The following is a 57,671-nucleotide window of genomic DNA, read 5'->3' as shown; positions in this document are numbered from 1 at the left end:
GACGACTGGATTTCTCTGCCCTTATAACATATCAGCGCAGGATTCCGTACTAATAATAAAAAAAACGAGCGACTTCAAAGTCGATGGTGAAGGAAATGCAAAAAACTGGTCGGCGGCAAATTGGTTTGACTTACAGGTTCAGACCGGGCCGAAGCAATCTGTTCCCGGAAAAGCTTTCCCGACAAAGGTGAAAATGCTCTATTCCGATAAAGGTGTTTATTTTCTATTTGACTGCACCGACAAAAAACTGACATCAACCATCATGGAAGATTTCGGGACTCTGTTCAAGGAAGATGTCGTGGAAGTTTTTCTGTGGCCAGATACCGCCGAACCGATTTATCTGGAATACGAAATATCGCCGCTTAATTATGAACTAGCCATTCTGGTACCAAATTTAAATGGCAAAATGCAGGGCTGGAAGCCATGGTTTTATAATGAAACGAATCGCGTTCAACACGAAACAAGTGCCCAAGGCGGACAGAAAAAAAGTATGGCTTCGGTTGAAGGATGGAAAGCAGAGTTTTTTATTCCTTATGCGCTTATGAATCCAATCGTCCAGTCTCCCCCTAAGTCTGGTACCAGGTGGAGAGGAAATTTTTACCGAATAGATTATGATTCTGAAACTGCCTATTATTCCTGGAAAAAGACCAGCGGGAGTTTTCACGAATTCAACAAGTTTGGCACACTCATTTTTGAATAATCCATTATCAGATCAATCCTAAATCATGAAAAAAATAACTTTTTCCTTAATCTGCTTACTATCGGCAATCATGACCCTAGCACAGAAACCGAAAACCAGAGAAATCCTTTACGTAGGAACATACACCCAGAAAGGCGAAGGAATTTATGTTTATGAATTTGACAGAACCAATTTTTCTTACAAGGAATTACAAGTGCTGACAAACAAGAATAGTCCATCCTTTCTGGAATTCCATCCGAATAAACAATTTTTATATTCTGCAAATGAGGACAATAATACGATATCGTCCTATAAAATTGATCCGGTGACGGCTAAACTAACGTCATTGAACGAGAAATCATCGGTTGGAAAAGGACCCTGCCACGTCAGCGTTGATCCAAAAGGGCGGTTTATTTATGTTTCCAACTATGGCAGTGGCTTATTGGCCGTTTATCGATTGAACAAAGACGGAAGTATCGGTGAACTTGCGGATTCTATTCAGGACAAAGGCACAGGTTCTCAAAAACCGCACATGCATTCGGTAATTCCGTCGGCAGATGGTAAATTTATCTATGCTTCCGATCTTGGGATAGACAAAATCATGGTTTATCTGGTAGACCCAAAAACAGGAAAGCTGACTCCCGGATCTGTTCCTTACGCAAACGTGAAGGCGGGTGACGGTCCTCGCCATTTTGCAATTCATCCTAATGGAAATTTTGGTTATTCCGCTTGTGAACTTAAATCGGTTGTAAATTCATTCCAGATTATTAAAAATTCCGGCGCGCTTGTGCCCTTGGAACGTGTGGGTATGGTGCCTGATGATTTTGCAGGAAAAACCTATGCGGCCGATATTCATTTTTCTCCGGATGGCAAGTTCCTTTATGCTTCCAACCGCGGACATGAGAGCATCGTGGTATATTCAGTAGATGCTAAAACGGGAAAGTTGACAACCGCTGGATATCCTGAGACACACGGTAAACATCCGCGTAATTTCCTCGTAGATGAAAAAGGCGAACTTGTTTATGTTACAAACCGGGATAATGATAATCTCGTTTTTTTTGAAAGAAACAGTGAGACAGGATTATTGACTTACACAAAGAAAGAAATCAGTATACCAACACCGGTTTGTGTGAAGCAGTTATTTTTAAAATAATAGTGTCAAACAGTTAAAATAGGTCCGGTTATTATTTAGCCGGATTTTTTTTGCTTTTGACCTGGTGCAGAAGGTCTGTATATCTTTCTTAAACTTCACGCTATCGCCAATACTCCGCTCTCGCCTTCTGCACCGAAATAATATTCTTTAAAAAATATATGAATTAACACTTACTTTTTTAATTTTATAGAATGATGATTTTTAATTCTTTAAAATTAAAAAAGTGCAAAATTAAATATCAATTTTCACCCTAAATGAATTGTATAGAGTTCGATATCTAAAAAAAGCTCTGATTACACTGATTCACACCTGGCAATAGAAAAAGATTTAAGATTATCCGATTTCAACCTAAGCCACCTTCTTATGATTACCCGTCAGAATGATCTATTCCTAATTTCGCTAATAAAAAAAGGAGATAAACGTGCTTTGGATTGCCTTTTTAAGAAGTACTACAATTCACTTTGCAAATTTGCCTATTATCTGACCAGTCGCAATGATCTGTCTGAAGAGATTGTAGCCGATGTTTTTCTTAGGATTTGGGAGAAACGAGAAAAAATTTCAGTTGAAAAAAATTTAAAGTCCTACCTTTTTATGGCAACACGGCACACTGCCATTAATTATATGAAACAGGAAAAACTGATCATGGAAGATCTGAGTGACGATATCGTTGAAGAAAATCCAGGACCAGAGGATGTATTTCTATATCAGGAACTTGAATCACGGCTAACAAACCTTATCAATTTTTTACCGCAAAAAAGGAAAGCCATTTTCCAACTGAACCGATTTGAAGGCTTCACTTATAATGAGATTGCCGAAATTCTTTCACTATCTTCCAAAACGGTAGAAAACCAAATGGGGAAGGCCATTAAGCAGTTGAAATTGCTGCAAAAAACATATCAGATATAAAAAAAAATTTGAACAGATGGGGGTATCGCCATTTTTTATTTGTCTTAACATAAGAAAGCACAAAATTTCATGTCGGATCACACTCCATGGCCATTAATCGCCAAATATTTAGCTGGCGAATGCAGCAAAGAAGAAAAGCTGGCTATGGAATGGTGGCTTGAAGAAGTTGATAACGAGATTCTGTTCAGGCAAATAAAAACCGCCTGGCAAAAGCAGTCTGAGTCCGGTTTGCAAGAAGAATTCGACCCGGAAAAAGGAATTAATAAACTTAATTGCCTGATTCTTGAATTGGAAGAATCTAATAGCAATAGCGGCAAAAAAAACAAAAAATATATCAGGATATCTTCTTTGCTGACCGCAGCGAGTATCCTTTTGTTAATCGGGTTTGGCTATTTGCTAATAAGGAATAATTTTTCTGATTTCGGAGCCCGATCCAAATCGTTCATCCAGAAAAGCAGTGGCAATGATCAGATTTTGAGCCTTTTATTACCGGATGGATCAAAGGTCTGGTTAAATAAAAATAGTAAACTGACATTTCCGGATCAATTTGATACGTCAGAAAGGATAGTTTTTTTAGAAGGAGAGGCCTTTTTTGAAGTAATTCCTGATGTGAGCAGTCCCTTTGTGGTGAGGAGTAAAAAAATATCTACAAGGGTTCTGGGAACATCGTTTAACGTCAGGGCCTACAAGGCTGACGCAACATCGTCGATTGCAGTTTCAACGGGAAAAGTTGAAGTGAGCAAGGAAATTCCAAAAGGCGATCCGATCCGTATAACGCAATTGACGCCCAGACAGGAACTGGTTATAAATACTGAAAAAGATGAGACGTATATTGATATAGTTAGCGCTTCCAATATCGGTAGCTGGCGAAAAAACCTGCTGGTTTTTCAAAACAATACTTATGCAGAAGTTGCAGCCAGACTGGAAGCAAGTTTCGACGTAAAAATACATTTAGAAGATATGGAATTCGCCAAATGCCGCGTGATGGCAAGTTTTAATGAAAACGCCTCTCTGGATGAGGTGTTGAAATTATTGAGTATTTCCAATCATTTCAATTACTCGGTAGATGGTAGCGAAGTACATATCCGGGGCGGGGTTTGTAAATAATTTTTATTTTGTAAAAAGCCGGATCAAGCTTTTTTAGCTCGTAATGAAATCATATTGATCCATTGTTAATTTTTTTCAGTACCAAAAGTTTATCATCACCTAAATCAATTTAACCTTTCTACTAAACGTATGAACCGATCACTACGTCACCATTTGCCGGGCAAATGGTATTGGAAACCCATAGCCGTCCTGATGGCTTTACTCTTTGTCATTCAGCCTTCTTTCGCCTCCGTTGCTGGCTCAGTTCAAGGAATAGGTGAAGTTAAAATATCCCTGAACCTAAAAGACGCCACGCTTCAGAAAGCATTTCTTGCCATCGAGAAAAAAAGTGAGTACAAGTTTATTGCAAGCATGGAGCGAATTGACAAGAAGAAAAAAGTTAATGTCGCGCTTGAAAATAAAAGTGTGAAAGAAGTCCTGGAAACGATTCTGGATGGCACTGGACTAGGCTATGTACAGGTTGATAACAATATTATAATCAACGACAAAGCGATTTCTAAAAACAAATCTGCCGATGCTTCGACTCAACCCCTAACTCCACAAGCGGTAATTAAGGAGATTTCCGGATTTGTGAAAGATTCTCAGGGTGCGGGAATTCCGGGTGCAAATATTCTGGTTAAAGGATCGACACTTGGCACTACCACAGATGTGGATGGAAAGTATATACTGAATGTTACAGAAGACAATGCGGTTCTTATCTTTTCTTCTATTGGCTATGCTACCCAGGAAATTCCTCTGAACGGGCAGAGTGTGATCAATGTAACACTCCTGGACGATGTGAAACAGCTTGGAGAAGTTGTTGTTACTGCGCTAGGGATCGAGCGAAACGCAAAAACCCTGACTTACGCAACGCAACAGATCAGCGGAAAACAGCTTGCTGATGTACGGGATGCCAATTTTGTAAATACACTATCCGGCAAAGTTGCCGGTATTGTCGTTACCCAGGGTTCCTCCGGGCCTGGTTCAGCCACGCGGGTTGTCCTTCGTGGAAACCGCTCTATAACAGGCAACAACAACGCGCTTTTTGTCATTGATGGAGTGCCGGTCGATAACACAGTAAGAAATCAGGTGAGCAGTGACTTCGGCGGAATAAACGGAAGTGACGGAGCTTCCAATATCAACCCTGACGATATCGAATCGATGAATGTCTTGAAAGGAGCTGCTGCTTCTGCCCTTTACGGTAGCCGTGCTGCAAACGGTGTTATTATGATTACGACTAAAAAAGGCAAGGCCGGCAAAGTTTCAGCAGACATAAATTCTGGTGTGGCGGTAGAAACTCCATTTCTGCTCCCAAAATTTCAAAATATTTATGGACAAGGCGGAGCTGGTGTTTCCACTCCAAACTCATTGCTTAGCTGGGGAGCACCTGCAACGACCTACCCGGACAACGTAAAAAACTTTTTCCGTGATGCAATCTCCACCAACAATTCTTTTGGCGTTTCTGCAGGAAGCGAAAAAGTACAGACGTATATGTCTTATACCAACAACTACAATCAGGGAGTTATTCCGAACAATGATCTGATGCGCCATACGATGAACCTGCGTATCAATACACAGATTACGAAAAAGTTTTCTACTGATGCAAAAATTACCTACGTCAATCAAAAAATTGACAACAAACCAAGATCAGGCGAAGAAAGCTCCGTGATGATGAACCTGTATAAAGTTCCTCGCAGCGTGGATCTGAATCAATACAAAACGTTTGAAGACGAAGCAGGAAAACCAACTTATTGGGGTAGCTCGGCTGGGATTTATATGAATCCTTACTGGACAATCAACCGCACTTTTGAAACTGAGAAAAGAAATCGTGTAATCGCACTTGGATCTGCAAAATACCAGATCACCGACTGGCTGAATGTCCAGGGACGCATCAGTTATGACTGGTATGCCGATCGTTTTAACCGTGGCTTCGCAAACAATACTTTGCTGTTTGCAGGCAATGGTGGTTCATACTACGACTGGAATAATGAACAATTGGAAAGAAACATGGACCTTATCGTTTCCGGAAACAATAACATTGGTAAAGATTTCGCAATCACATACAATTTCGGAGCCGGGTCTACTTACCAGAAATTTTCGCAGGTTGGTGCAGGTTCTTTTACGCTTTCAATCCCAAATCGGTATGATCTTGCTTTTGGATCCTCTCTGGTCAGGATGACTGATTACAGTGAAAAAGAACTTCAATACGTTTTCGGTACTGCATCGATCTCTTTCCGGGATTATCTGACATTTGATGCATCAATACGCAATGACTGGTCTTCTACCCTACCAGCTCCCCACTCGTATACGTATTCTGCATTTGGTGCAAACTTCATTTTATCGGAAGCGATAAAATTACCTGAATGGATCAGTTTTGCAAAAGTAAGAGGATCATGGGCGCAAGTAGGAAATGACACAGATCCATACAGACTTTTACAGACTTATGATTTTAATCAGCAAGGCGGAAATGCAGGATTTATTTCCAGAAGTACTGTAAGACCAGCTGACAATCTTAAACCTGAAATTTCGTCATCCACCGAATTCGGACTTGACCTTCGCCTGTTTCAGGGACGCCTTGGGCTTGACTTCACTTATTACAACAGCAATACGGTAAACCAATTACTGCGTCTGCCATTGGCTCCAGCTTCCGGATTTGCCGAGCAGTTTGTCAATGCAGGAAAGATTAATAACAAAGGGTTCGAATTTACCCTTTCTGCAAGCCCGCTTAAAGGCAAATCTCTTACTTGGGATGCTTCGTTGAATTTTGCAAGAAACATCAATAAGATTATCGAACTTCATCCCGACATCAAAAAAGCCACATTGGGAGGAAACACCCGTACGACTACGGCGGTTGTAGCGGAAGGTGGATCTTACGGAGATCTTGAAGCTTATGGCTGGAAAACGGACGCAAATGGTAGATTTGTAGTAAATGAAAAAGGACTTCCGGTTGTTAGTGATTTTAAGAAAATTGGAAATTTCAATCCTAAATTTACCGTAGGCTTCAATAACACGTTTAGCTACAAAAATTTCATTCTAAGCTTCCTTATCGACGGCCGTGTGGGTGGAGTTATGACATCAGGTACAGACGGGAACCTTGCATACGATGGAACTTCCGAGTACACAACCCAACATCGCGATGGGGGCTGGGTTTTGCCCGCGGTAGTTCAGAACGCAGCTGGTGTAGTTACAGAGACCGAGAACACTACCGCCGTAAATGCTGAAACTTTTTGGCAGACTGTTTCACAGGGACGTTATACCTGGGGAGAATTCTTTTCATATTCGACAACGAATTTCCGTTTAAGAGAAGCGACGCTGGGTTACAATATTCCTACGCCGCCAAATTCTTTTATCAAAAATCTACGTCTCTCATTAACCGCCCGCAACCTGTTCTTCATCTACCGTGGAAGCGCGATCATCGACATTCCCGGCCTCTCGAAACGAAAATTGCCGTTCGACCCTGATGTGAATCTGGGCGCTGGAAATTATCAGGGTTCTGAATATGGCTCACTTCCTTCCACAAGATCTTTGGGAGTCAATCTAAAATTAAGCTTCTGATCCGGTTGAAATTAGTTCAGTTTATAAATTTGACAAAGATGAAAACAGCATATAAAAAAATTGTCAGGATATCATTTATCGGGCTCCTGGCAGGTACAGCCGGCAGCCTGTTCAACAGCTGCACAGGCGATTTCGAAGAAATCAATACCAGCAAAATTGCACTTACGTCATTAAGCCCGACGGATTTGCCTTATTTATTCGCCAGAGCTCAGCAACAGGCCTCTTATTCAGCGGGTACTTATCAAACAGCGCAAAATCTTTTTGCTGATTTGTATGCCCAATACTATGCAACAACAACGCCCAATTTCCAGTCTGACCGTTACTTCATGCACAGAACGTGGATCAATTCTCACTGGAACCCAATTTATACACAGGTAGTCCCACAGCTGAAAACACTTATTGAAAACACGGAGGCAACTTCATCTGAAAATGCGATTGCCAACATATGGTGGGTTTTTTCTTTTCACCGGTTAACAGATTATTATGGACCAGTACCTTACTTTGATGCTGGCAATCCTGCCAACAGTGTTAAGTATGATGCCCAGGATGTAATTTACGATGACTTCTTCAAACGACTGGCCGCTGCCTCAAATGTTTTAAAAGATAAAACTGCGGAAACTCCATTTGGCAATTTTGATCTGATTTATGCCGGAAATGTTTCCAAATGGATAAAGTTTGCCAACACCCTCCGCTTGCGACTTGCACTGCGTATTTCAAAAGTTGATCCGGCAAGAGCCAAGACAGAAGCAGAAGCAGCGATTGCTGGCGGTTTGCTGACAGACGTTGCAGATAATGCTTTGATGACCAAAACAACTGTCGATAACAATGGGTTGGCAACGATCGCAGGCTGGGGCGAATTTAGAATGAGTGCTTCCATGGAATCGGTACTCAAGGGCTACGATGATCCACGCATTGGTATTTTCTTTCAGCCTGCTTTTAATACCAAAACGTACGAAGGATTGCGAAACGGTTTAGGATCTGCGGAGTTGATTCAGGAGCTTAATACCAATGATAACAATTCCAATATCGGCACGCGATGGATTTTAAATACTGGTGGCGGGTCTTCATGGAACAGGCAACTCGCTGCTCCGCAAGACATTATGCATACTGCGGAAGCCTATTTTCTTCTTGCAGAAGCTGCTTTAAACGGCTGGCAAGCTGGCACGGGAACTGCTCAAAGTTATTACGAGAAAGGGATTGAAGCTTCCATGGCAGGTTGGGGCATTACCGGCGCTGCTGTTACTACCTACATTTCCAGCACCAAAACACCTGTTGCACCGGCTGACCAGCAAAATTCTCCTGCATTGTCAAATATTCCAGTAAAATGGGGAGCTACAGAAGCAGTTCAACGCGAGCAAATCGCAACACAAAAATGGCTTGCCTTGTATCCTGACGGGATGGAGGCATGGGCAGAATATAGAAGAACCCTTTTCCCAAAACTTTATCCTGTGGTAAATTCGGTAAACGCGGATATTCCAACAACTTCTCACCCAAGAAGAATCCCGTTTTTACTTTTGGAAGAACAGTCTAATACAGAAGCAGTTAAAACAGCTATCGGGTTATTAAATGGCCCGGATAAAGCAAGTACGCCACTTTGGTGGGATAAAAACTAATTCTCGAAAGTTTCGAAGTGCCTCCTGGATCAGAATTTCCGGAGGCACTTTCTATTCCCACAGCAATCAAAACAAAAAATCATAATAAACCTCAATTACCAAACATTATTCTCCTATTCAGGAAAATTGAAAAAATTTAATCTCCCCAAATAGAGTATCGACACACTTTTTCTGCATCCTTTCTCTGTTATTCTGTCAAACGCGCTGTTGACAAACCTTTATCACTCTTATCAAGTCCTGTTACATTATGATAAACCGTAGAGATTTAATTAAACATTTATCCACTTTTCCTTTGTTAGGCGGATTCCTGGGGCAAGAAAGTATGGAATCGATTGGCTTCACGGCCAAGCTTCCGGCCCGGAATCTGGCAAAGGAATTAGGAATCCGCACATTTATTAATGCCGCGGGTACCTACACATTTATGACCGGTTCTCTGATGCAGGACGAAGTAGTTGAAGTGATTCAGGGAGCAGCGAAAGATTTTATGATACTGGACGAAGTTCAGACAAAAGTTGGTGAAAAAATTGCCGCGCTCACACACGCGGAAGCTGCTGTGGTTACCGCCGGTTGCTTTTCTGCTTTAACATTAGGGCTTGCCGGAGTTCTGACAGGAATGGACCAGAAGAAAGTGGAAGCACTTCCACATCTGGAAGGTACCGGAATGAAGTCTGAAGTAATTATTCAAAAAGGTCACAGCATCGGATACTCGCACGCCTTGACAAACACAGGCGTGAAGATGGTAGAAATTGAAACGCTGGAAGAGCTTGAAAAAGCGATTAGTGAGAAAACAGCATTGATGTGGTTTCTGCATATTCAGTCGGATAAAGGCCAGATCATGCATGAAAAGTGGATCGAAGTAGCTAAAAAACACGGAATCCCAACAATGATCGATATGGCCGCAGATGTTCCGCCAGTTGAAAATCTATGGAGGTTCAATGATCTTGGATTTGACCTTGTTTGCGTTTCAGGCGGTAAAGCGATGCGCGGACCACAAAGCGCGGGAATTCTGATGGGTAAAAAACATTTGATCGAAGCAGCAAGATTAAGTATGCCTCCACGTGGCTCAACGATCGGACGAGGTATGAAAGTAAACAAGGAGGAAATTCTGGGCATGTATGTGGCACTTGACAATTTCGTCAAAATGGATCACAAAAAAGAGTGGAAAATGTGGGAGGACCGCGCTTCGCTAATTGCCAACGCTGCAAAAAGTGTGAAAGGTGTGAACGTTGAAACTTTTGCTCCGGAACTTGGGAACCATACGCCGACACTGAGAATTTCGTGGGATGCTGCAAAGGTAAATCTGCCCGTTAAAATGTTACAGGAAAGTCTTCGAAATGGCAATCCTTCAATTGAAATTATGCCAGGTGAAAATAATACGCTGACAATCACAACCTGGATGCTGAAACCAGGAGAAGAAAAAATCGTTGCTACACGATTGAAAGAAGAATTGTCGAAAGCAGCTGTTTAAAGCATTTCGACCGAAATAGTATTCCTAAACCCAATTCCTAATAAAAATGAAGTTCAAATCCATCATACTCTTTTGTCTGGTATGCCTGAACAGTTTTGTTGTAAGTGCTCAGACTTACACGTTGCTGATCAAAGGCGGAACAGTGATCGATCCTAAAAATAACCTGAATCAATTAATGGATGTTGGGATTGTCGATGGAAAAATCAGAAAGATTGCAAAGGATATTGACTCCAGAGAAGCAAAAAAGGTAGTAAATGCCAAGGGAATGTACGTAACGCCAGGCCTCATTGATATCCATGGCCATGTTTTTTTCGGCACCCAGCCCGACCATTATCTGAGCAATGGCCTGCTGGCATTGCCGCCTGACGGATTCACTTTTCGTGTAGGTGTGACCACGATCGTGGATGCTGGCGGCGCCGGCTGGGAATCTTTCCCTGAATTTAAAAAGAATGTTATCATGAGTTCACAAACCCGTGTTTTATCTTTTCTGAATATTGTAGGACAAGGAATGCGGGGTGGAAATTATGAACAGGATACGAGCGATATGGATTCCAAAATGGCCGCAGCTGTCGCGATCAAAAATAAAAATGATATTGTCGGCTTCAAAGTTGCACATTTTATGGGACCAGACTGGACACCTATCAAACGGGTCGTCGAAGCGGGAACTTTGGCAAATATGCCGGTTATGATTGATTTCGGAGGCAATAATCCTCCCCTGTCGCTTGAAACACTATTCACTAAATATCTTCGCCCGGGTGATATCTTCACGCACGCCTATACCTTGCTGGACGGCAATACCAGAGAAACCATCGTGGATGAAAAAACTCAGAAAGTAAAACAGTTTGCTCTGGATGCACGAAAAAAAGGAATCATTTTTGATGTCGGTTACGGAGGAGCAAGTTTTAATTATTCTCAGGCAATTCCGGCAGTTAAGAGCGGATTTTATCCAAATACGATCAGCACAGATCTTCATACCGGTAGCATGAACGGCTCTATGAAAGATATGCTGAGCATCATGTCGAAATTCCTGGTGATGGGAATTGATCTTCCAACCATTATTAAAGAAAGCACCTGGGCACCCGCGCAGGTTATAAAAAGAGAAAATCTTGGTCACATTTCTGAAAATGCGATCGCAGATGTCGCTATATTTTCCATGCGGGAAGGAAATTTCGGCTTTTATGACAAAACTGGCTATAAAATGGAAGGCAAGCAGAAACTGGAATGTGAGATGACCATTAAGGGCGGGAAGATTGTTTATGATTTAAACGGTATAGCTTTGCCAACCGCCGCGAAATAACGCAATTTCAATTCAACCAATTAATTAAATTAAATAGTTTCTGCATGAAAAAGACCTACAAATCCTTTTTTCTGGTTCCGGTTTTAACGGCCTGCTGTGCTTTGGGCACCTTTGTTTCAAACGCCCAAACGGTTACTGATTATGAAGCACGGATCAAAGAAAAAAACATTAAGCTGATCAAACCTGTTGCACCGATCGCGAATTACGTAAAGGCTGTCCAGGTTGGAAATTTGGTATACTTGTCCGGCCACGGACCAGACAAACCGGAAGGCGGACAAATAATTGGCAAAGTGGGAAGCGACCTGACGATTGAACAAGGAAAAGAAGCAGCCCGCCTCACCGGGATTTCATTGATCTCTACCTTGAAAGGATTTCTTGGAGGCGATTTGAATAAAGTGAAAAGGGTTGTCAAATTATTGGGTATGGTGAATTGCGGCCCGGAATTTGGCCAGCAACCAATGGTTATCAACGGCTGTTCTGATCTTTTGGTTGAAATATTCGGCGAAAATGGAAAACATGCGCGCTCGGCTGTAGGCATGGGTTCTTTGCCTAATAATATTGCCGTGGAGATCGAAATGATCGTTGAGTTAAAATAAAACTATACCATCCTGACCTTTAACCTTTAAAAACATCACCATTTCTTTTCGACATTCCTAAACCCGTCGATTATGAATTTAAAACTGGTTTCTTCGTTAATCGTTATTTTTTTTACCGGATTTGTTTCCCGACCCGAATCAGAAGTTATAAATACAAAAAACGGCGGTCTGTTTTTGCCGGAAGGATTTGAAGCAACAGTCGTTGTGGACAGCCTTCCCGGAAGAGCCCGCCACATCGCCGTTAACGACAACGGCGATATTTATGTAAAAGCAAGATTCGCGGACAAGAACGAATCGGTCATTGCGCTTCGTGATACTAATAATGATGGCCGCGCAGATATTATCAAACGCTTTGGCGGCTCAGCAAAAGAGCGTGGCTATGGTACCGGAATGCGCATTCATAATGGTTATTTGTATTTTAGTTCTGAACTGATTGTCTACCGCTTTAAACTTACTGCGGGAGAACTTGTTCCCCAAAGTCAGCAGGAAGTGATTCTTACTGATGATCACACCCACGGCATGCATGAGCACATTGCAAAGCCGCTTTCATTTGATAATAAGGGGAATATGTATGTCCCTTTTGGCGCGCCTTCCAATGCCTGCGAAGAACTTTTCCGTATGCCAAATTCTACCGGAATGACGCCTTGCCCATTTCTGGAAGACCACGGTGGCGTGTGGCGTTTTGATGCCAATAAATTAAACCAGACGCAGAAAGATGGATATAAATTCGCGACCGGTATCCGTAGCGTAGTAGCGATGGATTGGAATAAAAACGATGATAATCTATATCTCGTTCAGCATGGCAGAGACGATTTATTACGGTTATGGGCAGGAATTTATTCGCCCTGGCAAAGCGCTGTTTTACCTGCGGAAGAATTTGTCAGGGTCAAAGATGGAAGCAACGTAGGCTGGCCCTATTGTTATTTTGACCAGATCCAGCAGAAAAAAGTGCTCGGACCAGAATATGGCGGGGATGGAAAAACTGTGGGTGATTGTGATAAGTACGAAAAGCCGCTCATGGGTTTTCCAGGCCACTGGGCTCCCAATGACCTTCTTTTTTATCAGGGAAACCAGTTCCCGGAACGTTACAGAAACGGCGCTTTTATTTCTTTTCATGGTTCTACAAACCGCGCACCATATCCGCAATCGAGTTATATCATCGGATTTATTCCTTTTAAAGACGGACAGCCTTCCGGCGGCTGGGACATTTTCGCTGATGGTTTTGCAGGAGTAGATCCAATCGTGAATACCAGTGACGCTGCATACCGGCCCATGGGAATCGCGATGGGGCCGGACGGATCTTTATATTTTGCTGAAACGGAAAAAGGAAAAATCTGGAAGATCACATATAAAGGCGATAAGAAATCTTTCTCTGATAACGCTCTTGCGAAGATGGAGAAAAGAAAATCGATGTCCCATATCAGAACGCCGGATCTCGTAAACGACAATCTGGATAAAGACAAACCTGTTGCCGGGGGGAAAGTTTATAGTGTGTATTGTGCCGCTTGCCACCAGAGAAATGGTCAGGGCGATTCGCAAAGATTCCCTCCGCTTGCCGGTTCGGAATGGGTAAATGGTGAGAAGAAAAAATTAATAGAAATTATGCTGAAAGGTTTGGACGGCCCCATTGAAGTAAAGGGCAAACCGTATAACAACATTATGCCGTCACACAGTTTTTTAGCCAATGAGGAAATCGCGCAAGTGCTGACCTTTATAAGACAAAGCTTTGGAAATAATGCCTCAGCCGTCGACAGTATTGAGATAAAAAAGGCCCGGCAGCATTTCAAATTATAAGAAAATACTTTCCTAAATCCGTAAATAAGTCCTTAAATGATGTTAAACAAAAAAATAGCCGCATGCTTTTTAATTACTGCTGGGGCCGGCTTCGTCAGCCTGTCATCGTTTACCGGAAATCATCATCCGGTATTAACACACGCCCAGGAGCGATGGACCGCCCCGCAATGGGCAGATACGCTGAAAAGTCCTTACCATGATGAGCCGCTTACGCTGGCAAATGGAGAAGAACTTTTCGGACTATACTGTGCTTCCTGCCATGGAGAAAGTGGTTACGGAGACGGAGCCGCCGGTGGCGCGCTGGGACAAAAACCCGCTAATTTTCATGATTCTCTGGTAAAAAAACAAAGTAATGGTTCCTTGTTCTGGAAGATATCCAACGGCAACGGAAATATGCCTCCCTTTCAGGACGTTTTCACCGCCGAACAAAGATGGCAGCTTGTTGCTTACCTCAGAAAATTGTCAGCTACCGAATAATCCTTTCTTAACCAACCATGAAAAATTTACTAAATTCTTTTCGCAAAGAAAAAATTATAGCGTTTGGTTTGCTGGCTTTTCCCTGCCTCGTACTGGCACAGGGAAGCAGAGACCAGCCCACGCTTACACCGAAGGCATTACGTGACGATATCAAAGTCGAGCATTTTATGAAAGTAGAGCCGGAGGCAGTTCGATTGATCGTCAATCCGGTCAGCGGTGATATGTATTATTCAAGTTTTGAAGGTGACGTTTATCACGTTGTCAACAAAGATGGCCAGCCAATGAGTGTTAAAATCCTGACTGCTGCAGATCATGGAATAACGCGTCTGCAGGGTGCGGCTTTTCATAAAAACACACTTTTCCTGGCCGGAAATATCAATGTAAATAATAATAAAGGCAACAAAGGAAGAATGGTTCGTTATGAAATTCTTCCAAACGATGCAAAACCTGAAATGACGGTTGTTTTTAATACGGTAGAATATGGTGCAAATAAAACGACTTTCGACCATGGCTGGAATGCCCTGGAAATAAGTCCCGATGGAAAATATATCATGGTCAACTCCGGTGCACGAACAGATCATGGTGAAGTTCAGGACAATGGGGGAATTTATCCAAACGCCCGCGACAATGCTTTGACAACGAAAATTTACAGTTTCCCGATCAATTCAAAAGATCTTTTATTAGTAGACGATACCGACAAATTAAAAGAACTTGGTTATATCTACGCTGAGGGAATCAGGAACGCATATGACATGGCTTATGACCAAAAGGGAAATCTTTTTGCCGTTTCAAATTCCGGCGATTATGATCATCCGGAAGATATGTTTTGGGTGCGCAAAGGTCGTCATTACGGTTTCCCCTGGGTAATGGGCGGAATCGATAATCCACAGCAAAATCCGGATTGGCAGCCAAATCCGGAAACAGATCCGTTTCTAAGTAAATTCGCTTTTGCCTGGTTGATGAAATATTTTCACAATGACCCGACATTTCCTAAACGTCCGGCTGGTGTCAGTTTTACACCCGCGGTCCAGAATCTGGGGCCTGATGCGAATGAATATCGCGACCGGAAAACCGGTGTGGTCATGGATGCGGATACAACGGGAGTTACAGTTGGAACTTTCAATGCGCACTCCTCCCCTCTTGCATTAGTTTTTGACATCAAAAAAGGACTTCCCAAAGAATTCAAAGGTGATGGATTTGTGATCAGGTATGCCGGAGGTGGAAAAACAGGTGCCGCCAACCCAAATCCTCTGAAACGCCAGGGAAAAGATTTATTACACCTCCATATGATCTATGACAAAAAAACGGATAATTACAAAGTACAAACAACCCGCATAGTTGATAACTTTACCAGCCCTACCGACGCCGTCATTATCGGGAATTCTTTATACGTGATCGAATATGGAGGAAAACAAGGGGGTAATAAGTCGGGCGGAAGTCTTTGGAAAATTACGATGTCAGGTGATTCCAAAGTAGCAAAAAAGAAATAACCTTTGAATAAATCCTTAACAGAAGCTAATTTTAATAAGATGAAAACAGAAAGAAGATCAATCCTTAAAAAGCTGTTCACTTCGATTGCGGGTGTTGCAGGTTTAGGAACAGTAGCTAGCGCAAAAGAAGACAGCGCGCCGGAAAAAGAAGTTGGAAACATTACAACACTGCAGGACGTACCCTTATTTTCCGGGCATACTAAATTTAACAATATGGTATTTGTTGCCGGGAAAGGCGCCCACTTTGAAGGCGATATTACCGCGCATACCAAACACGTTTTGGACGAACTGGAAAAAGAATTGATCGCAGCCGGCTCATCGATGAGCAAAGTTTTAAAATGCAGCGTGTTTCTTCATGACCTGAACGATTACAAAGCTATGAATGAGGCATATAAAGGTCGTTTTGGAGATAAACCTCCGGTTCGTACAACAGTGGCAGTTTACGGTGGTGTACCCGGAAACTCTCTGGTCGAAATTGACTGTATTGCTTACATTTAGTCTGAAAACCAAATTTCAAAATAAAATCAGATCCTGCTGAATATCTGTCATTTAGGCCATTCAGCAGGATTTTTATGGTTAAATTTCCTTTAATTAAAAATACGTTATTTTGAAGTTCTATAAATAGGCAGTATTATATTTTGGCAAATAATATTTTTTACCTTATAAATTTCATATTTCAATAATTTGACTGTTATTTTACAACAACTTATTAAAGAAGCTACTTGGATAAAAAGCAACGCATCCTTCTGGAAAATGAAATTCTTCTGGATCTCTGGCAGCAATCAAAGGCCGGTGACAGTGTTGCGTTCTGCCGCCTGGCCGACAAACTTTACCGTACGCTTTTTAATTATGCCACCAGTTTTACCAGTGACAAAGAGTATATCAAAGATGCTATTCAGGAATTATTGATACACATCTGGGAAAAACGCCAGACGATCAATATTCAGTTTGTTACGATTTATTTTCTCAAATCTCTTCGCAATCAACTTTTACAGGAGTTTCGTCGCAACAAACATCCTTTTCTTGGTATTGATGAAATTGATGAGATCACGGATAATCAAACGATCGAAACTGAAATCGAGGAAAACGAGACTTACTCGGAAAGCCAGCGCAGAGTTAGGCTTGCAATCAACGAACTTCCAAAACGGCAGAAAGAAGCGATCTTTTTAAAATTTTATGAAGGGCTCGAAAATGAACAGATTGCGGATCTGATGCAGGTCAACAGACAATCTGTTGCAAATTTGTTATTTAAAGCAATCACTACATTAAAAAGCCAGATACCCTTTCTAAGCCACTGGATACTAATTATTTATACGCTTATTTTTTAGTACCGAAGTCTCCGTTTCAAACTACCATCCAGTAGTTTATTTCTCCCTTTTAAAAAAAATCAAAAAATAATTTTACAAAATAGAGTATTGACCAATGATTTCTGCATCCTTAATCTGAATACGCCAAAATACTGCCTGACTTACGATGCGAGATTACAGAAATATACAACCCGAGGAGCTAGCTGTTGACCATTATTTCCGACTCTGGAAACTATCCAATGATACGGATGCCGGCAATTTCTGGAAAAATTGGTTGTCTGAAAATCCTGATCAACAAGATTTGGTCGACAAGGCGACTTATCTGCTTGACACTGTATTTGAGGCATTCGACGGAATTTCCGATGATGAAATTACTAACGAAATCAGTCGTTTGTCGGGAGCTCTTGAACACTCAGAAGAAAAAGAGTCGCCAAGAAGATTGATTTTCCGCCCGGAATGGTATTCAGCGGCTGCTTCCATCATTATGATCCTTGGATTGGGCTGGTGGATCAGCAATAAATATTCTACTTCGAAACAAAATAATCTTTTATACAACCAGATCATAAGCCAGATTAAAGAGCCCCTTTTGAAGGCGACCAACGAAACAAATCGCCCTAAACTGGTTTCTCTTCAGGATGGAAGTACTGTTCTTTTACAACCAAAAAGCAGCATTAGTTATCCTCAGGCATTCAAAGGTGAAAAGAGAGAGGTTTTTTTATCGGGAGAAGCATTTTTTGAAGTTGCTAAAAATCCGGATCAGCCATTTTATGTTTATGCAAACAATTTGGTTACAAAAGTCTTAGGTACAAGTTTTATCATCAGCGCCTTTGAAAATGATAAAGATGTAAAAGTCGCTGTAAAGACAGGGAAAGTATCTGTTTTTGCTCTAACCGACGAAAATATGGAAACGCAGCAGGCTGATAATAAACTGGGTGGGATGATCCTGACGCCAAACCAGCAAATCGTATTTTCTCCTGTTAACCTTCGTTTGACGAGAAGTCTGATTGCCGATCCGGCCTTACTTGAAATGCCTATTCAGAAACAATCTTTTGACTTTAAAGCCACGCCGATAAAAGATGTTTTTGAGGCATTGGAGAAATCTTACGGAGTAAAAATTCTTTTCGATGCGGAGATTATGAAAAATTGTTATCTCACGGCTTCATTGTCAGACGAGCCGCTTTTTGAAAAAGTAGACCTGATATGCCGTACTATCAATGCTCGTTATGAGCAACTTGACGCAAGCATTATCATTTACAGCAAAGGCTGTACTTACCAGAATGAATAACTAGAATTACTGAGCCGGACTGGTTCAACAAATACCTACAAAGGCATCACCGGCAATACCGATTTCAGAAGTAAGAGAATTTTCCAGCGACCTATACTATTATGAACTCTAAATGAAGCTAAGCCTATGATTACAATCTTCGCCTGATTACCACAAAAAAACAAGTCGATGATGCGCCAACATCACCGACCTAAGTCATCCCATTTGTAAGCGCTTTACACCTTCCGCACTGCTGCGGATACCAGGGAATCATTTTGCCGAATTTTTCAACCCGACAAAAACAAAATTATGTCAAAATCAATACATTATCAACACGCTTTGCAGAAAATCATGCGTATGAGTCTGTATCAAGCTTTATTAGCAGTGCTCTTCACTACATTAGTTCACGCAAACACCGTGAACGGACAGCGCGTGCTTGACCAAAAAGTGACCTTACGTTTATCCAATGCCGAAATCGACAAGGTTTTGGATAAAATCGAAAATGTGACGAAGGTTAAATTCATGTATAACCCTCAGATATTTAATAACCAAAAAGGATCTTTCAAATTCCAGGACGAATCGTTGTCAGAAGTACTTGGAAAAATTCTGTCACCATATAACGTAACTTACGAAGTAGTACAAGACCGCATCATCCTGAAGCGTGAGCCTAGTACTACGGAAACAAAACCTTCAACCAAAGACGCTCCAAAAAAGAATATCACAGGTACAGTAACTGATGAAACCGGCTCCGGACTTCCGGGTGTCAGTGTTTTGGTAAAAGGAACACAACGTGGAACTTCTTCAAATGGTGAAGGAAAATATTCGATCGAAATTCCTGATCAGGAACTGGCCACTGCTGTTCTTACTTTCAGCTTTGTAGGTTATACTTCCCAGGACGTTCCTGTTGGTAACAAAACAGACGTTTCTGTTCAGCTGGCTCCGGAAGCAAAAGCACTTAACGAGGTTGTTGTAACGGCTCTTGGTATTTCAAAAGAGAAAAAAGCACTTGCTTATGCCGTGACAGAAGTTAAGGGTAGCGAGTTTACACAAGCACGTGAGAACAACGTTGCAAACGCATTGACAGGTAAAATTGCCGGTGTTAACGCAACAGGTATGTCTACAGGCCCGGGTGGATCGAGCCGCATCATCATTCGTGGTAACGGTTCGTTGAGTGGAAACAACCAGCCCTTGTATGTAATCAATGGTATGCCGATGGACAATAGCGTGCCGGGTGGTGGAAATGCATCAAACGGTGAAGGAAACAATACTGACCGTGGCGATGGTATTGGTGGTATTAACCCTGACGATATCGAATCAATCAGCGTTTTGAAAGGCGGACCAGCTGCCGCTTTGTATGGAGCGCGTGCTTCTAACGGTGTGATTTTGATCACTACGAAAAAAGGTAGAGCACAAAAAGGAGTTGGAGTTGAATTCAACAGCAACTTCTCGACAGAAAGCCTTTCGATTATTCCTGACTGGCAATATGAATACGGACAAGGCTTGGATGGTGTAAAACCAACGACTCTGGATCAGGCTAAAAGTACAGGTCGTCTTTCTTACGGAGCCAGAATGGATGGTTCTCCGGTAATTCAGGTGGATGGTCAGCTTCACCCATATTCGCCTCAAAAAGATAATCTTAAAAACTTCTATAGAACAGGAACGAATTATATTAACTCCATTGCTTTTACGGGCGGTAATGAGGTAGTTAACTTTCGTTTTGGTTTGAACAATACAAAATCAAACAGTATAGTCCCTAATTCTGATTTCACCAGACGCATTGCCAACTTAAATGTTAATGCAAATCTTGGTAAAAAATTAAGCATTGAAACTGTTGTTCAATACAACATCGAAGATGGTCACAACCGTCCAAAAGTTGGCTACGCAGATTACAACCCGCACTGGGCAACGTATTTGATTGCAAACACAGTAGATATCAGAACCCTTGCCCCTGGATACGACGCATCAGGAAAAGAAATCCAGTGGAACCCGGTTCCAGCGGCACCAAACCCTTATATGGTCGTTAATAAATTCAAAAACGACGATAAGAAAAACCGTTTTCTTGGTCAGGCAAATATCCGTTACGACATCCTTGATAATCTGTTCATTAAAGGAAGCGTGAGTCAGGATTATTATAACTTCAAATACGAATTTATTGTACCAACCAACAACGCTTATCAGCCATTGGGTACTTACGAAGCCAGAAATACGACTTCATCGGAGACCAACGGAATGTTAACATTGAACTACAATACCAATTTCTTTGAAAATCTTAGTTTCTCTGCGTTGGTTGGTGGGAACACACAAAGAAGTATTTACGACGAAACGACTTACAGAGGAACGGAGTTTACGATCCCCAACTTTTACAGTTTCACAAACCTTGCCACTTCTACTACTACACCATATTACGCAAAAACGGGTATCAACTCCGTATTTGGATCGGTTGATTTAGGTTACAAAGGATTGGCTTATATTACAATGTCAGGTCGTCAGGACTGGTTCTCGGTTTTGAATACTTCGAGCAACAGCATTTTTTACCCGGCAATCGGTGGAACGTTCATTATTTCTGACGCCTTCAAATTGCCGCAAGTTGTAAGTTTTGCAAAACTTCGTGCTTCATGGGCACAAGTGGGTGGTGCTACTGTGGATCCGTACATTATCTATCAGAGCTACGCAATGGCTCAGGGAGGACATAACGGAAGACCGGTTCAGCAGTTGAACTCTTCCCTGGTTCCAAACCCAAATTTGAGACCGTTAACATCAACTACATACGAAGCAGGTCTTGAAGCGAGATTCTTCAACAATCAGTTAGGTTTAGATGTGACTCTTTATAACCGTAAAACGACAGACGACATCGTAAAAAGTGATATCGCTGCAAGCTCCGGATATACCCAGGCACTGTTGAACGTCGGTGAATTGAGCAACAAAGGAATTGAACTTTTGGTAACTGCTACGCCTGTTAAAAAAGCAAACTTCTCATGGGATGTAAGCTACAACATGGCTTATAACAAAAGTGAGATCATCCAGCTTGCTGATAACCTGCCAACGCTGACCGTTGGAACCGGAGTTGGCGGAGGGGTTATCAATAATAAAGTAGGTGGATCTTATGGGGAAGTTTGGGGATACAAGAAAAAAACGGACAACCAGGGGAACGTTGTATACAACACGGCCAGCGGATATGCAGTGCGTGGTGATCTTGAAAAACTGGGAAGAGGTATCCCTCCATTGACGATGGGTATCACCAACACATTCCGTTACAAAAACTTCTCGTTGAACATTTTGGTAGATGGCAAATTCGGAAGCGTTGTTTACTCCAACATGTACCAGTATGCATACCGTTTCGGTTTGCCAAAAGAAACACTTCCAGGTCGTGAAACTGGTTTGACTGTAACCGGCGTGACGCCGGAAGGGGCCCCATTCTCTAAAACATGGAAAAAGGAAGAAGTTGATACATATTACGACAATGACAAGAATTACACGTCCATGTTTACGTTCAACAACGACTTCATCAAACTTCGTCAGGTTATTTTCAGCTATAACCTGCCTGTTAACAAAATCTCGTTCCTGAAACTTCAATCTGCTTCTGTTTCACTTGTTGGTCGTAACCTGCTGCTTCTTTACAAGGATAAGAAAAACAACTATTTCGATCCTGAATCAAGCTATACAAATGGTAACGCGCAAGGCCTTGAAGCCTTCGGTGTGCCAAGAACAAGAAATCTTGGTGTGAACCTGACAGTGAAATTTTAATCATTAAAAATTTTAGTGAATATGAAAAAGCTTTTAAGATTATTATATCTGGCCCCGGTGGCCCTGCTCTTTGCCTCTTGTGACAACGGGTTTGAAGAAATGAACGTAAACCCAAACGCTTCCACTTCGGTAGTACCGGGTTTCCTTTTTACGAGAGCACAATTAACAACTGTAAGCAACAATTATACAGGCGCGGCTTATTTGACCATCGGTGGATCCATGCAGCATTTTGCTACTTACAAAGAAGTTCCTGGTGCTGGCGACAAGTATTTTAACTTTTCTTACTCGACAGGAAGCTGGGCGCTTTATGGTGGTGATCCTGCTACGGCTGGCGCTGTTATTGACATCGAGCAGGTAATTGAAGCAGTAAAGACCGTACCGGCTGATGTCAACAAGCTTTCTGTTGCTCGTATATGGAAAGCATATCTGTACCACAGATTGACGGATTTGTATGGTGATGTTCCTTACAGCGAAGCAGGAAAGGCACTTACAGACAAAAACTACACGCCTAAATACGACGAACAATCTGCGATTTATGCAGATATGCTGAAAGAACTTGAACAGGCGATCGGCGCTTTTGATCCGGCTCAGGCAACTTTCGGCACTTCCGATTTGATTTACGGAGGTGACATTGCAAAATGGAAAAAATTCGGTTATTCTCTGATGTTGCGTCTGGGTATGCGCCTGACGCAGGTAGATGCCACAATGGCAAAAACCTGGGTTCAGAAAGCAATTGCCGGCGGTGTAATCACAAGTGACACTGACATTGCAACGATCGCTTATGTAGACGGGTCAGTAACTGCGAGCAGAAACTTTATTTCAAGCGGTCTGATGGGAACTGATTACGTTTCGCCGGGCGGAGATAATGTGGAAGGCGGAAAATTTGCTAAAACGTTGATCGATCATTTGAAAACAACAAAAGATCCGCGTTTAAATGTGATTTCCGTGGTTTGGGTAAAACCAACTTCTGCTTCTGCTTACGTTGCAGATACTGCCACGGCTTTGCAAAAAGGTATGCCGAATGCTGCATTCAACTCGTTGCCTCCTGATTTTGATTCTTACTCAGAGCCAAATCCAAACACGATCCTGAAATACAATGCTCCACTATTGGTTTTCACAACAGCTGAAACACACTTGCTTTTAGCGGAAGCTGCGGTAAGAGGATGGTATACAGCAACAACTGCGGAGGCTGAATACAAAAGCGCCGTTACTGCGGGTATGAAACAATGGACACTATTCGGAACTGCCGGTGTAATCTCTGATGCTAAAATCAATGCTTACATCGCTGCAAATCCTTACAAAACTTCCGGAACTGTTGAAGAACAGATCGAACAAATTTCAACTCAGAAATGGGTGGCTTTGTTCCTTGAAGATGAATACGAAATCTTCTCGAACTGGAGACGTACAGGATATCCTAAACTGACACCAACTAACTATCCAGGAAACCTGACAGGCGGAAAAATCCCGACAAGATTCCAGATTCCTGATTCAGAGGGTATTTACAACGAAGCCAACTTCATCCAGGCAAGAACAAGACAAGGTGGTACAAACAGCCTGTCAAGCATTGTTTGGTGGGATAAATAATTGCCGCAAATTCTTTTTTTTTCAATTAATAATAGCCGTATGAAAACAGAACGCAGATCAATCCTCAAAAAATTATTCGCCTCGGTAGCTGGTGTAACAGGTCTTGGCATTGCATCTTCCCAAGCAAAAGCTTTAGAGGCAGCACCTGAAAAGGAAGTTGGAAATGTTGTGAACCACCAGGATGTACCGCTGTTTTCAGGGCATACGAAATTCAATAATATGGTTTTTATTGCTGGTAAAGGAGCCCACTTTGAGGGAGACATTAAAGCACATACAAAGCATGTTCTGGACGAATTGGAAAAAGAATTAATTGCCGCAGGATCTTCGATGAAGAAAGTTTTAAAATGCAGCGTATTCCTTCATGATCTTAACGATTACAAGGCTATGAATGAGGCTTACAAAGGTCGTTTTGGCGACAAACCGCCGGTTCGCACAACGGTTGCCGTTTATGGCGGCGTACCAGGAAACTCGCTTGTAGAAATCGACTGCATCGCTTATATCTAGCAAAAAATCACATATCACTGAGATGATCTCCCCGGTCACTCAGTGATATTTTTATTTCTATCCCTAACCATTCAGTGCCGCAAATCATGCTTAGCAGAAGAAAACTCATCAAACGCCTTTCTACCGTTCCGCTTTTAAGTGGCCTGGCTGGAGGAGCGATTCCTTTTCAATCGGCCCTGGCCGCGACAGGACCGAAAGTGCCCGCACCAAGAGATTTATTTAAAGAATTGGGCGTCCGCACCTTTATCAATGCTGCCGGAACGCTCACCTATATGACCGGTTCCTTAATGCAGGATGAAGTTCTTGAAACGATCAATTATGCATCGAAAGAATTCTGTATGCTTGACGAATTACAGGACAAGGTCGGCGAGAAAATTGCAAAACTTGTTCACTCCGAAGCAGCCGTTGTTACTTCCGGTGCTTTTTCCGGAATGACCTTGGGGCTTGCAGGAATTTTGACCGGAATGGATCTTAAAAAAGTAGAACAATTACCGCATCTGGAATATACCGGCATGAAGTCGGAAGTGATCTGCCAGAAAGGTCATGATATTGTTTACAACCACGCTTTGACCAATACCGGCTGTAAAATGATCATGGTCGAAACCGTTGAAGAACTTGAAAAGGCGATTAACGAAAGAACAGCTTTGATGCACTTTCTCCATATCCAGTCGGATCAGGGAAAAATTATGCATGAAGAATGGGTTGCAATCGGTAAAAAACATGGCATTCCAACTTCAATAGATATCGCTGCCGACGTCCCTCCGGTTGAAAACTTGTGGAAGTTTAACGACATGGGTTTCAGCTTTGTAGTAGTGTCTGGCGGCAAAGCCATGAGAGGACCGCAAAGTGCTGGTTTACTTATGGGTAAAAAAGAAATTATCGCTGCTGCGCGTCAGCACATGCCGCCCCGTGGATTCAACATCGGACGTGGTATGAAGGTGAACAAAGAAGAAATTTTGGGAATGTATGTGGCGTTGGAAAAATTTATCAATCAGGACTATGACAAGCTCTGGAGAGGTTGGGAAACGAGCATTGCCCTGATCGAAAATACTGTAAAATCCATTCCGGGGATTTCAACAAAGGTGACGGTCAATCCGCTGGGAAATCATACGCCTACTTTGAAGATCAGCTGGGATGTAAGCAAAACAAAACTTGAAGGAAAAGATTTAATGGAAGCCATGAGAAAAGGAAATCCTTCGATCGAAGTGGGCGGCGGAGGCAAAGATGCTGTCAATGTGACGGCGTGGATGTTAAAACCCGGGCAGGACAAAATCGTCGCTGCAAGATTAAAGGAAGAACTTTCAAAAGTATCCTGAGCTGTAATGAATTATCAAAATATAGAAATTAATACCTTCTGAAAGTTTAACGCCTAAGGCGATTTTGAAAAGAATTGCAGATGTAAATAACTATTCCTAAATCCTTAACAAATGAAAAGAATAATCTTATCAATTTGCCTTTTGGCTGGTTGCTGCTGCATTTCCGCAAATGCTCAGAAATACAGCATACTCATTAAAGGAGGACATGTAATTGATCCTAAAAACAATATTAACGGGATCATGGATGTGGCGCTTAACGGGGATACTGTTAAAAGTGTTGCAAAAAACATTGATCCCAAACTTGCTGTGCAGGTCGTGGACGCTAAGGGAATGTATGTGACACCGGGCCTGATCGATATGCACTCGCATAATTTTTTCGGCACTAAAATGGACCAGACTTACAGCAACGGACCAAACGCGCTTCCACCGGATGGTTTTACTTTTCGCACTGGTGTAACAACAGTAGTAGATGCAGGCTGTGCGGGCTGGAAGTCCTTTCCCGATTTCAAAAGACAGACTATTGATATTTCTAAAACCCGTGTTTTGTCATTTCTGAACATTGTTGGTGAAGGGATGCGCGGCGGGACTTTCGAGCAGAATATCGCTGATATGGACCCGGTAAATACTGCACGTGTCGCCAAAGAAAACCCTGACTATATTGTCGGCGTAAAGCTGGCTCACTTCAACGGTCATGACTGGACGCCAACTGATAAGGCCGTTGAAGCAGGAAAACTTGCCAATATTCCTGTTATGATTGACTTTGGAGGAAGTACTCCTGTACTTTCTATCGAGGAATTATTCATGCAGCATCTGCGTCCGGGTGATATCTTCACGCATTGTTTTGGCCAATTATCGAGCCGTGAGCCAATACTGGATGTTAAAACCGGTAAAGTAAAACCATTTGTTTACGAAGCACGTAAAAAGGGGATTTTATTTGACGTTGGTTACGGCGGTATCAGTTTTGCATTTTCTCAGGCAATCCCGGCAGTTAAAAGCGGATTTTATCCAAATACAATTAGCACCGATATCCATACCGGAAGTATGAACGCAGCGATGAAGGATATGCTGAATGTGATGTCCAAATTTTTGGCCATGGGTATGGATCTTCAAAGTGTGATCAAAGCCAGCACATGGGCACCGGCTCAGGCAATTCACAGAGAAGAACTGGGCAGCCTGACCGTAGGCGGACTTGCTGACGTCGCTGTTTTACGCGTTTTGAAAGGTAATTTCACAATGAACGACACCGGTGTTTTTGGGTTCGTTGACTATACCGGAACAAAAATTACGGGAAAAGAAAAACTTGAATGTGAGTTGACAATCCGTGCCGGAAAAGTAGTTTATGATTTAAATGGGATTATATCTCCGCTTGTTGTTACCAAAAGAAATTAAATAGATTTTAGTAAATCAGGGGGGTTTTTGACTTATAATATTTGGATTGTTTGCCGCGCTACTACCTGGCAAACGATCCAAATTCAGTATATCAGCCCTCAGTAAATTTGAATAAATTTCATGAAATTTAAATACATCGTTGCCGCAGCGCTTTTATTTAGCCTAAGTTTTTCCGGCCAGTCTCAGGCACAAACGATTTCCAAAGAAGAACTTATTTTCTTAACCTCAGAATGGAAAGGTGAAAGATTCCCGGACGGCCGGCCAAAGGTTTCTGATGACCTAATCCGCCGGGTCAAAGAAATAGCGATCGAAGAGGCCTGGGTTGTTCTGCAAAACGAAGGATATAACTGCCAGTTTGATGGAAACTGGAAAATGATACATCAGGATGTGCCGGTTGCCGGCCGCGCACTTACAGCTCAGTTTATGCCATCACGCCCGGATGTCGAGAAAAGTATTAAAGAACGTGGCGCAAAAAATGGTCGCATTGGGAATACTAATTCCTGGCCAATCGACCAGCTTTCCAAAGGTGATGTTTACGTCGCTGATGGGTTTGGGAAAATTGCCCAGGGAACACTGATCGGCGATAACCTTGGTAATTCAATTTTTGCAAAAACAGGTAATGGGGTAATCTTCGATGCATCTTCCAGAGATCTTGAAGGTTTATCAAAAATAGAAGGATTTAATGCTTTTGTACGTGAATGGGACCCCTCCTACTTGAAAGATGTTGTATTGACCGGATTAAATACGCCGATCCGTATTGGTCGCGCGATTGTTCTTCCAGGCGATCTTGTTTTGGCTAAAAGAGAGGGAGTTATTTTTATTCCTGCACATTTAGCTGAAAAAGTGGTTATAACGGCTGAATTTATTGCCTTAAGAGATAAGTTCGGAATTTTGATGCTTAAAGAGGGAAAATATACACCCGGACAGATCGATAGCCAATGGTCGGATAAATTGAAAGAAGACTTCCTGAAATGGCTGGATAAAAATCCAAAGGAAATTCCGATGAAACGTTCTGATCTTGACGAATACATGAAAAAAAGAACCTGGTAATACGTAAGGAAGAAAATATGAAGTAATAATCTCCTGTTTTCTTCCTTTAAATGCATCCATTTAAAAATTGCATAATTAACATAATTTTATGAACATTTATAAGCTCTTGTCTGGTGTTGCTATTTTGTGTCTGGTCGTTGCACTTTACCTTGCCGTATCAGGAAATCTTGATCAGGCTGGTCCTTTTTTTATTGGTTTCTTTCTTGCGCTGGCCATCAGTTTCAGAGGTTCGGATTCGCTTAAAGGATTTACTTATACAACAATTATTTTCGCTGCTGTCACCACAGCTTTATATTATCCTCAATATTTCCAGGAATTTAATGGTTTCAAATTTGCCGTTTTAATTACTCCACTTATCCAGATTATTATGTTTGGGATGGGAACCTCGATGAGTTTTGATGATTTTGTGGGTGTCGTAAAAATGCCGCGCGGTGTCTTTATTGGCGTGGTAAGCCACTTCTTGATCATGCCGCTTTTAGGATTTACGCTTGCAAGTGTAAGTGGTTTCCCTGCTGAAATTGCTGCCGGAATTATTTTGATCGGATGTTCGCCAAATGGTATGGCTTCCAATGTTATTTCCTATCTGGCAAAAGCAAACCTTGCACTTTCAATTACGATCACGGCGATTTCAACCATGCTCGCTCCGGTAATGACGCCCATGTTAATGAAACTTTATGCGGGTGCATTTATTCAAATTGACATGCTGCATATGATGTGGGATATTGTTAAAATGGTAATTATCCCGATCGGGGCAGGACTGATTTTCAATAAATTGTTCAGCGGAAAAGCGAAATGGCTTGATGATGCCATGCCTCTGGTATCGATGTCCGGGATTGCATTTATTATTGTCATCATTACCGCTGCAGGAAGAGACAGTTTGCTGACAATCGGACCGGCATTGATTGGATTAGTATTGATCCACAACTTATTAGGCTACACGCTCGGTTATTTCTCCGGAAAATTATTCAAAATGAGCGAGCGCGATTGCCGTACCATTGCTATCGAAGTGGGTATGCAAAATGGAGGCCTGGCATCGGGTATCGCAAAAGAAATGGGAAAAATGGCAACTGTCGGTTTAGCACCTGCGGTATTTGGACCATTAATGAATATCACCGGATCAATCCTGGCATCCTACTGGCACAGAAAGCCGACAGGTGACGAGGAGACTTATGTGGAGACCGGTAGAGCACATTAATTGATACGACGCCCTTTTTAGCCCTGAAAGGGCGTCGTATTTTAGGATGGGGCAACGCCCTATTGGATTGGCCGATTGGATTCGGAATTAACAATTCGGATGTGGGAATTCGGAATTGTATAACTCCCACATTCCGGATCAATCGGGCGATGCCCGATTCTAGGATATTACACCCTTTCAGGGCTAAATTTAATTAATCCTCTTTTAAGATTAATTGCATGAAGACGAGGTCTAACCATTGGTCGAATTTGTAGCCTACCTCCCTCAAATACCCTTTTTCTACAAAACCATATTTTTTGTGAAATTCAATGCTTCCCCGGTTCGAGGCATCAATACCTGCGATCATAGTATGCAGTCCTGATTCCTTTGCTCTTTGGATTAAACTTCCCAAAAGCCTTCCTCCTACGCCAATTCCTCTGGATTTCTCGTTAAGATAAATCGAATGTTCCACACTGAATTTATAACCGATTTTCGGCCGGAAAATATTGTAGGATCCATATCCGATTACTTCTCCTTCAAATTCTGCCACGATAACAGGCATACCGTCTGCGATCATTTTTTCAAACCAGGCCGTTTGCTCTTCGAGCGTCCTGATTTCATAATCATATATGGCAGTCGATGTAAGAATAGCGTGGTTTATTATTTCCAAAATAACCGGTAAATCACGGGGAGCAGCATTTCTTATGATAAGATCCATTAAAAGCAGATTCTTTTTGAGGTGTTAAAAGGACAAATTCAAAGTTAGCTCATAATTAGTAAAACTTTCACAGTTTCCCTATCATCCAAAATCAGGATCAAAGTAATTTTTTTTTTGAAACTCCATTTTTTCCAATAGCTTTACGGAAACTTTAGGGGTGTCCCGTATGCGGACTGAGATAATACCCTTTGAACCTGATGCAGTTAGTACTGCCGATAGGGAAAAGTAAGAGATACCGCCAACGTATCTTAATGAATCTTTCGCAAGGTCCATTCCTGAAGTTTTTATCATAAAACAGTTTTTCAGAATGGAAATCAGCATTAATCAGCAACGTACAGAAATTCCCGAAAGCTTCTCGGTCGAACAGCTTTTGTCCTTTTTGTTCGCAGATTCCAAAAAAGGAATTGCCATTGCCATCAACCAGGCCATCGTACCAAAGACTGAATGGCCTGTCCGTATTCTTCATCCCGAAGACAAAATAACCCTGATCAGAGCAACTCAGGGCGGCTAATTCAAAAAAAGGACATATTCCAAAAACTTTCCTTCAATCCATATGGCTAATCGCAAACGCTAACAGCCATCTAAAATCCATTCATCCATGAAAATTGAAAAGACGCCCAACACCGAAATAATTACCCGTACACCTTTTCCAAAATCTACAAAGATTTACGTGAAAGGGCAACTTCATGACATATCCGTAGCGATGCGTGAAATAGCGCTTACAGATACCAAAGTACATGGAAAAGCAGGTTTAGTTGAGAAAAATCAGTCCGTAACGGTGTACGATACCAGCGGTCCTTTTACTGATCCAAACATCGAAATCGATGTAAAAAAAGGACTTGAACCATTAAGAACTTCCTGGATTTTAAACCGCGGCGATGTAGAGCAACTGGATTCGATTTCTTCTGAATATGGTACAAAAAGAAAAAACGATAAAAGCCTTGATTCATTAAGATTTGCACATATCAGTAAACCGCTACGTGCCAGAGCCGGCCAGAATGTTTCTCAATTGCATTATGCAAAAAAGGGAATCATTACGGCAGAAATGGAATATATCGCAATTCGCGAAAATCAGCGTATTGAAGAACAGATTAGGGAATTAAACGGAAAAGCCAATACACTGTGTCATCAGCATGCCGGACATAGTTTTGGAGCAAACACACCTAAAAATCTCATCACACCAGAATTTGTGCGAGCAGAAGTAGCTGCCGGAAGAGCAGTTATTCCGGTCAACATCAATCATCCGGAAAGTGAACCAATGATCATTGGCCGCAATTTCCTGGTAAAAATCAACGCGAATATTGGAAATTCCGCTGTTTCGTCGAGCATTGAAGAAGAAGTAGAAAAGGCGGTTTGGGCGTGTCGCTGGGGCGCAGATACGATCATGGATTTGTCAACCGGAAAAAATATTCACGAAACCCGTGAATGGATTATCCGAAATTCTCCGGTTCCTATCGGCACGGTTCCAATTTATCAGGCTTTGGAGAAAGTAAACGGAAAAGCCGAAGATCTAACCTGGGAATTGTTCCGGGATACTCTAATCGAACAAGCCGAACAAGGTGTCGATTATTTCACAATTCACGCGGGTGTTTTGCTCAGATATATCCCGTTGACAGCCAGACGCATTACCGGAATTGTTTCCCGTGGCGGCTCGATTATGGCAAAATGGTGCCTGGCACACCATAAGGAAAACTTCCTGTATACGCATTTCGAAGAAATCTGCGAGATCATGAAAGCGTATGATGTCGCATTTTCGTTAGGCGATGGATTACGGCCGGGATGTATCGCAGATGCCAATGATGCGGCGCAATTTTCGGAACTGGAAACTTTGGGTGAACTGACAAAAATTGCCTGGAAACATGACGTCCAAACCATTATCGAAGGTCCCGGTCACGTGCCGATGCATTTGATCAAGGAGAATATGGAGAAACAACTGGAGCATTGTCAGGAAGCACCGTTTTACACCTTAGGACCATTAACTACGGATATTGCTCCTGGTTATGACCACATCACTTCGGCTATCGGCGCGGCGATGATTGGGTGGTTTGGTACAGCGATGCTGTGTTATGTAACTCCGAAAGAACATTTAGGTTTACCCAATAAAAAAGATGTAAAGGATGGTGTGATCACCTACAAAATCGCAGCCCACGCTGCCGATCTGGCAAAGGGACACCCGGGTGCGCAGTATCGCGACAATGCATTAAGTAAGGCTCGCTTCGAATTCAGATGGGAAGATCAGTTTAATCTGTCACTGGATCCGGACACTGCAAAAGAATTTCACGATGAAACTCTGCCTGCCGAAGGTGCCAAAATCGCGCACTTCTGCTCCATGTGCGGCCCTAATTTCTGTTCAATGAAAATCACTCAGGATGTAAGGGACTATGCGGAAGAAAACGGATTGATGGAAGAAACTGTGCTGGAAGAAGGTATGCAGGAAAAAGCAAGAGAATTTGCTATCAAGGGCAGCGAAATCTATTTATAATGAAACTATTAGCCATATCCAATCCTGAATTTATCCCTGACGAGGCTGAGCTAATCAACAGCCTTTTCAGGGAAGGATTGGTGTGTTTACATATTCGGAAACCTGAAAGCAGCGAAGACAAATTCAGAGCACTGATTAATAGAATCGATCCGGATTTTATTGACAGAATTGCGATTCATCAGCATCATAACCTTACGGAAGAATTTGGAATCAGGAGACTTCATTTTACGGAGAAAGACAGAAAAATGGTCGATCCTGAAATTCTAAAAACCTTGAAATCTAACACCTTTCTTCTAAGCACATCGATCCATGATTTAGCCGAAATGGATAGTCTTTCGCCGTATTTTAACTATGCGCTTTTTGGGCCGGTATTTGACAGTATTTCTAAAACGGGTTATAAACGTGTTTTGCCAGATGATTTCTATATTAAATCTGAAAGTAAGAAAATAACCTTAATCGGATTGGGTGGAATTTCGACTGAAAATCTTGAAATAGTGCGTGAAATGAATTTTGACGGGGCGGCTATTTTAGGAATGCTATGGAGGGAACCGGAAAATGTAATTGCCAAATTTCGGGAAATACGGGACGTGGTTAATGTAATGAATTGATATGGAAACAATCATGAAAATCCTGAATCAACACGAAAACCACAAACCACCGCAAAACCACGAATCAACTTGGAAACCACAATCCACATGGAAACCACCAATAAACATGGAAACCACGAACCGCCGCGAAAACCGGGCGATGCCCGATTCTAAAATATGTAAGCCCGTTGGGCTTTTCCCGTGGGAAACAATAAGATATTTTAAATTCTAGTTTGAGCTAGATTTTCGTTGTTCCAACGACCCTGACGGGGGTCGCATATCTTAGCCCGGGGTTTTACCCTGGGACTTCGGGGCGAATGAACAATCCACAACAATTATTCCGAATACAAAAATTTAATTAAATCAGCCATGATCGATAAACTCCAATTTATATCAAACCAAACGAATGACCTCAACCACCTCGAAAGCATCAAAATTGCATTGGATGCTGGTTGCCGTTGGATACAGCTTCGTATGAAAGATCAACCCTTCGAAACTGTTCTCGCAACAGCCGTCGATGCAAAACATATTTGTGATAATTATTATGCAAAACTCATCATCAATGACTTCCCATTTATTGCCAAAGAAATTGATGCTTACGGCTTGCATCTTGGCCTGAACGACATGCAGATAGCTCACGCAAGAAAAATTGTTGGAAAAAAAATGGTTATCGGAGGAACGGCTAATACGCTGGAAAATATCCTGGCCCGGATCAAAGAAGGTGCGGATTATGTAGGTCTTGGCCCATTCCGATTTACATGTACCAAACAAAATCTGAGTCCGGTTTTAGGTATTGAAGGATACCGTAATCTTGTGGAATCACTTAAAAATCTGAAACACACAATTCCACTGATTGCGATTGGCGGAATTAAACAAGAAGATATTCCCGAAATTCTCGAAACCGGCATGTATGGAGTCGCCATATCTGGTTCGATCATAAATGCTGCAAATCCGAAAAATATGGTTTACAAAATCAATAAAGTATTATGTTAAAAATAGCTGACAAAGAATTTTCCTCGCGATTGTTTACTGGTACGGGAAAATTCAGTTCATCAAAACTAATGGAAGATGCATTGACTGCCTCTGGTTCAGAACTCGTAACAGTCGCGTTACGCAGGGTTGATATGAATAGCCAGGACGATGACATACTTATGCATTTAAATCATCCGAAAATAAATCTCTTACCTAATACTTCGGGCGTGCGGACAGCCAAAGAAGCGGTCTTTGCCGCACAACTGGCAAGAGAGGCTTTGGAAACAAACTGGCTCAAACTGGAAATTCATCCGGATCCAAAATACCTGATGCCTGACCCGATCGAAACACTACTGGCAACGGAAGAACTGGCCAAACTCGGTTTCATCATTCTTCCTTACATCCACGCAGATCCGGTTTTATGCAAGCGTCTGGAAAATGCGGGTGCCTCGGCCGTCATGCCGCTCGGATCGCCCATTGGAAGTAATAAGGGATTAAAAACAATTGATTTTCTTGAAATTATCATCGAACAAAGTAATGTTCCCGTAGTCGTTGACGCCGGAATTGGTTCGCCTTCGGATGCCGCAAAAGCGATGGAAATTGGTGCGGACGCGGTTCTGGTTAATACAGCCATTGCCGTTGCAGGTAATCCGGTTCAGATGGCGATTGCTTTCAAGATGGCCGTCGAAGCAGGCAGAATGGCTTATCACGCACGATTAGCAAAACAAGGAAATCATGCCATTGCAAGCAGCCCTTTAACCGCTTTTTTAGATGAAGAATTTTAAAGATTTATTCGAAACTTACAGCTGGGAGGAGGTTAAGGAAAGTATTTATTCCAAAACAAAAACGGATGTTGAACAGGCTCTCCATGCAACAAAACGATCTTTGGAAGATTTTAAAGCCCTCGTCTCACCTGCCGCGGCAAAGTACCTGGAACCAATGGCACAGCTTAGCCAGCAGTTGACACGGAAGCGGTTTGGAAAAGTTATCCAGCTTTATATTCCACTTTACTTATCGAATGAATGCACCAATATTTGTACCTATTGCGGGTTCAGTCTGGATAACAAAGTGCGTCGAAAAACGCTTTCGGACGAAGAAATTTTAAAAGAGGTTGCTGTCATTAAAGCACTTGGTTATGAGCATGTATTACTCGTGACCGGTGAAGCGAATCAAACGGTGCACGTTGAATATTTTAAAAGAGTACTAAAATTAATCCATCCTTACTTTGCCCAGATTTCTATGGAAGTTCAGCCGCTGGATACCGGGGAATATACCGAACTCATTCCATTGGGTTTGACTTCGGTGTTGATCTATCAGGAAACTTATCATAAAGAAGATTACAAAAAGCATCATCCAAAAGGAAAAAAATCTAACTTTAATTACCGTTTGGAAACGCCGGATAGATTAGGTCGGGCAGGTATTCATAAAATGGGATTAGGTGTTTTAATCGGTTTGGAAGATTGGCGGACAGATAGTTTTTTTACAGCACTGCATCTGAATTATCTGGAAAAAACATATTGGCAAACCCGTTACAGTTTGTCATTTCCAAGACTTCGCCCCTTTTCTGGCGGGCTGGAACCGAAAGTAGAAATGAATGACCGCGAACTGGTGCAACTCATTTGTGCCTATCGTTTGTTCAATGAAGAAGTAGAAATTTCGTTATCAACCCGGGAATCAGAAAAATTCAGAGACCATTGTGTTCAGTTGGGGATAACTTCTATAAGTGCAGGATCTAAAACAAATCCAGGTGGATATGCCGTTGAACCCGAGTCTTTGGAGCAATTTGAAATATCAGATGAAAGAAGCCCGGAGTTGATCTCGGCAATGATCAGGTCAAAAGGATATGAGCCTGTCTGGAAAGATTGGGACAAGTATTTTGTTAGTTAGGTAACACAGAAATTTGTAGGTCACAGCGGTTTACAGAATAATTGAGGGTTAAACAAACAATAATTCTAAAAGAAAGCTCTGTGTGACTCCTTTTATCCGCGCGGCGTCCGGCTCCATTAACCCTGTGTAACAAAAAAATATGGAAGCAGAAGAAAGAAAAAGATATAGCCGCCAGATTATTTTACCTGAAATGGGTATTTACGGGCAGGAAAAACTGAAAGCCGCAAAAGTGCTTGTCATTGGCGCGGGTGGCTTGGGCTGTCCGGTTTTGCAATATTTGACTGCGGCCGGAGTTGGAACGATTGGTGTGGTTGATGACGATACGGTTGATATTACAAATCTTCACCGTCAGATTTTATATTGCGCCGATGATATTGGAAAAGGAAAAGCAGAAACGGCTGTTCAGAAGCTCTCTGCCATGAATCCTTTTGTCAACCTTATTGCGATACCAGTCCGTTTGGATGAATCAAATGCGGCTCAAATCATTTCCGCTTATGATTTTGTAATCGACGGATCTGACAATTTTCCGACACGTTATCTTGTCAATGATGTTTGTGTTGAACTGGATAAACCTCTTGTTTTTGGTTCAATTTTAAGGTTTGAGGGTCAAGTTTCTGTTTTTAATTACAAAGGCGGGCCGACTTATCGGTGTCTTTTTCCGGAAGCAGAAGAAGGTGATAACTGTGAAGTAGCCGGCGTAATTGGAATTTTGCCTGGAATTATCGGTACTTACATGGCGAACGAAGCCATTAAAATTATCTGCGAAATTGGCAACATACTTTCAGGGAAATTATTGGTATTGAATGCACTTGGCAATACAAATAACGTTTTCATTTTTAATCGTTCCCCTGAATTCCCGGTTATATCAATTGAGAAATCACCTTTAATTTCAAAAACAATTCCTGAAACTAAAATTAAGGAAATGTTTTTTTACGATCTGGAAAACAGACTTGAATCGAAATCCGGTGATTTATACCTTATTGATGTAAGGGAAAATTATGAATTTGAGGAAGATTTTATTGGTGGCGAAAATATCCCTCTTTCAGAATTACCTGAAAACATTGCCCATTTTCCGATGGATAAAACGATTGTATTTTATTGCACAACTGGCAAGCGAAGCCGCATCGCAGCAACTTTGTTAGCGAAAAGTGAATTTCAGGGTCAAAGTTTTTGGGTCAAAAAGGCCTAGTATAATATAAACGTCATGCAAATCCTGCCCTCCCCGTTGCTTTCTCAAATTGTAAAACATTTTCTGATCATTGAAAATGATAAAACTGTTAATGTGCAGCACAGAATGTTTGCGGATGGCAATACGGGCCTGGTTTTCAATTATCAGGATCCGATTTTACATGTGGAAAATGGTTTATTTAACATTCTTCCTAATATTTTCATTTACGGTCAGCCTGCAACCTTTCAAAATATTATTTCAATTGGTAGAATCGGAATGCTTATTGTGGTTTTTCATCCCTTCGGATTGTCTTCATTACTACGAATCCCTGCGATAGAATTGAAAAACCAGATTCTGGATCTTAAAAATTTTTATCCGATTGAGACACCAATTATATCAGATCAGGTTATAAGTTCGGTTGATGTATTTAACCGAATTCACATAATAGAAAATTTCCTGACGGGTAAACTTAAAATTCAAAATCCTTCCTCAAATCTCGCCAGCCAGGCCATCGAAATCATAAACAAAAACAATGGTAATCTGTCAGTTAACAATTTGACCTCCTTTCTGCAAGTAAGTGAGAGACAATTGCAAAGAAGTTTTGAAGAACATATAGGAGTTTCTCCGAAACGATATTCAGGCATTATCAGAATTCAGCATTTTTTAAAATTGCTTCGTACCAATAATTCTTCACAAAAACCGCTTACCGATTTCGTATATGATAGTGGCTTCTTTGATCATGCGCACTTGATAAGAGAAATGAAAAATATTTCTGGCATCACACCAAGTCAATATATCAGCCAGAAAAATTTATTGGCTGCTAACTTCTTACAGATTTCTGTAAAATAATTCGCCCTGTCGGGTTTGTACAATTTTAAAAACCTGCCGTTTCCTACTTTTGGATCGTTTACTAAAACGAGAAAAAAAATATGGAAAAGATCAAAATTGCTACCGCACAATTCGAAAACCGAAGCGGTGACAAAATCTACAATCTCGAAATAATCGACCAACTTTCAGCGCAGGCGGCAGCAAAAGGTGCACAGGTTATTGCCTTTCACGAATGCTCAATAACGGGATATACTTTCGCACGAAATTTGTCAAAGGAAGCCTTACTCGATATCTCAGAATTAATTCCGGACGGACCAAGTATTCAAAAACTAACTGAAATTTCCCGTGCAAATAACATCACAATTCTTGCCGGATTGTTTGAAAAAGATGCGAAAGACAAAATGTACAAAGCTTACATCTGTGTTAATGAAAACGGATTGGTGGCCAAATTCCGAAAGCTTCATCCCTTCATAAACCCGCACTTGACTCCCGGAAATGAATATGTCGTTTTCGATTTATTCGGCTGGAAATGTGGAATTCTGATTTGTTATGATAATAATATCATTGAAAATGTAAGAGCAACAAAATTGCTCGGAGCCGATATTATTTTTATGCCGCATGTGACCATGTGTACACCTTCAACACGGCCGGGTGCAGGTTTTGTTGATCCGGAATTGTGGAAAAAACGGGAATCTGATCCAACTTCGCTTCGTCAGGAATTTGATGGTGCCAAAGGCCGCAGCTGGCTGATGAAATGGTTGCCGGCGAGAGCTTATGACAATGCGGTTTATGCTATTTTTTCAAATCCGATTGGTATGGATGACGATCAATTGAAAAACGGCTGTTCCATGATTCTGGATCCTTACGGAGATATTATCGCCGAATGTCGTGAACTTGATAATGATATAGCCATTGCGACTTTAACACCAGAAAAACTGGAACGTGCAGGTGGTTTCAGATATATCAAGGCGCGGCGGCCTGATTTGTACAGAGATATTCTCGGAAAAGAGCATCAATCTGATCAGAAGGTTGTTTGGCTGTGAAATAACCAAATCGACAGCCCGCAAGGCACTACATAAACAATTATTGAATATTTTAAACAGCAATTAATTTTAAATTAAATATACTCTATTAGTTTGGTAGATTTAATCGTTTTAGTAGCTTTGCATATTAACTACACATGGACTGAATATAAAACCACTTGCAATGTTACAAAAAGTGCTCTCTTTAAAACTTCCAACAAGACCCGTTTGGTACATTTTACCGATCAGTGTATTCGTACTTTTCGTAGGATTTTTGTTTCTAAATGGCACAATATCCGTTACAGAAGAAGGAGTTTCAAACTTTTTGGAAAGCGATTTTGCATTATATCTACTGGTAGGTCTGGCGGCACAGCTTGTTGACGGTGCGTTGGGAATGGCTTATGGAGTTACCTCAACATCATTTCTTTTAAGTCTTGGCGTCACGCCGGCCGTGAGCAGTGCCAGTGTTCACGTGGCAGAAATGTTTACTACGGGAGCCTCCGCCATTTCGCATTTCAGGTTTAAAAATATCAATAAAAAACTGTTCAGGGGCTTACTCATACCGGGAGTAATCGGCGCAGTGACCGGTGCTTACCTTCTTTCTGACGTAATCGACGGAGATTTGATCAAACCTTATATTGCCTTTTATATGTTGATCCTCGGTCTGATTATTATACGTAAAGCCATTCAGAAAAACTTTGTTAAAAATAAAACGAAGCGCATAGGAATTCTTGCTGCAACCGGCGGTTTTCTGGATTCTATCGGCGGCGGAGGGTGGGGACCGATCGTTACTTCCACGCTTCTTGGCCAGGGTCGTGATCCCAGATATACGATTGGGTCGGTGAACGCCGCAGAGTTTGTCATAACATTTGCCAGTGGAATAACTTTCCTTATTTTCCATGGCGTGAACAGCTGGCAGGTTGTACTAGGTCTAATCGTAGGCGGCGTTATTGCAGCTCCTTTTGGTGCATTGGTCGTTGGTAAAATTAAACGTAAACCTTTGATGTTAATGGTTGGAATTCTTGTCATCGGATTAAGTCTTCGCACTATCATTCTCAGCATCATCTAATCGAAGAGAGTTTATAACGTCCGGAAGCCCCTTTTTTATCCGATATTCTTCATTGATTTTTGTAATGCACCTTATCAAAAATCATTAGCTTTGCACAAACCTCTTTTCTGCATTATGCTTTCTGATTTTGGTTATATACTACTATTTATTATTGCCGCACTGGTACTGATCGGAGTTGTTCTCACGGTGGCAAAATTGCTTCGCCCGGACAGGCCTAATGAAGAAAAACTCACGACCTACGAATCCGGAGAGGATCCTTTGGGTAATGCGAATATTCAGTTCAATGTGCGCTTTTATGTTGTGGCTTTAATATTTGTCCTTTTTGAAATTGAATTATTGTTTCTTTTTCCCTGGGCTGTGGTTTTTGGGAATGAGGATCTTATCGAGCAGACAAACGGACAATGGGGTTGGTTTGCAATGGCTGAAATGACTGTTTTCGTACTCATTCTGGTTCTTGGTCTCGCCTATGCCTGGGTAAAAGGTTATCTTGATTGGGTTCGTCCACAGCCTCAGATACCCGAAGTTAAATCACCAGTTCCGGCAGATTTATATAAACAGGTTAATGAACGATATAAAAAATCCTGATACGGAATTTTGTTTTTAATATCAGGTAAAAAAAATCCATCCTCCTTCGTAGGCGGATGGATTTTTTGCTTTCAAATTATTTCTAATGCATTCTGCCCCACATCCGATGTGATTTTTTTGGGAAGAAAACCAGCCCAAGCTGGGCATACAACTGGTTTGGCTTGAAGGAAGGCAAATCCGTTATTTTTACGTCATCTCCTCTCCATCGGCCCATTCTCGCAATTGGCAAATGATAAGTAACTTTTCCACTGATATAAATCTGATCATACACTTTTGGAAAAAGATTCATTTTATAATCGGCTCCAATACCTGCGTGAAGGTTGAAACTACCATTGTGCAGTTTGGCCGTATTATAAGCGTTAGGGTTTTGCACAACTTGCGAGAAACTGGCAGTCCGGTCATTTTTTACTTTGACCTGATATAACATTAAATCCCAGCCGATAGGGATAAGCAGATTCCAGTGCTTGGAATTTACAAATTTCGGGCTTCCATCGACACCGATGCCTATACCTCTGAAAATTCCTTTACTTACATTTTCGTCCCTGCTGTGCTTGGTGCTATTCATTAAAATAAGCCGGCTTTCCATAAAAAATTTTTCAGTCTCCATTCGTTTTGCAAGGACGATCGAAGCCATAATATTCTCAAAAGGCTTGATACCCAGCGCTCTCATTTCATTACGAATGCCTTTAAAACTGTTATTGCCAAGCAGTCCGACTTCCGCATAGATTGCCATGCCGCTTTTATATTTTTTTGCGGTCGATGTTGTATCGAAACTATCCTGGGCTAAAGCTGTGTTGAATAGTGAGGCAAAGAAAAGAATACTTAAAAGTAATTTGTTTTTCATAACGGGATAAGTTGAAGTGTTTTTAATCAAATGTGAATCAAAGCCCGTTTCTAGTCATTTATAATTACTTTTGTACAGAAACAGATTTGCTCTGAACTGAACAAATATTGTACCAGAGAATTACCATTGAAAGCGACCGCTGATGAGTGAAAGAATCAAGACCGGCGACGGAGGGATTATACTTACAAATGCAGAAGACTTAATGAACTGGGCTCGGCTTTCGTCCCTGTGGCCGATGGGTTTTGGATTGGCATGCTGTGCGATCGAAATGATGGCAACCTATGCTTCCCATTATGATCTGGAACGTTTCGGGATCATGCCACGCCCTTCCCCTCGTCAGTCAGATGTAATGATTGTAGCCGGAACTGTGACCTTCAAAATGGCCGACAGAATTCGTCGTTTGTACGAGCAAATGCCTGAACCCCGTTATGTTATTTCGATGGGGAGTTGTTCAAACTGTGGCGGGCCCTATTGGGAACATGGGTATCATGTCGTGAAAGGTGTGGACAGGATCATTCCCGTTGACGTGTATGTTCCCGGATGCCCTCCCCGACCTGAGGCATTAATCGGAGGTTTTATGAAATTACAGGAAAAAATCCGTGGCGAACATCCGCTTGCGCCTGAATTATTTCTTGAAATGCAGGATGGCGTTCCGGCCTGATCATTCAAGATCCCTTCCTTTCATCCCAATTTTAGAAGCCCATGACTTTTGAAGATATAAAGCAAATTCTTAGCGCGAAGTTTGGCGAAGACATCGGTTCAGAAGAGAAGGGCATCCAGCCTATTCTGACAGCTCCGACAAATAAGATCGCTGAACTGTGCAAATTCCTTTTTGAAGACGATAGACTTTATTTTGATTATCTGGCATGTATTACGGCTCTTGATAATGGACCTGTTCTTGCCACGATGGAATTGGTTTACAATTTGACCTCCATACCCTATGGCCACGATCTGATGATCAAGATCCTTTTCCCAAGAAATATGGAGGATCAGCCACTTCCGAAGATTTCTACTGTGAGCCATATATGGAAAACCGCTGACTGGCACGAACGGGAAGCGTTTGACCTGATGGGTATCAACTTTGTCAATCACCCGGATATGCGTCGTATTTTGCTCCCGGAAGATTGGGAAGGTCATCCTTTAAGGAAAGATTACCACGCGCAGGAAAAGTATCACGGAATCCATGTGCGGTATGAAAATGAATAAGTGGATTGAAAAATAAACGTCATCTGTAATATTTGGTATAGACAAATGCATCAGTATTTATGGTGATATACTGATATGCAGCCAAAATCCCACGCAAAGATGTAATTCGATTTTATTTAAATCTCCAAAAGGGCCGCCAATCTTGCAACCAATCTCAGCGCTCCAATTAGAAAATACTTATTTTCTAATTGGAGCGCGCGATAAAACTGCTCAAAAAGCTGCTCCGGAAGTAAGCCAGGAAGCCCGGCTTCCGGAAACTATTTCCCAAGCAAACAACCTATAAGCTGCTTCGCCAGTAAATTAGCTGGATACCAAATCTTTGACTGATACTCTTTGATACCGGACTCATTATATTTTGCAAGACAAATTTGGTTGCTTGATAAAGCCTCAGTATTTTTCGTTATTAATTACTGATCATCATGCAAACTAAATTCCCCCTGACGTTATTCGTTATTTTATTATGCATTTCTTTTAACGGAATTGCCGCAACCGACTCCTTAATCATCAAAGGCCGTGTTCTGAATTTGACGGGCCGGTTATACCGACAAGCACCAGTCATTACTTTTTCCAGAAACAATATTCTCCAGCCGCAATCCGAAATTACGAAACTTGCCGACCTTCAGGTGGACGGAAGTTTCCGGGTTTCTCTGCCGATTCTTTTTCCTGAAGAAGAGATATATCTGGATTACAGCGGAAAAGCGGGAACGACATTTCTTGGTTCAAAAGGTGAAATCGAAATTACGTTCGATGGCGACTCATTATTAACAGCAAAAAAGCTATTCTATTTTGCCGGAGTTAATGCAACAGCTAATAATCAATATCCTCAATATCTGGATGCGCTGGCCAGGGAACTCGCGGCAAACAGTGTCTTGGGAGCCCGGTTTTATCAGAATTTTTGGGAGAAAAGTCCTTCAGAAGCAGAAAAAGCATCTTCAAACAGAGCTGAAATACGGAATGCAGCTATTTCTAAAATGACCTCGACGGTGCCCGATCCGACACTTTCGCAATGGGCGCAATCCATAAATCAGGATGAGAGACTTCAAAATCTTTATGAGTATTATCTAACCAATCAAATGGAGATACCATCCGGGAACTCTGTGTTGACTGAAATTTCCCGGCTTAACCAAAGTCCATTGACTGCTCAGCGGGTATCTCTGGCAAATCGATTTGCTAATTATGCTGATATTTTGAAGGACGAAAAAACGGCATCCGGCGCAAAAACAACTTCGCTTCAGGTAAAACTGATGGCAACGATGATCAGAGATAACGTTGGTCCGTTGACAGATGACGAAGCTGAAAAGCTGAATACGATTATCGAGAGAGGAATAGCTGAAAAGATCGAGCTCGATTTTCTTAATAATCTTTACAAAAGAGCAAGTTCAAAATTGGACCTGTTTTTCGCATACGAAGCGGACGGACGAGCGAATTATTCTTATTTTGACAGTACTGCCGCTGACTTTTTAAATGCGCGTTACCTTCCAAAGAATCTTTACAAATTTTCATACAAAAACCAGGTTATCCTTAATAAATATATTCAGACAAGAATAAAATCACCTCATTTCCGCCAGTCGCTGGATGAGATTGTTCGGCTGGAAGTAAAGGACAGCGCTGATATCAGCAAAATGCAGGCCTTCCGTAATCTTAAAATACAACCAACAGAAGTTTTGCCTGAATACTGGCTTTCAGAATCAGAAGGACGCGGAAATGACTGGCTCAATACGATCACTGATCTCTACAAAGGCAAAACACTTTATTTATTGAAATGGAATATTGACGATAGTAAAAGTCGGGAAGATCTGGAATATGCCGCGTCATTGCGTGCGCAATTGCCAAAAAACGTTGAATTTATTTATCTTCATCTGCCTACCGAAGAGACAGCAGTGTCCAATGATCTGGTAAAACAATATATTGTAAGACACCAGCTGAAAGGCGTGCATATGTTTTTGAACAGTAATCAACTTATGGAATTGCTGATCAAGCTAAATCCTCTTGACGCGGCTACTTATGCAATTATGAAACCTAACGGAAAATTCGCAACAAAAAAGGCTCCGGCTCCAAATAAAACTGCCGAAATAATTAAAGCCATACAGCAGGCGGGAAATTAATGGCAAATTGTTACCTTAACCAACTTCATTAAATCTTAATTTACAAAATCAGGATTAATCTTACTACATCTGACATTCGTACGTTTATATATTGTTCAATGATTTGTTCATTTCTATGTGCCCATGTTTAGATTTTTGTTCCTGTTCCTGATCATCACCACAACCACACTGGCTCAACGGGCAGACAGTTTGCGCAACAGTGGCATGAACATGGATAGTGTGCGATATACGAATCTAAAAATCCGTATGTCCAAGACAAAATTTTCAAGATCATTATACCGGCTTCTCTTCCGTGATGTTTATAATCAGGGAAAAAAAGGCGAGATCAAGGCAATCGAAACGAACCCCTTCACGCAATATGAAGGAATGGTAATCCGGAAAATTGTGATCAAACAGCTGGATGTTCTGGGCGAATCTGTATACGATACCACACGAAAAGGAAAACAACTCGAACGATTTTTAAGCAAAACTTTCCACACCAATACGCGCGAAAGAATTATCCGAAAATCCTTTTTGAGGTTTTCAGAAGGAGACGAAATCCAGGCCAGTGTTCTCCGTGACAATGAACGTTTATTGAGAAGAAACGGAACGATTACCGATGCCCGGATAATCGTAATTCCCCGCGCCGATGTTACCTGGATGGCTGACATTCTGGTACTTATTCAGGATTCCTGGTCATGGAATATTTCGGCCAGCCCGAGTAAGTTTAATAAGTTCAGCCTTGGACTTAACAATACAAACGTTAACGGAACAACACACCAGCAACTCACAAAAATCCGGTATGATGCGGGTGATACGATCCGGAAGTTTCAGTTTCGTACGATCTACACGATTCCATACATAGGAAAAACTTTCATCACCGGACAGGCCAATTTTATTTACGAAAGAGATCAGGAAATCCAATCACTTGTATTCTCACGCTCTTTCCTTACAACAGAAACAAAGTATGCGGGCTCGTTAGAGGCCGGGCATGCGAAGCTTCGGCAATTTAAACGAAATCTCGACGACCTTGATGAAGAAAGCCGGTATCAGACCGGGTTCTATTATTATGATATCTGGCTGGGAAGATCTTTCAAATTTCCTTTTAAAAATTCTTCATTAAGCGAAAAATCCCGGCTCGTATTTGCCATGCGGCACAATAAATACAACTATACGCGAAGGCCAGAAGTCCGCGCCGATACAAATATTATATACTGGGACCGGAGTGCAACTCTGATGAGCTTTGGCTATTCAAACCGAAGTTATAAAAGGGACGTTTTAATTTACGGCTTTGGTCGGACGGAAGACGTTCCTGTCGGAAATTTATTGGCCGTAACCGTTGGACAGGAAAATACAGAATTTGGCCAGCGAGGATATGCCGGGGTTCAATATGCTTCGGGAAATTATCTGCCCGGCAGTGCCGGATATCTTTATGGATTGCTCAATGTCGGCTCTTACTTTAAAAACCACTCAAAACAACCGGGTGTTATCAGTGCGCAAACAAATTACATCAGTAAATTGATTCCTTTTCGATATAGCTATTTCCGGCAATTTTTAACAGTGCGATATACCCGTGGCCTTAACCGTGATCCGGTCGACTATATCAATATCAGCAGAGAGAACGGAATCCGGGGTATCAACAGCGACAGGCTGATCGGCACTAAAAAATTCACCCTAGGGCTTGAAACCGTTTATTTTTCTGAAAAAAGTTTACTTGGATTTCGTATTGCTTACTATGTTTTTGCTGATTTCGGACTCGTTGCGCAAGACCGTCTTCATCTTTGGGATACGCCGGTTTATCAGGGATATGGCCTGGGGCTTCGTTTGCGAAACGAAAATCTTTCGATCAACACACTTCAATTGCGTTTTGGTTATTATCCCAATATTCCCGGAAGTTCTTCAAGCATGCGTTATGCGATCGAAGGGAATACGCCTTTGCGTCTGCGTGATTTCGATATCGCTGCGCCTTCCATGGTTCCCTATCAGTAGCTGGCTCGTTATGGCATGAAAATCGACCCTAAAAAGAATAGCCAGGACAAATATCCACCCAGGCCTCCCACCAGACCTGCCAGTAGAAATGTAGTTTTTTCCTGACCGGGAATAAATTTCTCATAAACGATCCACACCAGGACCAGACCAATGATTGCGAGCACAAACGAGATTGACCAGCTGTCCAATGCAAGATAACGGGCAAGGACTGCTTCATCATTTCTCCGCGGAAAACTCCCCTGCCGAACTGCAACAAGCAGATCGAAAATATAATTGACCGGTTGTCTAAGCCAGAACAAGGCGATAAAAATCACCAGCCAGTTTTTAAATGATAAAGTTTCACCAGAAAACTTTTTCCTATTAAAGAAGGCGATCAGTAATCCCAAGGAGCCAATAAGTATTGTGAGCACCGGCCCTCCCAGCGTTATCAAAAACGCTTCGTCTCGGATATTTTTAATCATCGCCTCGTAGTCCTGCTTTCTGGGAAAGTACTTGTTCTCATGAATTTTAATCCGTTCGTCTCTTGTCAGCCCGTCAAAAAAATCCTGATAACCCTGATTTGTCCATGAAGTTGATCCATAACTCACGCGCGCCTCATAACCAAGGTATTTTGCTGTGAAAAAATGTCCATATTCATGTACAATCGTAGCAAAAACAGATGCTGCAAAAAATCCCAGAATAAGACGATAAAGCAACTTATTATCAATTTCTCCCATACAATAATTTACTACATCATTGCTTCACCAAACATCATTCTTAAATCTAGCTTCCTATTAACGAAACATCGTTTTTAACAATACCTGTCGTATACACTTTTTTTAGACATTCAGTATTCTTTTTCCAATATGTGAATTAACTTTGTGGAATTTTTGAACGAACCCCTTTTAATCAAAAGGAAAAAAGTATCAGGTACGCTCCGAAGTTATTAAAAGTTATTTCCAAAATTCTACAAATTACCATTTACTGTGCCCAAAAATCCGAATATCAAGTCCATCCTAATTATCGGTTCTGGTCCCATCATCATTGGTCAGGCCTGTGAGTTCGATTACGCAGGTTCACAAGCAGCCCGCTCACTTCGTGAAGAAGGTATTGAAGTGGTGCTGATCAATTCGAATCCCGCGACGATCATGACGGATCCAATCAGCGCTGATCATGTGTATCTGCTGCCTTTGGAAAAAAAGTATATCATCGAGATTCTTGAAAAACACAAAGCACTTGGCAGGCCAATTGACGCTGTTTTACCAACTATGGGTGGTCAGACAGCTCTAAACCTTGCAATTGACTGCGACAAAGCCGGCATTTGGAAAAAGTACGATATTGAAATTATAGGTGTCGATATCAAAGCAATCGAAACCACGGAAGACAGAGAGAAATTCCGTCTGAAAATGCTTGAACTTGATGTTAACGTTTGTAAAGGACGTACGGCAAGATCATTTCTGGAAGGAAAGGAAATCGCTCAGGAAATCGGTTTCCCACTGGTAATTCGCCCGTCATTCACCCTGGGTGGAACTGGTGGCGGTATCGTGGAAAATGAAAAAGATTTCGATCAGGCGTTAAATAATGGCCTCCATGCATCGCCAACACACGAGGTTTTGGTAGAACAGAGTGTATATGGCTGGAAGGAATATGAGTTAGAATTGCTGCGTGACGGTGCCGGAAATTTCATCATCATCTGCTCGATTGAAAACTTTGACCCGATGGGGGTTCATACAGGAGATAGTATCACGGTAGCGCCAGCGATGACATTGCCCGATACACTGTATCAGCAAATGCGCGACCTTGCCATTAAAATGATGGACGGAATCGGAAAATTTGCAGGTGGATGTAACGTTCAATTTTCTGTAAATCCGGCGGACGACAAAATCATTGCGATTGAGATCAACCCACGTGTTTCCCGCTCTTCTGCACTTGCGTCAAAAGCAACAGGATATCCGATAGCAAAAATCGCTGCGAAAATGGCGATCGGTTACAATCTTGACGAATTAATCAATCCAATTACCGGAAGTACTTCCGCATTTTTCGAACCTTCAATTGACTATGTAATTGTAAAAGTTCCTCGCTGGAACTTTGATAAATTCCAGGGTGCTGATCGTACACTAGGTTTGCAGATGAAATCTGTGGGCGAAGCGATGGGGATCGGCCGTAACTTCCAGGAAGCATTACAGAAAGCTTGTCAGTCTCTTGAAATTCGCAGAAACGGACTTGGTGCCGACGGACGCGAACTTCGCGATCAGGAAGCTATCAAACATAGCCTGGCGCATCCAAGCTGGGATCGCCTGTTCCATATCTATGATGCTTTCAAGATCGGCTTGTCTTTCAAAACAATCCAGAGTCTGACCAAAATAGATGCCTGGTTCCTGCGTCAAATCGAAGAAATGATCGAGCTGGAACACGAGATTGAAAAATTTGATCTTACAGAGCTTCCAAAAGAATTGCTGTTAACGGCAAAGCAAAAAGGATATGCTGACCGTCAGATCGCTCATTTGCTTCATACAAAAGAAAGTAAGGTTTACGACAGACGAAAAGAATTAGGTATCAAGCGTGTCTACAAATGCGTTGATACGTGTGCTGCCGAATTCGAGGCAAAAACTCCATACTACTACTCCACTTTCAATTCTTCTCAGGACATGCCTGACAATGAATCGATCGTTTCAAATAAAAAGAAAGTTGTTGTTTTAGGCTCGGGCCCAAACCGTATCGGTCAGGGAATAGAGTTTGACTACTCTTGTGTTCACGGCGTTCTGGCTGCAAAAGAGGCTGGTTATGAAACAATTATGATCAACTGTAATCCTGAAACTGTTTCGACAGATCCTGATATTGCAGATAAACTATACTTTGAGCCTGTTTTCTGGGAGCACGTTTTTGATATCATCGAACATGAAAAACCGGAAGGTGTGATTGTTCAGCTTGGTGGACAAACTGCGCTTAAAATGGCTGAGAAGCTGGACAAGTATGGTATCAAAATTATCGGAACCAGCTACAATTCTCTTGACTGGGCTGAGGACCGCGGTCGTTTCTCTCCGTTATTGGAAGAGCTGGAAATTCCGTATCCAAAATTCGGAACCGTAAGGACTGCTGACGCAGCTGTTGAGCTGTCGCGCACACTTGGTTTCCCGCTTCTTGTTCGTCCAAGTTATGTCTTGGGTGGTCAGAACATGAAAATTGTGATCAATGAGAAAGAATTGGAACAACATGTTGTTAAAATTCTTCGTGATATCCCTGATAATAACATTCTTCTGGATCACTTCCTCGAAGGAGCTCTGGAAGCAGAAGCAGATGCAATTTGCGACGGCGAAGACGCTTACATTATTGGTGTGATGGAACATATTGAGCCAGCGGGTATTCACTCAGGCGATTCTCATGCTGCACTCCCGCCTTTCGATTTAACGGACGATGTGATCCGCCAGATCAATGAATACACCCGTAAAATTGCTTTGGCAATGAACGTGAAAGGGTTGATCAACGTACAGTTCGCTGTTAAAGACGGCATTGCGTATGTAATTGAAGCAAACCCTCGGGCGTCACGTACGGTACCGTTCATATGTAAGGCATATCAGGAACCCTATGTTAACTACGCTACGAAGCTGATGTTGGGTGACAAAAAACTAAGCGATTTCACTTTCAACCCGGTTAAAAAAGGTTGGGCGATTAAAATCCCGGTTTTCTCATTTAATAAATTCCCTAATGTAAATAAAGAATTAGGACCTGAAATGAAATCAACAGGTGAAGCGATTTACTTTATTGATGATTTGCAGGATGATTTTTTCCAGAAAATTTACAGCGAGCGTAATTTGTATCTAAGCCGCTAGTTTCGGAAATATATAACAAAAAAATCCCGGCTCATCACCGGGATTTTTTTGTTAACTCGCACCGATCTGAGATTGATTAAGCACCATGCGAACCTGCAACAAAAAAAATTGAGCCCGGAATCTTTCGATCCGGGCCCAATTAAATTTCAATTAAAATATCTTTTTCTTTATTTTACTTCTTCATAATCCACGTATTCACCTCCGCGAAAACGTGATTGATTTGCATCAGGTGGCACGCTATCAACTCTAATTCCTGCTTTTGTCTTCTGTTCATAAGCCTTTGCCTGTCTTTTTTGCTCCTTTACAAGTTGCCTTCCAACTAATAAATGAAACATAAACCGGCGAAAAACCGGAACAAACGCTAATAATAAAAAGAATATAACAAGAATATTAAATACAATTTTCATCTTTCAAAAGTTTTATACCTCTACTGTAACGAAAAACCCGCTCGAAATAACACACGAATATAACGAAAAGCAACGAAATCATCCAACACACTATAAGAATGGTTTTAGTTATGGACGGACGGTTAAATTCAAACCCCGGCCGCTTTCGCATGCTCAGGTTCGGGGTCTTCGACATATCCCGGAGGCAATACTTTCGGGGTAAGGATTAAGCGCAGCGACTGGTCAAAAGTAACGTAACTCCAGAACCAGTTAATGAACGTAAGAATCTTGTTTTTCACCCCGACGATGGAAATCAAATGGATAAACATCCAGGTTAACCAGGCAAAAAATCCCTGAAATTTAATAAACGGCAAGTCAACCACAGCTTTATTTCTGCCAATTGTCGCCATTGAACCTAAATCATTATATACAAACGGTTTCGGAGGTTTTTCATCCAGCGCCCTCCAGATATTTTTTGCCAGCGCCTTTCCTTGCTGCATGGCAGGCTGTGCCAGCTGCGGATGCCCGTTTTGAAATTTCCCTTCACTCATGGATGCTACATCCCCTATTGCAAATATGTCAGAGTAACCCTGCACACGATTAAATTCATCCACTTTAATCCTTCCTCCTTTTACCAGCACATCCGGGTTGATTCCATTCATTACATTCGCTTTCACTCCCGCTGCCCATACAAGATTATCTGTTCGAATTTTCATACCTTGTTTCGTGACGACATATCTTCCGTCGTATCCGGCTACAGACTGACTTGTCAAAATAGTGACACCCATTTTTTCCAGATATTCACGGGACTTTTCTGAGGATTGTTCCGACATGACGGGGAGCAGTTTATCCAGCCCTTCCAGCAAATAAATTTTCATCATCGAAAAGTCAAGTTCAGGATAATCTTTCGGGAGAATATATTTCCTCATTTCTGATAAAGTTCCGGCAAGTTCTACGCCTGTCGGTCCACCACCTACTACGACGACGCTCATTAAGCCTTCGCGCTCGTCATCCGTGTCAACCGCTAACGCATCTTCCAGGTTTTGAAGCATCCTGTTGCGTAAGGCAAGGGCTTCGGATACTGACTTCATCGGTATGGCGCGTTCTTCAATTTCTTTCATTCCGAAATAATTCGTTGTTGCACCCGTTGCTATAACCAAAAAATCGTAGGTTATTTCGCCAAGGCTTGTATCCAGGGATTTGCGGTCAGTATGTATCGCCGTTACTTCTGTAACTCTGATATGGACATTTTTTTTAGACTGAAAAACCTTTCGAAGCGGGAAAGATATAGAACTCGGTTCGAGCCCGGCCGTTGCGACCTGATAAAACAAAGGCTGAAACTGATGGTAATTATTCTTGTCGAGGATGACGATCTGTAAATCATCACGCCGGGCAAGCTCACGTGCAAGCGCAAGTCCGCCGAAGCCGGCTCCGATGATTACAATTCTTTTATATTGGGTATATGGGATATTCGGAAGCATAGTAATGGTATTTGTAGTTTACAAAAATCGCAGCTACAAATACCATACCTACAACGACTTACACCGTTGCTTTGCTATTCTCGATCACGCGTTCGTAGTAAGATTCATAATGTGGAAGAATCTTCGCTACATCAAATTCTTTGGCACGAGCCAGTGCATTTTCTTTAAAGCGGGGAAGATTTTCATCCTGCAAAATATAGGCAGCATGTTTTACCATATCATCCACATCGCCGATATCACTTAAAAACCCTGTAACACCCGGAATATTAAGTTCTGGCAAACCACCTGCATTAGAAGTAATTAGAGGCACTTCACAAGCCAGAGCTTCCAGTGCTGCCAGACCAAAACTTTCAGATTCAGAAGGCATCAGGAATAGATCGGCAACAGAAAGTACTTCTTCGATCGCGTCCAGTTTTCCCAGAAAACGAACATCAGGCAACATATCAAGATCTCGGCACAAACGTTCGATACGCGCACGGTCCGGTCCATCACCAACGAGCAATAATTTACTGGGGGTTATATTACGCAGCTGATGGAAAATCATAATCACGTCATCAATTCTTTTTACCTTACGGAAATTTGAAGTGTGGACGATCAGTTTTTCGTTATTCGGACAAATAGCAAGTTTGAAATGATCTTTCTTTTGTCTGTTAAAACGGCTCAGATCAATAAAGTTTGGAATAACTTCGATATCCTTGGTTACAGCAAAATGCTTGTAGGTATCATTTTTAAGTGATTCAGAAACCGCCGTAATCCCATCAGACTGATTGATACTGAACGTCACGACCGGCTCATACGACTCATCCTTACCGACAAGCGTTATATCAGTTCCGTGTAAAGTAGTGATGACGGGAATATGAATTCCCTGTTGAGCAAGAATTTGCTTGGCAAGGTAAGCGGAGGAAGCGTGAGGAATTGCATAATGGACATGCAGCAGATCCAGTTTCTCCATCTTGACAACATGAACCATATGACTCGACAAAGCGGATTCATAAGGCGGGTATTGGAACAATGGATAAGCAGGTATATTTACTTCATGGTAATAAAGATTTTCATTGAAAAAGTCCAGTCGCTGAGGTTGGGAATACGTAATGAAATGTATTTGATGCCCTTCTTTTGCTAGTGCTTTCCCTAGTTCCGTAGCAACTACGCCACTACCTCCAAAGGTTGGGTAGCACACAATGCCTATTTTCATAATTCTAAATTTCTATGTTCTTAGTGAAATAATTTAAGTTTAAGCACGACGAACTTTTATAAACAGACGGGTGATTCATAGCTAACACAAAATCAGCAGTTTTTTATCCCGAAGTGTAAGAGAAAGATTTTATTAATTCCTTAATTGACATAAAATGAATAATTTTAATGTCTGAACCTGCTTATATTTTTAATAACCTCCATGAATGTGTCTGTAAGACCGAAAGTGAGATTTTGGGATTTTGTTGCCGGGAGCGTGCGTCTGGTCCGTATGAGCAATTTGGTTATTGTGGCTATCACACAGTACCTTACAAGAATATTACTGATCGGACCCAGGCATGAATGGAAGAATATAATCAGCGATCCTGATCTGTTCGTACTTTCTCTTTCCACCGTTTGCATAGCAGCGGCAGGCTACATTATCAATGATTATTTTGACATTAAAATTGATATCGTAAACAAACCTGAACGCGTTGTCGTAGGCCGGTATTTAAAAAGGCGCTGGGCAATGGGCGCGCATCAGGTTTTAAATGTTCTGGGAGCAGCTTTGGGATTATTTGTCAGCCCCTGGGTTTTTCTGGTCAATGTTGTCTCGATCACGATGCTTTGGTTTTATTCTGAACGGTATAAAAGAGCGCCCTTCATCGGGAATTTCATTGTGTCGCTTCTGACAGGATTTACTTTGCTGATCCTTACACTGCGATATCCTGAAAACCGTCAGCTGGTTTTTATTTATGCAGTTTTTTCTTTCTTCATTTCACTCATCAGAGAGATTATTAAGGATATGGAAGACATTCGCGGCGATGAAGCCCATGGTTGCCGGACGCTACCCATAATTTGGGGAATCAGGAGAACCAAGCAATTCCTTTATTGTGTAATTTTCATTTTTGTAACAACCCTCTTTTTCATGGCGCATACGCTGAATAATCCCGTACTCGCCGTGTTATTTTTACTGTTATTGTTCCCCATTGGCTGGTTGGTTTATTCGCTGAGCTTATCTGACACGCGCCGTGATTTTAAAAAGATCAGTTCGTTGTGTAAGATAATCATGTTGTTAGGTCTGGTTACTATGCTCTGGGCTTAATAAGTACCGAAAATTATTTCGACGAGCTGTTACAATTCCTGGCATTGTTTCGACTAAATCATCTGAAAGAGTATCCATTAACCTAAACGAGTTTCATATGAAAAGTAGAATTCTACTATTACTTGCTGTAATTTTTTGCGGCATCGCCAGTGCAAAAGCCCAGGAATGTATGGGCACAACCATGAAAGCCGGCAGTGGTTTTGAAATGGCAACATACGACGGAAAAGGAAAATCGACCGGAACCATAAATTACAAAATCACAAAAGTATCGTCACAGGCTGGTATGTCTGTGATTACGATTGAGATGGAAATTTTCGATACGAAAGGTAAATCGGAAATGAAAAACACCTACGATATGAAGTGCGACGGAAACACTTTATACCTGGATGCCAGTACGTTAATCAATCAGGAACAAATGAAGTCATTTGAAAACTTTCAAATGAAATATACCTCAACAAATATCGAATTTCCTAACAAATTCACGGTTGGAGAAAAATTGAAAGATGCTTCACTGAAAGGTGAAGGAACTTCCGGCCCTATGGGTATCACCTTCAACATGTTGATTTCAAATAGAAATGTGGAAAGTCAGGAAAAAATAACAATTCCGGCAGGATCATTTGACGCTTACAAGATTACTTCGGATATGTTGATGGAAACCAAAATGGGATTCGGAATCAAGCTGCAAATGAACACGATTTCATGGCGCGCACCGGGGGTTTTGTGGGATTTAAAAACGGAATCATACCGTAAAGGGAAACTTTTCAGCAGAAGCGAACTGACGAAAATTTACTGAAAGAAAGATAAGGTTTTTGTATGCTATAAAAAAGAACGGCTTCCGAATTAACCCCGGAAGCCGTTCTTTTTTATAGCTTTGCCAATTATTTCAAAATTTCACGAAAGATTGAATTCGTAAATTTTCAACTTTCAGTTCTCAACTTTCAATAAGAATGAAACGTATTGCCATTTTCGCATCGGGTTCCGGTTCTAACGCTGAAAAAATCGGCGAATATTTTGCAGAACGATCTGATGTGCAGGTAACCTTAATACTCACAAATAATCCGAAGGCCGGAGTGATTCAGCGCGCTCGCAAGCTACATATTCCTGTTGTAGTTTTTGACAGAACAATTTTTTACGAAACTGATAAGATCCTTGACCTTTTAACCAACAGTAAGATTGATTTAATCGTTTTGGCAGGTTTCATGATGCTTATTCCAGCAAAACTGGTCGAAGCATTTCCTGAACGAATGATTAATATTCACCCGGCCCTGCTTCCAAAATTCGGTGGCAAAGGTATGTATGGAAGTTTCGTGCATGAAGCGGTTGTTGCCAGCAAAGAAAAAGAATCAGGTATCACGATTCATTTTGTAAATCAGCATTATGACGAGGGAAATATTATTTTTCAAACAAGCTGTGAAATTTTGGAGACCGATTCGCCGGATGATGTTGCCGATAAAATTCATCTTCTGGAGCACAAACATTTTCCAAAAGTCATTGATGAAGTCCTTTCCGGTCTGAATTAAATCAATATGCTGTACTTTTTACTCTCCGTCCTTTTCACTGTCGCACTATATCTGATCATGCGGTCGTACCCGAAATATCGGGTTAACTCATTCCATGCTGTCGTTTTCAATTATTATTCCTGTGTGGTTACAGGATTATTTTTGACACCCGATATTAGCGTTTTCAAAGAAATACAATGGACATCGGAAGGAACAATTCTGACGCTCGCTCTTGGAACCCTGTTCGTGATTGCATTCATGTCGATCGGTCTGACGGCGCAGAAAGTAAGTGTCACGGCTGCTTCTTTGGCTGGAAATATGTCCCTGGTGATTCCTGTACTATTTGGTCTTTTTATCTTTAAAAATACAAATAAGGAATTCACTGTACTTAATTATACCGGACTTGTGGTGGCGCTGACGGCACTGGCACTGGGTGTTATTCAGAAAAAAGAAAAGAGTACCGAATTTGAGCATGGCCAACCGTTGGAAATATCAGTTGTGTCATATGCCTGGCTTTTGCCTGTTTTTACTTTTTTGGCAAGCGGTACCAATAATACGCTTATCAACTATCTGACGATGCAGTACTATCGTCCGGAGCAAACGACGTTGTTTATGATCATTGCGTGTTCAGGCGCTATTCTTATCGGAACACTGTTGCTGTTGTATAAGATCGTTTTTGGTGGAGAAAAATTACTGCCTCGAAGCATCATTGGTGGTTTGATACTTGGCGTTCCCAATTTTCTTTCCCTATATTTTCTCTTGCTTGCCTTGGGCTCTTTTGGCAACAGCGCCGCATTTGTGTTTCCAATCTATAACATCCTCAGTATGCTGGTTTCTTCTTTTGCTGCCTGGGTTTTATATAAAGAAAAACTTAACAATCTGAACCGTTTAGGACTTGTTCTTGCGATTGTTGCTATTGTTTTGATTTCTTATCAGGAGTTGGGATTTTAGGAATTATCCTGGTGTTTATTTCTGTTGTTTGGTTGCGGGAAATCTTATTAATCTTTGGACGATTGATTGTAAAAAAATTTCATTTTTCATCTATGGTTTAATAATGAAGGCTTTTATTACCCGTCCGACGGTGAAAAAACCGTCGGACGGGTCGCTAACTTGGCGTTTTTTCCCAAAAGTTATTGGCTTGTCTACTTAGCTGAATAACGTATCGGACGACCGGTAAAAAAGCTGGAATCCGACAAAAAAAATTTACATATAGCTAAAAGGCTACATGAATACTTTAAAATTACAATGATGCAAAGATCAAGTGTGCTGCGAATTGGACAGCCAAAGACAGTTTTAAATAAACGTCAAAAAGAATTTAATCAGCTATCCGA

Annotated in this window: 49 protein-coding genes and 1 riboswitch (2 of these 50 only partly in view); of the genes, 43 read left to right on the top strand and 6 right to left on the bottom strand. The window is 41.7% G+C overall.

Annotated elements, in window-relative coordinates; all coding sequences use genetic code 11:
- The 22 genes from BMY70_RS08270 to BMY70_RS08165 all read left to right on the top strand — a co-directional run.
- Positions 1-700, top strand: the 3' portion of a protein-coding gene (locus BMY70_RS08270; protein ID WP_090334479.1) for a carbohydrate-binding family 9-like protein. 32 nt of this gene lie to the left of the window's left edge; only the last 700 of its 732 coding nucleotides appear in the window; its start codon lies beyond the left edge, outside the window; it ends in the stop codon at positions 698-700.
- A gap of 70 nt (positions 701-770) precedes the next feature.
- On the top strand, positions 771-1,832 hold the full coding sequence (locus tag BMY70_RS08265; RefSeq protein WP_229209522.1) for a lactonase family protein: 1,062 nt from the start codon (positions 771-773) through the stop codon (positions 1,830-1,832).
- A gap of 363 nt (positions 1,833-2,195) precedes the next feature.
- Positions 2,196-2,738 (top strand): RNA polymerase sigma factor, encoded by a 543-nt coding sequence (locus tag BMY70_RS08260; protein ID WP_090334476.1) that lies wholly within the window; start codon positions 2,196-2,198, stop codon positions 2,736-2,738.
- Between the two features lie 69 nt (positions 2,739-2,807).
- On the top strand, positions 2,808-3,845 hold the full coding sequence (locus BMY70_RS08255) for a FecR family protein (protein ID WP_090334473.1): 1,038 nt from the start codon (positions 2,808-2,810) through the stop codon (positions 3,843-3,845).
- Between the two features lie 129 nt (positions 3,846-3,974).
- Positions 3,975-7,379, top strand: a complete 3,405-nt coding sequence (locus tag BMY70_RS08250) for a SusC/RagA family TonB-linked outer membrane protein (protein ID WP_090334470.1) — start codon at positions 3,975-3,977, stop codon at positions 7,377-7,379.
- Between the two features lie 38 nt (positions 7,380-7,417).
- Complete coding sequence (locus tag BMY70_RS08245) at positions 7,418-8,992, top strand: SusD/RagB family nutrient-binding outer membrane lipoprotein (protein ID WP_090334467.1); 1,575 nt, start codon at positions 7,418-7,420, stop codon at positions 8,990-8,992.
- A 247-nt stretch (positions 8,993-9,239) separates the two neighbouring features.
- On the top strand, positions 9,240-10,460 hold the full coding sequence (locus tag BMY70_RS08240; protein WP_090334465.1) for an aminotransferase class V-fold PLP-dependent enzyme: 1,221 nt from the start codon (positions 9,240-9,242) through the stop codon (positions 10,458-10,460).
- 46 nt (positions 10,461-10,506) lie between these two features.
- Positions 10,507-11,757, top strand: coding sequence for an amidohydrolase/deacetylase family metallohydrolase (locus BMY70_RS08235; RefSeq protein ID WP_090334463.1), 1,251 nt, complete (start codon positions 10,507-10,509; stop codon positions 11,755-11,757).
- A gap of 44 nt (positions 11,758-11,801) precedes the next feature.
- Complete coding sequence (locus tag BMY70_RS08230) at positions 11,802-12,353, top strand: RidA family protein (RefSeq protein WP_090334460.1); 552 nt, start codon at positions 11,802-11,804, stop codon at positions 12,351-12,353.
- Between the two features lie 72 nt (positions 12,354-12,425).
- Positions 12,426-14,147: a PQQ-dependent sugar dehydrogenase gene (locus BMY70_RS08225; RefSeq protein ID WP_090334457.1), complete on the top strand. Its 1,722-nt coding sequence runs from the start codon at positions 12,426-12,428 to the stop codon at positions 14,145-14,147.
- Between the two features lie 36 nt (positions 14,148-14,183).
- Positions 14,184-14,624, top strand: a complete 441-nt coding sequence (locus tag BMY70_RS08220; protein ID WP_090334454.1) for a c-type cytochrome — start codon at positions 14,184-14,186, stop codon at positions 14,622-14,624.
- 17 nt (positions 14,625-14,641) lie between these two features.
- Positions 14,642-16,114: a PQQ-dependent sugar dehydrogenase gene (locus BMY70_RS08215; RefSeq protein WP_229209521.1), complete on the top strand. Its 1,473-nt coding sequence runs from the start codon at positions 14,642-14,644 to the stop codon at positions 16,112-16,114.
- Between the two features lie 39 nt (positions 16,115-16,153).
- Entirely contained in the window at positions 16,154-16,612 is a 459-nt protein-coding gene (locus tag BMY70_RS08210) for a RidA family protein (protein ID WP_090334451.1), read from the top strand.
- 224 nt (positions 16,613-16,836) lie between these two features.
- On the top strand, positions 16,837-17,442 hold the full coding sequence (locus BMY70_RS08205; protein WP_090334449.1) for an RNA polymerase sigma factor: 606 nt from the start codon (positions 16,837-16,839) through the stop codon (positions 17,440-17,442).
- A gap of 145 nt (positions 17,443-17,587) precedes the next feature.
- A complete protein-coding gene (locus tag BMY70_RS08200) occupies positions 17,588-18,706 on the top strand; it encodes a FecR family protein (protein WP_090334446.1) in 1,119 nt (372 codons plus the stop codon).
- A gap of 288 nt (positions 18,707-18,994) precedes the next feature.
- Entirely contained in the window at positions 18,995-22,429 is a 3,435-nt protein-coding gene (locus tag BMY70_RS08195) for a SusC/RagA family TonB-linked outer membrane protein (RefSeq protein WP_090334444.1), read from the top strand.
- Between the two features lie 21 nt (positions 22,430-22,450).
- Positions 22,451-24,013, top strand: a complete 1,563-nt coding sequence (locus BMY70_RS08190; protein ID WP_090334441.1) for a SusD/RagB family nutrient-binding outer membrane lipoprotein — start codon at positions 22,451-22,453, stop codon at positions 24,011-24,013.
- 39 nt (positions 24,014-24,052) lie between these two features.
- Positions 24,053-24,517 (top strand): RidA family protein, encoded by a 465-nt coding sequence (locus tag BMY70_RS08185; RefSeq protein ID WP_090334794.1) that lies wholly within the window; start codon positions 24,053-24,055, stop codon positions 24,515-24,517.
- Positions 24,518-24,603: 86 nt separating this feature from the next.
- Positions 24,604-25,833, top strand: a complete 1,230-nt coding sequence (locus tag BMY70_RS08180; protein ID WP_090334438.1) for an aminotransferase class V-fold PLP-dependent enzyme — start codon at positions 24,604-24,606, stop codon at positions 25,831-25,833.
- A gap of 111 nt (positions 25,834-25,944) precedes the next feature.
- Entirely contained in the window at positions 25,945-27,222 is a 1,278-nt protein-coding gene (locus tag BMY70_RS08175) for an amidohydrolase/deacetylase family metallohydrolase (protein WP_090334436.1), read from the top strand.
- Positions 27,223-27,342: 120 nt separating this feature from the next.
- Entirely contained in the window at positions 27,343-28,272 is a 930-nt protein-coding gene (locus BMY70_RS08170; protein ID WP_090334433.1) for an RraA family protein, read from the top strand.
- 88 nt (positions 28,273-28,360) lie between these two features.
- Complete coding sequence (locus BMY70_RS08165) at positions 28,361-29,467, top strand: bile acid:sodium symporter family protein (RefSeq protein ID WP_090334430.1); 1,107 nt, start codon at positions 28,361-28,363, stop codon at positions 29,465-29,467.
- A gap of 193 nt (positions 29,468-29,660) precedes the next feature.
- On the opposite strand, the gene BMY70_RS08160 is transcribed toward BMY70_RS08165, so the two are convergent.
- Positions 29,661-30,164: a GNAT family N-acetyltransferase gene (locus BMY70_RS08160; protein WP_090334426.1), complete on the bottom strand. Its 504-nt coding sequence runs from the start codon at positions 30,162-30,164 to the stop codon at positions 29,661-29,663.
- 143 nt (positions 30,165-30,307) lie between these two features.
- Positions 30,308-30,403: riboswitch (TPP riboswitch) on the top strand.
- 68 nt (positions 30,404-30,471) lie between these two features.
- On the opposite strand from BMY70_RS08160, the gene thiS reads away from it, so the two are divergent.
- The 11 genes from thiS to BMY70_RS08100 all read left to right on the top strand — a co-directional run bounded on the left by thiS (position 30,472) and on the right by BMY70_RS08100 (position 40,764).
- Positions 30,472-30,675 carry a sulfur carrier protein ThiS gene (thiS, locus tag BMY70_RS08155; RefSeq protein WP_090334423.1) on the top strand — a complete coding sequence of 68 codons (204 nt, stop codon included), beginning with the start codon at positions 30,472-30,474 and terminating at the stop codon, positions 30,673-30,675.
- A gap of 87 nt (positions 30,676-30,762) precedes the next feature.
- A complete protein-coding gene (thiC, locus tag BMY70_RS08150; RefSeq protein WP_090334421.1) occupies positions 30,763-32,646 on the top strand; it encodes a phosphomethylpyrimidine synthase ThiC in 1,884 nt (627 codons plus the stop codon).
- Positions 32,646-33,254: a thiamine phosphate synthase gene (locus BMY70_RS08145; RefSeq protein ID WP_090334418.1), complete on the top strand. Its 609-nt coding sequence runs from the start codon at positions 32,646-32,648 to the stop codon at positions 33,252-33,254. The genes thiC and BMY70_RS08145 overlap by 1 nt, the downstream gene beginning before the upstream one ends.
- Before the next feature lie 348 nt (positions 33,255-33,602).
- Entirely contained in the window at positions 33,603-34,226 is a 624-nt protein-coding gene (locus BMY70_RS08135; RefSeq protein WP_218148610.1) for a thiamine phosphate synthase, read from the top strand.
- Positions 34,220-34,990, top strand: a complete 771-nt coding sequence (locus tag BMY70_RS08130) for a thiazole synthase (protein WP_090334413.1) — start codon at positions 34,220-34,222, stop codon at positions 34,988-34,990. The genes BMY70_RS08135 and BMY70_RS08130 overlap by 7 nt, the downstream gene beginning before the upstream one ends.
- Positions 34,977-36,092 (top strand): 2-iminoacetate synthase ThiH, encoded by a 1,116-nt coding sequence (gene thiH, locus BMY70_RS08125; RefSeq protein ID WP_090334410.1) that lies wholly within the window; start codon positions 34,977-34,979, stop codon positions 36,090-36,092. Before BMY70_RS08130 ends, thiH begins: the two co-directional genes overlap by 14 nt.
- A gap of 139 nt (positions 36,093-36,231) precedes the next feature.
- Complete coding sequence (gene moeB / locus BMY70_RS08120) at positions 36,232-37,281, top strand: HesA/MoeB/ThiF family protein (RefSeq protein ID WP_090334407.1); 1,050 nt, start codon at positions 36,232-36,234, stop codon at positions 37,279-37,281.
- Positions 37,282-37,296: 15 nt separating this feature from the next.
- Entirely contained in the window at positions 37,297-38,109 is an 813-nt protein-coding gene (locus BMY70_RS08115; protein ID WP_090334405.1) for a helix-turn-helix transcriptional regulator, read from the top strand.
- An 80-nt stretch (positions 38,110-38,189) separates the two neighbouring features.
- On the top strand, positions 38,190-39,131 hold the full coding sequence (locus BMY70_RS08110; RefSeq protein WP_090334403.1) for a nitrilase family protein: 942 nt from the start codon (positions 38,190-38,192) through the stop codon (positions 39,129-39,131).
- A 163-nt stretch (positions 39,132-39,294) separates the two neighbouring features.
- On the top strand, positions 39,295-40,179 hold the full coding sequence (locus BMY70_RS08105; RefSeq protein ID WP_090334400.1) for a sulfite exporter TauE/SafE family protein: 885 nt from the start codon (positions 39,295-39,297) through the stop codon (positions 40,177-40,179).
- A gap of 114 nt (positions 40,180-40,293) precedes the next feature.
- Entirely contained in the window at positions 40,294-40,764 is a 471-nt protein-coding gene (locus tag BMY70_RS08100; protein WP_090334397.1) for an NADH-quinone oxidoreductase subunit A, read from the top strand.
- An 82-nt stretch (positions 40,765-40,846) separates the two neighbouring features.
- On the opposite strand, the gene BMY70_RS08095 is transcribed toward BMY70_RS08100, so the two are convergent.
- Positions 40,847-41,608 (bottom strand): hypothetical protein, encoded by a 762-nt coding sequence (locus BMY70_RS08095; RefSeq protein WP_090334394.1) that lies wholly within the window; start codon positions 41,606-41,608, stop codon positions 40,847-40,849.
- A 142-nt stretch (positions 41,609-41,750) separates the two neighbouring features.
- Between BMY70_RS08095 and nuoB the strand changes: the two genes are divergently transcribed.
- From nuoB to BMY70_RS08075, 4 genes are all read left to right on the top strand, one after another.
- Entirely contained in the window at positions 41,751-42,269 is a 519-nt protein-coding gene (gene nuoB / locus BMY70_RS08090; protein ID WP_090334392.1) for an NADH-quinone oxidoreductase subunit NuoB, read from the top strand.
- Positions 42,270-42,310: 41 nt separating this feature from the next.
- Complete coding sequence (locus BMY70_RS08085; RefSeq protein ID WP_090334389.1) at positions 42,311-42,814, top strand: NADH-quinone oxidoreductase subunit C; 504 nt, start codon at positions 42,311-42,313, stop codon at positions 42,812-42,814.
- Between the two features lie 419 nt (positions 42,815-43,233).
- Entirely contained in the window at positions 43,234-44,919 is a 1,686-nt protein-coding gene (locus tag BMY70_RS08080; protein WP_090334386.1) for a hypothetical protein, read from the top strand.
- A gap of 123 nt (positions 44,920-45,042) precedes the next feature.
- The gene (locus BMY70_RS08075) at positions 45,043-46,887 is read left to right on the top strand and encodes a BamA/TamA family outer membrane protein (protein ID WP_090334384.1); all 1,845 of its coding nucleotides are present in this window, start codon (positions 45,043-45,045) and stop codon (positions 46,885-46,887) included.
- Positions 46,888-46,895: 8 nt separating this feature from the next.
- Here BMY70_RS08075 and BMY70_RS08070 read toward each other — a convergent pair whose 3' ends face one another.
- On the bottom strand, positions 46,896-47,603 hold the full coding sequence (locus tag BMY70_RS08070; RefSeq protein WP_090334381.1) for a zinc metalloprotease: 708 nt from the start codon (positions 47,601-47,603) through the stop codon (positions 46,896-46,898).
- Positions 47,604-47,852: 249 nt separating this feature from the next.
- Here BMY70_RS08070 and carB point away from each other — a divergent pair, with 249 nt between their 5' ends.
- Positions 47,853-50,696: a carbamoyl-phosphate synthase large subunit gene (carB, locus tag BMY70_RS08065; RefSeq protein ID WP_090334378.1), complete on the top strand. Its 2,844-nt coding sequence runs from the start codon at positions 47,853-47,855 to the stop codon at positions 50,694-50,696.
- Between the two features lie 167 nt (positions 50,697-50,863).
- Here carB and BMY70_RS08060 read toward each other — a convergent pair whose 3' ends face one another.
- The 3 genes from BMY70_RS08060 to bshA form a co-directional block, all read right to left on the bottom strand.
- Positions 50,864-51,103, bottom strand: coding sequence for a DUF4834 domain-containing protein (locus tag BMY70_RS08060; protein ID WP_090334375.1), 240 nt, complete (start codon positions 51,101-51,103; stop codon positions 50,864-50,866).
- 128 nt (positions 51,104-51,231) lie between these two features.
- Positions 51,232-52,563, bottom strand: coding sequence for an NAD(P)/FAD-dependent oxidoreductase (locus BMY70_RS08055; protein WP_090334372.1), 1,332 nt, complete (start codon positions 52,561-52,563; stop codon positions 51,232-51,234).
- A gap of 58 nt (positions 52,564-52,621) precedes the next feature.
- Positions 52,622-53,758, bottom strand: a complete 1,137-nt coding sequence (bshA, locus tag BMY70_RS08050) for an N-acetyl-alpha-D-glucosaminyl L-malate synthase BshA (protein WP_090334368.1) — start codon at positions 53,756-53,758, stop codon at positions 52,622-52,624.
- Between the two features lie 201 nt (positions 53,759-53,959).
- Between bshA and BMY70_RS08045 the strand changes: the two genes are divergently transcribed.
- From BMY70_RS08045 to BMY70_RS08025, 5 genes are all read left to right on the top strand, one after another.
- Positions 53,960-54,841, top strand: a complete 882-nt coding sequence (locus BMY70_RS08045) for a geranylgeranylglycerol-phosphate geranylgeranyltransferase (protein ID WP_090334365.1) — start codon at positions 53,960-53,962, stop codon at positions 54,839-54,841.
- Between the two features lie 97 nt (positions 54,842-54,938).
- Positions 54,939-55,634, top strand: coding sequence for a TapB family protein (locus tag BMY70_RS08040; protein ID WP_090334363.1), 696 nt, complete (start codon positions 54,939-54,941; stop codon positions 55,632-55,634).
- A gap of 154 nt (positions 55,635-55,788) precedes the next feature.
- Positions 55,789-56,361: a phosphoribosylglycinamide formyltransferase gene (purN, locus tag BMY70_RS08035; protein WP_090334361.1), complete on the top strand. Its 573-nt coding sequence runs from the start codon at positions 55,789-55,791 to the stop codon at positions 56,359-56,361.
- 6 nt (positions 56,362-56,367) lie between these two features.
- Entirely contained in the window at positions 56,368-57,291 is a 924-nt protein-coding gene (locus tag BMY70_RS08030) for a hypothetical protein (protein ID WP_090334358.1), read from the top strand.
- Between the two features lie 294 nt (positions 57,292-57,585).
- Positions 57,586-57,671 carry the 5' portion of a hypothetical protein gene (locus BMY70_RS08025; RefSeq protein ID WP_229209520.1) on the top strand. 994 nt of this gene lie beyond the right edge of the window, so the window shows 86 of its 1,080 coding nt (coding positions 1-86); it begins with the start codon at positions 57,586-57,588; its stop codon lies beyond the right edge, outside the window.

The sequence above is a fragment of the Dyadobacter koreensis genome (assembly GCF_900108855.1).
Lineage (GTDB): Bacteria > Bacteroidota > Bacteroidia > Cytophagales > Spirosomataceae > Dyadobacter > Dyadobacter koreensis.
The sequence above is the reverse complement of the archived record's forward strand: the minus strand, read 5'-3'. Positions and strand labels throughout refer to the sequence as shown.

What these genes read in the sequence shown, in the direction of transcription:
- BMY70_RS08060 (WP_090334375.1), bottom strand. Translation starts at nt 51,103, where the DNA reads ATGAAAATTGTATTTAATATTCTTGTTATATTCTTTTTATTATTAGCG.
- BMY70_RS08235 (WP_090334463.1), top strand. Translation starts at nt 10,507, where the DNA reads ATGAAGTTCAAATCCATCATACTCTTTTGTCTGGTATGCCTGAACAGT.
- BMY70_RS08055 (WP_090334372.1), bottom strand. Translation starts at nt 52,563, where the DNA reads ATGCTTCCGAATATCCCATATACCCAATATAAAAGAATTGTAATCATC.
- BMY70_RS08215 (WP_229209521.1), top strand. Translation starts at nt 14,642, where the DNA reads ATGAAAAATTTACTAAATTCTTTTCGCAAAGAAAAAATTATAGCGTTT.
- BMY70_RS08170 (WP_090334433.1), top strand. Translation starts at nt 27,343, where the DNA reads ATGAAATTTAAATACATCGTTGCCGCAGCGCTTTTATTTAGCCTAAGT.
- thiH (WP_090334410.1), top strand. Translation starts at nt 34,977, where the DNA reads ATGAAGAATTTTAAAGATTTATTCGAAACTTACAGCTGGGAGGAGGTT.
- BMY70_RS08230 (WP_090334460.1), top strand. Translation starts at nt 11,802, where the DNA reads ATGAAAAAGACCTACAAATCCTTTTTTCTGGTTCCGGTTTTAACGGCC.
- BMY70_RS08220 (WP_090334454.1), top strand. Translation starts at nt 14,184, where the DNA reads ATGATGTTAAACAAAAAAATAGCCGCATGCTTTTTAATTACTGCTGGG.
- bshA (WP_090334368.1), bottom strand. Translation starts at nt 53,758, where the DNA reads ATGAAAATAGGCATTGTGTGCTACCCAACCTTTGGAGGTAGTGGCGTA.
- BMY70_RS08115 (WP_090334405.1), top strand. Translation starts at nt 37,297, where the DNA reads ATGCAAATCCTGCCCTCCCCGTTGCTTTCTCAAATTGTAAAACATTTT.
- BMY70_RS08260 (WP_090334476.1), top strand. Translation starts at nt 2,196, where the DNA reads ATGATTACCCGTCAGAATGATCTATTCCTAATTTCGCTAATAAAAAAA.
- BMY70_RS08245 (WP_090334467.1), top strand. Translation starts at nt 7,418, where the DNA reads ATGAAAACAGCATATAAAAAAATTGTCAGGATATCATTTATCGGGCTC.
- BMY70_RS08070 (WP_090334381.1), bottom strand. Translation starts at nt 47,603, where the DNA reads ATGGGAGAAATTGATAATAAGTTGCTTTATCGTCTTATTCTGGGATTT.
- BMY70_RS08100 (WP_090334397.1), top strand. Translation starts at nt 40,294, where the DNA reads ATGCTTTCTGATTTTGGTTATATACTACTATTTATTATTGCCGCACTG.
- BMY70_RS08210 (WP_090334451.1), top strand. Translation starts at nt 16,154, where the DNA reads ATGAAAACAGAAAGAAGATCAATCCTTAAAAAGCTGTTCACTTCGATT.
- BMY70_RS08130 (WP_090334413.1), top strand. Translation starts at nt 34,220, where the DNA reads ATGTTAAAAATAGCTGACAAAGAATTTTCCTCGCGATTGTTTACTGGT.
- BMY70_RS08240 (WP_090334465.1), top strand. Translation starts at nt 9,240, where the DNA reads ATGATAAACCGTAGAGATTTAATTAAACATTTATCCACTTTTCCTTTG.
- BMY70_RS08195 (WP_090334444.1), top strand. Translation starts at nt 18,995, where the DNA reads ATGTCAAAATCAATACATTATCAACACGCTTTGCAGAAAATCATGCGT.
- BMY70_RS08080 (WP_090334386.1), top strand. Translation starts at nt 43,234, where the DNA reads ATGCAAACTAAATTCCCCCTGACGTTATTCGTTATTTTATTATGCATT.
- BMY70_RS08225 (WP_090334457.1), top strand. Translation starts at nt 12,426, where the DNA reads ATGAATTTAAAACTGGTTTCTTCGTTAATCGTTATTTTTTTTACCGGA.
- BMY70_RS08165 (WP_090334430.1), top strand. Translation starts at nt 28,361, where the DNA reads ATGAACATTTATAAGCTCTTGTCTGGTGTTGCTATTTTGTGTCTGGTC.
- thiC (WP_090334421.1), top strand. Translation starts at nt 30,763, where the DNA reads ATGAAAATTGAAAAGACGCCCAACACCGAAATAATTACCCGTACACCT.
- BMY70_RS08135 (WP_218148610.1), top strand. Translation starts at nt 33,603, where the DNA reads ATGATCGATAAACTCCAATTTATATCAAACCAAACGAATGACCTCAAC.
- BMY70_RS08180 (WP_090334438.1), top strand. Translation starts at nt 24,604, where the DNA reads ATGCTTAGCAGAAGAAAACTCATCAAACGCCTTTCTACCGTTCCGCTT.
- BMY70_RS08085 (WP_090334389.1), top strand. Translation starts at nt 42,311, where the DNA reads ATGACTTTTGAAGATATAAAGCAAATTCTTAGCGCGAAGTTTGGCGAA.
- BMY70_RS08075 (WP_090334384.1), top strand. Translation starts at nt 45,043, where the DNA reads ATGTTTAGATTTTTGTTCCTGTTCCTGATCATCACCACAACCACACTG.
- nuoB (WP_090334392.1), top strand. Translation starts at nt 41,751, where the DNA reads ATGAGTGAAAGAATCAAGACCGGCGACGGAGGGATTATACTTACAAAT.
- BMY70_RS08255 (WP_090334473.1), top strand. Translation starts at nt 2,808, where the DNA reads ATGTCGGATCACACTCCATGGCCATTAATCGCCAAATATTTAGCTGGC.
- BMY70_RS08045 (WP_090334365.1), top strand. Translation starts at nt 53,960, where the DNA reads ATGAATGTGTCTGTAAGACCGAAAGTGAGATTTTGGGATTTTGTTGCC.
- BMY70_RS08145 (WP_090334418.1), top strand. Translation starts at nt 32,646, where the DNA reads ATGAAACTATTAGCCATATCCAATCCTGAATTTATCCCTGACGAGGCT.
- purN (WP_090334361.1), top strand. Translation starts at nt 55,789, where the DNA reads ATGAAACGTATTGCCATTTTCGCATCGGGTTCCGGTTCTAACGCTGAA.
- thiS (WP_090334423.1), top strand. Translation starts at nt 30,472, where the DNA reads ATGGAAATCAGCATTAATCAGCAACGTACAGAAATTCCCGAAAGCTTC.
- BMY70_RS08095 (WP_090334394.1), bottom strand. Translation starts at nt 41,608, where the DNA reads ATGAAAAACAAATTACTTTTAAGTATTCTTTTCTTTGCCTCACTATTC.
- BMY70_RS08250 (WP_090334470.1), top strand. Translation starts at nt 3,975, where the DNA reads ATGAACCGATCACTACGTCACCATTTGCCGGGCAAATGGTATTGGAAA.
- BMY70_RS08160 (WP_090334426.1), bottom strand. Translation starts at nt 30,164, where the DNA reads ATGGATCTTATCATAAGAAATGCTGCTCCCCGTGATTTACCGGTTATT.
- BMY70_RS08175 (WP_090334436.1), top strand. Translation starts at nt 25,945, where the DNA reads ATGAAAAGAATAATCTTATCAATTTGCCTTTTGGCTGGTTGCTGCTGC.
- BMY70_RS08190 (WP_090334441.1), top strand. Translation starts at nt 22,451, where the DNA reads ATGAAAAAGCTTTTAAGATTATTATATCTGGCCCCGGTGGCCCTGCTC.
- BMY70_RS08040 (WP_090334363.1), top strand. Translation starts at nt 54,939, where the DNA reads ATGAAAAGTAGAATTCTACTATTACTTGCTGTAATTTTTTGCGGCATC.
- moeB (WP_090334407.1), top strand. Translation starts at nt 36,232, where the DNA reads ATGGAAGCAGAAGAAAGAAAAAGATATAGCCGCCAGATTATTTTACCT.
- BMY70_RS08110 (WP_090334403.1), top strand. Translation starts at nt 38,190, where the DNA reads ATGGAAAAGATCAAAATTGCTACCGCACAATTCGAAAACCGAAGCGGT.
- BMY70_RS08200 (WP_090334446.1), top strand. Translation starts at nt 17,588, where the DNA reads ATGCGAGATTACAGAAATATACAACCCGAGGAGCTAGCTGTTGACCAT.
- BMY70_RS08185 (WP_090334794.1), top strand. Translation starts at nt 24,053, where the DNA reads ATGAAAACAGAACGCAGATCAATCCTCAAAAAATTATTCGCCTCGGTA.
- BMY70_RS08030 (WP_090334358.1), top strand. Translation starts at nt 56,368, where the DNA reads ATGCTGTACTTTTTACTCTCCGTCCTTTTCACTGTCGCACTATATCTG.
- BMY70_RS08265 (WP_229209522.1), top strand. Translation starts at nt 771, where the DNA reads ATGACCCTAGCACAGAAACCGAAAACCAGAGAAATCCTTTACGTAGGA.
- BMY70_RS08105 (WP_090334400.1), top strand. Translation starts at nt 39,295, where the DNA reads ATGTTACAAAAAGTGCTCTCTTTAAAACTTCCAACAAGACCCGTTTGG.